52 protein-coding genes, 3 pseudogenes and 1 riboswitch (2 of these 56 cut by a window edge) are annotated in these 56,118 nt (G+C 72.2%); of the genes and pseudogenes, 21 read left to right on the top strand and 34 right to left on the bottom strand.

The features are described from left to right. The 8 genes and pseudogenes from CP980_RS13025 to CP980_RS35555 all read right to left on the bottom strand — a co-directional run. Nucleotides 1–66 carry the 5' portion of an ABC transporter permease gene (locus CP980_RS13025; protein ID WP_132756221.1) on the bottom strand. 1,050 nt of this gene lie to the left of the window's left edge, so the window shows 66 of its 1,116 coding nt (coding positions 1–66); its start codon is at nt 64–66; the stop codon falls past the left edge of the window. Then, a complete protein-coding gene (locus tag CP980_RS13030) occupies nt 63–1,706 on the bottom strand; it encodes an ABC transporter ATP-binding protein (protein ID WP_132757187.1) in 1,644 nt (547 codons plus the stop codon). Before CP980_RS13030 ends, CP980_RS13025 begins: the two co-directional genes overlap by 4 nt. A gap of 202 nt (nt 1,707–1,908) precedes the next feature. Next, nucleotides 1,909–2,973, bottom strand: a complete 1,065-nt coding sequence (locus tag CP980_RS13035) for a BMP family lipoprotein (RefSeq protein WP_132756219.1) — start codon at nt 2,971–2,973, stop codon at nt 1,909–1,911. 229 nt (nt 2,974–3,202) lie between these two features. Continuing rightward, nucleotides 3,203–4,447 carry an amidohydrolase gene (locus tag CP980_RS13040; RefSeq protein ID WP_099889825.1) on the bottom strand — a complete coding sequence of 415 codons (1,245 nt, stop codon included), beginning with the start codon at nt 4,445–4,447 and terminating at the stop codon, nt 3,203–3,205. Nucleotides 4,448–4,584: 137 nt separating this feature from the next. After that, a complete protein-coding gene (locus tag CP980_RS13045; RefSeq protein WP_150528225.1) occupies nt 4,585–5,799 on the bottom strand; it encodes a hypothetical protein in 1,215 nt (404 codons plus the stop codon). 116 nt (nt 5,800–5,915) lie between these two features. After that, the gene (locus CP980_RS13050; RefSeq protein ID WP_132756215.1) at nt 5,916–6,827 is read right to left on the bottom strand and encodes an N-acetylneuraminate synthase family protein; all 912 of its coding nucleotides are present in this window, start codon (nt 6,825–6,827) and stop codon (nt 5,916–5,918) included. Nucleotides 6,828–6,874: 47 nt separating this feature from the next. Continuing rightward, nucleotides 6,875–7,594, bottom strand: a pseudogene (locus CP980_RS35550) (acylneuraminate cytidylyltransferase family protein); the annotation flags it as partial. Then, nucleotides 7,591–8,937, bottom strand: a complete 1,347-nt coding sequence (locus tag CP980_RS35555) for a DUF6716 putative glycosyltransferase (RefSeq protein WP_132756211.1) — start codon at nt 8,935–8,937, stop codon at nt 7,591–7,593. The gene CP980_RS35555 and the pseudogene CP980_RS35550, both read right to left, overlap by 4 nt. A 176-nt stretch (nt 8,938–9,113) precedes the next feature. Here CP980_RS35555 and CP980_RS13065 point away from each other — a divergent pair, with 176 nt between their 5' ends. Genes CP980_RS13065 through CP980_RS13075 form a run of 3 tightly spaced genes read left to right on the top strand, consistent with a single transcriptional unit; the run spans nt 9,114 to nt 12,636 of the window. Beyond that, entirely contained in the window at nt 9,114–10,091 is a 978-nt protein-coding gene (locus tag CP980_RS13065; protein WP_150528227.1) for a glycosyltransferase family 2 protein, read from the top strand. After that, complete coding sequence (locus CP980_RS13070) at nt 10,091–11,455, top strand: polysialyltransferase family glycosyltransferase (protein ID WP_150528228.1); 1,365 nt, start codon at nt 10,091–10,093, stop codon at nt 11,453–11,455. The genes CP980_RS13065 and CP980_RS13070 overlap by 1 nt, the downstream gene beginning before the upstream one ends. Then, nucleotides 11,452–12,636 (top strand): acyltransferase family protein, encoded by a 1,185-nt coding sequence (locus CP980_RS13075; protein ID WP_150528229.1) that lies wholly within the window; start codon nt 11,452–11,454, stop codon nt 12,634–12,636. Before CP980_RS13070 ends, CP980_RS13075 begins: the two co-directional genes overlap by 4 nt. A gap of 19 nt (nt 12,637–12,655) precedes the next feature. Here the strand turns inward: CP980_RS13075 and leuE are convergent, their stop codons facing one another. Both leuE and CP980_RS13085 read right to left on the bottom strand, forming a co-directional pair. After that, the gene (gene leuE / locus CP980_RS13080; protein WP_132756203.1) at nt 12,656–13,318 is read right to left on the bottom strand and encodes a leucine efflux protein LeuE; all 663 of its coding nucleotides are present in this window, start codon (nt 13,316–13,318) and stop codon (nt 12,656–12,658) included. Between the two features lie 44 nt (nt 13,319–13,362). Continuing rightward, nucleotides 13,363–14,943: an acyl-CoA mutase large subunit family protein gene (locus CP980_RS13085; RefSeq protein ID WP_150528230.1), complete on the bottom strand. Its 1,581-nt coding sequence runs from the start codon at nt 14,941–14,943 to the stop codon at nt 13,363–13,365. Between the two features lie 176 nt (nt 14,944–15,119). On the opposite strand from CP980_RS13085, the gene CP980_RS13090 reads away from it, so the two are divergent. Continuing rightward, nucleotides 15,120–15,992, top strand: a complete 873-nt coding sequence (locus CP980_RS13090) for a L,D-transpeptidase family protein (protein WP_150528231.1) — start codon at nt 15,120–15,122, stop codon at nt 15,990–15,992. A 272-nt stretch (nt 15,993–16,264) separates the two neighbouring features. Here CP980_RS13090 and CP980_RS13095 read toward each other — a convergent pair whose 3' ends face one another. Next, nucleotides 16,265–17,305 carry a hypothetical protein gene (locus tag CP980_RS13095; protein ID WP_150528232.1) on the bottom strand — a complete coding sequence of 347 codons (1,041 nt, stop codon included), beginning with the start codon at nt 17,303–17,305 and terminating at the stop codon, nt 16,265–16,267. Next, nucleotides 17,305–18,048 (bottom strand): RNA polymerase sigma factor, encoded by a 744-nt coding sequence (locus CP980_RS13100; RefSeq protein ID WP_132757185.1) that lies wholly within the window; start codon nt 18,046–18,048, stop codon nt 17,305–17,307. Before CP980_RS13100 ends, CP980_RS13095 begins: the two co-directional genes overlap by 1 nt. Nucleotides 18,049–18,418: 370 nt before the next feature. Between CP980_RS13100 and CP980_RS13105 the strand changes: the two genes are divergently transcribed. The 7 genes and pseudogenes from CP980_RS13105 to CP980_RS13135 all read left to right on the top strand — a co-directional run bounded on the left by CP980_RS13105 (nt 18,419) and on the right by CP980_RS13135 (nt 23,623). Continuing rightward, nucleotides 18,419–18,985 (top strand): 2-oxo-4-hydroxy-4-carboxy-5-ureidoimidazoline decarboxylase, encoded by a 567-nt coding sequence (locus CP980_RS13105; protein ID WP_132757183.1) that lies wholly within the window; start codon nt 18,419–18,421, stop codon nt 18,983–18,985. A 152-nt stretch (nt 18,986–19,137) separates the two neighbouring features. After that, nucleotides 19,138–19,518: a succinate dehydrogenase, cytochrome b556 subunit gene (gene sdhC / locus CP980_RS13110; protein ID WP_078864375.1), complete on the top strand. Its 381-nt coding sequence runs from the start codon at nt 19,138–19,140 to the stop codon at nt 19,516–19,518. Between the two features lie 5 nt (nt 19,519–19,523). Continuing rightward, on the top strand, nt 19,524–20,006 hold the full coding sequence (locus CP980_RS13115; RefSeq protein ID WP_030027687.1) for a succinate dehydrogenase hydrophobic membrane anchor subunit: 483 nt from the start codon (nt 19,524–19,526) through the stop codon (nt 20,004–20,006). Nucleotides 20,007–20,029: 23 nt separating this feature from the next. Beyond that, the gene (sdhA, locus tag CP980_RS13120; protein WP_053786359.1) at nt 20,030–21,784 is read left to right on the top strand and encodes a succinate dehydrogenase flavoprotein subunit; all 1,755 of its coding nucleotides are present in this window, start codon (nt 20,030–20,032) and stop codon (nt 21,782–21,784) included. Beyond that, on the top strand, nt 21,784–22,551 hold the full coding sequence (locus CP980_RS13125; RefSeq protein ID WP_048474856.1) for a succinate dehydrogenase iron-sulfur subunit: 768 nt from the start codon (nt 21,784–21,786) through the stop codon (nt 22,549–22,551). The genes sdhA and CP980_RS13125 overlap by 1 nt, the downstream gene beginning before the upstream one ends. Before the next feature lie 140 nt (nt 22,552–22,691). Continuing rightward, nucleotides 22,692–23,006: pseudogene (locus tag CP980_RS13130) on the top strand (Uma2 family endonuclease); the annotation flags it as partial. A gap of 41 nt (nt 23,007–23,047) precedes the next feature. After that, nucleotides 23,048–23,623 carry a hypothetical protein gene (locus CP980_RS13135; protein ID WP_150528234.1) on the top strand — a complete coding sequence of 192 codons (576 nt, stop codon included), beginning with the start codon at nt 23,048–23,050 and terminating at the stop codon, nt 23,621–23,623. Here the strand turns inward: CP980_RS13135 and CP980_RS13140 are convergent. Continuing rightward, on the bottom strand, nt 23,599–26,088 hold the full coding sequence (locus CP980_RS13140; protein ID WP_150528235.1) for a DUF4132 domain-containing protein: 2,490 nt from the start codon (nt 26,086–26,088) through the stop codon (nt 23,599–23,601). The two genes, CP980_RS13135 and CP980_RS13140, sit on opposite strands and share 25 nt — an antisense overlap. A 1-nt stretch (nt 26,089) precedes the next feature. Then, nucleotides 26,090–26,299 carry a hypothetical protein gene (locus CP980_RS13145; protein ID WP_150528236.1) on the bottom strand — a complete coding sequence of 70 codons (210 nt, stop codon included), beginning with the start codon at nt 26,297–26,299 and terminating at the stop codon, nt 26,090–26,092. A gap of 139 nt (nt 26,300–26,438) precedes the next feature. Here CP980_RS13145 and CP980_RS13150 point away from each other — a divergent pair, with 139 nt between their 5' ends. Genes CP980_RS13150 through CP980_RS13160 form a run of 3 tightly spaced genes read left to right on the top strand, consistent with a single transcriptional unit; the run spans nt 26,439 to nt 28,069 of the window. Next, on the top strand, nt 26,439–26,843 hold the full coding sequence (locus CP980_RS13150; RefSeq protein WP_132756185.1) for a hypothetical protein: 405 nt from the start codon (nt 26,439–26,441) through the stop codon (nt 26,841–26,843). A gap of 3 nt (nt 26,844–26,846) precedes the next feature. Continuing rightward, a complete protein-coding gene (locus tag CP980_RS13155; RefSeq protein ID WP_132756183.1) occupies nt 26,847–27,290 on the top strand; it encodes a thiol-disulfide oxidoreductase DCC family protein in 444 nt (147 codons plus the stop codon). 11 nt (nt 27,291–27,301) lie between these two features. Then, nucleotides 27,302–28,069: a TetR family transcriptional regulator gene (locus CP980_RS13160; protein ID WP_150528237.1), complete on the top strand. Its 768-nt coding sequence runs from the start codon at nt 27,302–27,304 to the stop codon at nt 28,067–28,069. On the opposite strand, the gene CP980_RS13165 is transcribed toward CP980_RS13160, so the two are convergent. From CP980_RS13165 to CP980_RS13175, 3 genes are all read right to left on the bottom strand, one after another. Further along, nucleotides 28,056–29,618 (bottom strand): ABC transporter substrate-binding protein, encoded by a 1,563-nt coding sequence (locus CP980_RS13165; RefSeq protein ID WP_150528238.1) that lies wholly within the window; start codon nt 29,616–29,618, stop codon nt 28,056–28,058. The genes CP980_RS13160 and CP980_RS13165 overlap by 14 nt on opposite strands. A 140-nt stretch (nt 29,619–29,758) precedes the next feature. Then, nucleotides 29,759–31,033: a metallophosphoesterase gene (locus CP980_RS13170; protein WP_150528239.1), complete on the bottom strand. Its 1,275-nt coding sequence runs from the start codon at nt 31,031–31,033 to the stop codon at nt 29,759–29,761. Next, nucleotides 31,030–31,290: an SCO4848 family membrane protein gene (locus tag CP980_RS13175; RefSeq protein WP_132756175.1), complete on the bottom strand. Its 261-nt coding sequence runs from the start codon at nt 31,288–31,290 to the stop codon at nt 31,030–31,032. The genes CP980_RS13170 and CP980_RS13175 overlap by 4 nt, the downstream gene beginning before the upstream one ends. 121 nt (nt 31,291–31,411) lie before the next feature. On the opposite strand from CP980_RS13175, the gene CP980_RS13180 reads away from it, so the two are divergent. Further along, nucleotides 31,412–32,665, top strand: a complete 1,254-nt coding sequence (locus tag CP980_RS13180) for a D-alanyl-D-alanine carboxypeptidase family protein (RefSeq protein WP_229906947.1) — start codon at nt 31,412–31,414, stop codon at nt 32,663–32,665. A 28-nt stretch (nt 32,666–32,693) separates the two neighbouring features. Here the strand turns inward: CP980_RS13180 and CP980_RS13185 are convergent, their stop codons facing one another. From CP980_RS13185 to CP980_RS13200, 4 genes are all read right to left on the bottom strand, one after another. Next, nucleotides 32,694–33,626: a YihY/virulence factor BrkB family protein gene (locus CP980_RS13185; protein WP_150528241.1), complete on the bottom strand. Its 933-nt coding sequence runs from the start codon at nt 33,624–33,626 to the stop codon at nt 32,694–32,696. Between the two features lie 166 nt (nt 33,627–33,792). Beyond that, nucleotides 33,793–34,413, bottom strand: a complete 621-nt coding sequence (locus CP980_RS13190) for a 2'-5' RNA ligase family protein (RefSeq protein WP_150528242.1) — start codon at nt 34,411–34,413, stop codon at nt 33,793–33,795. 98 nt (nt 34,414–34,511) lie between these two features. Beyond that, on the bottom strand, nt 34,512–35,525 hold the full coding sequence (trpS, locus tag CP980_RS13195) for a tryptophan--tRNA ligase (RefSeq protein ID WP_132756167.1): 1,014 nt from the start codon (nt 35,523–35,525) through the stop codon (nt 34,512–34,514). An 86-nt stretch (nt 35,526–35,611) separates the two neighbouring features. Next, on the bottom strand, nt 35,612–36,880 hold the full coding sequence (locus tag CP980_RS13200; RefSeq protein WP_150528243.1) for a serine hydroxymethyltransferase: 1,269 nt from the start codon (nt 36,878–36,880) through the stop codon (nt 35,612–35,614). 35 nt (nt 36,881–36,915) lie between these two features. After that, nucleotides 36,916–37,006, bottom strand: a riboswitch (ZMP/ZTP riboswitch). A gap of 150 nt (nt 37,007–37,156) precedes the next feature. On the opposite strand from CP980_RS13200, the gene rocD reads away from it, so the two are divergent. Further along, the gene (rocD, locus tag CP980_RS13205; protein ID WP_132756163.1) at nt 37,157–38,365 is read left to right on the top strand and encodes an ornithine--oxo-acid transaminase; all 1,209 of its coding nucleotides are present in this window, start codon (nt 37,157–37,159) and stop codon (nt 38,363–38,365) included. Between the two features lie 68 nt (nt 38,366–38,433). On the opposite strand, the gene CP980_RS13210 is transcribed toward rocD, so the two are convergent. Then, the gene (locus CP980_RS13210; protein ID WP_132756161.1) at nt 38,434–39,627 is read right to left on the bottom strand and encodes a glutathionylspermidine synthase family protein; all 1,194 of its coding nucleotides are present in this window, start codon (nt 39,625–39,627) and stop codon (nt 38,434–38,436) included. 6 nt (nt 39,628–39,633) lie between these two features. Beyond that, the gene (locus CP980_RS13215) at nt 39,634–39,957 is read right to left on the bottom strand and encodes a hypothetical protein (RefSeq protein ID WP_132756159.1); all 324 of its coding nucleotides are present in this window, start codon (nt 39,955–39,957) and stop codon (nt 39,634–39,636) included. A 97-nt stretch (nt 39,958–40,054) separates the two neighbouring features. Between CP980_RS13215 and CP980_RS13220 the strand changes: the two genes are divergently transcribed. Then, nucleotides 40,055–40,906 (top strand): DMT family transporter, encoded by an 852-nt coding sequence (locus CP980_RS13220; RefSeq protein ID WP_150530212.1) that lies wholly within the window; start codon nt 40,055–40,057, stop codon nt 40,904–40,906. 11 nt (nt 40,907–40,917) lie between these two features. Here the strand turns inward: CP980_RS13220 and pdxR are convergent, their stop codons facing one another. After that, entirely contained in the window at nt 40,918–42,369 is a 1,452-nt protein-coding gene (gene pdxR, locus CP980_RS13225; RefSeq protein ID WP_150528244.1) for a MocR-like pyridoxine biosynthesis transcription factor PdxR, read from the bottom strand. 47 nt (nt 42,370–42,416) lie between these two features. On the opposite strand from pdxR, the gene CP980_RS13230 reads away from it, so the two are divergent. Next, a complete protein-coding gene (locus CP980_RS13230; protein WP_150528245.1) occupies nt 42,417–42,920 on the top strand; it encodes a carboxymuconolactone decarboxylase family protein in 504 nt (167 codons plus the stop codon). 18 nt (nt 42,921–42,938) lie between these two features. Here the strand turns inward: CP980_RS13230 and CP980_RS13235 are convergent, their stop codons facing one another. The 5 genes and pseudogenes from CP980_RS13235 to CP980_RS13255 form a co-directional block, all read right to left on the bottom strand. Beyond that, nucleotides 42,939–43,367, bottom strand: a complete 429-nt coding sequence (locus tag CP980_RS13235; protein ID WP_167535828.1) for a hypothetical protein — start codon at nt 43,365–43,367, stop codon at nt 42,939–42,941. 5 nt (nt 43,368–43,372) lie between these two features. Continuing rightward, nucleotides 43,373–43,576: pseudogene (locus tag CP980_RS36725) on the bottom strand (hypothetical protein); the annotation flags it as partial. 160 nt (nt 43,577–43,736) lie between these two features. After that, complete coding sequence (locus CP980_RS13245) at nt 43,737–44,726, bottom strand: malate dehydrogenase (RefSeq protein WP_030154844.1); 990 nt, start codon at nt 44,724–44,726, stop codon at nt 43,737–43,739. A 284-nt stretch (nt 44,727–45,010) separates the two neighbouring features. After that, nucleotides 45,011–45,520: a DUF3017 domain-containing protein gene (locus CP980_RS13250; protein WP_150528248.1), complete on the bottom strand. Its 510-nt coding sequence runs from the start codon at nt 45,518–45,520 to the stop codon at nt 45,011–45,013. Continuing rightward, nucleotides 45,510–46,373, bottom strand: a complete 864-nt coding sequence (locus CP980_RS13255) for a bifunctional methylenetetrahydrofolate dehydrogenase/methenyltetrahydrofolate cyclohydrolase (RefSeq protein ID WP_099889866.1) — start codon at nt 46,371–46,373, stop codon at nt 45,510–45,512. The genes CP980_RS13250 and CP980_RS13255 overlap by 11 nt, the downstream gene beginning before the upstream one ends. A 280-nt stretch (nt 46,374–46,653) precedes the next feature. Between CP980_RS13255 and CP980_RS13260 the strand changes: the two genes are divergently transcribed. Continuing rightward, nucleotides 46,654–47,340 (top strand): hypothetical protein, encoded by a 687-nt coding sequence (locus CP980_RS13260; protein ID WP_150528249.1) that lies wholly within the window; start codon nt 46,654–46,656, stop codon nt 47,338–47,340. Between the two features lie 321 nt (nt 47,341–47,661). On the opposite strand, the gene purH is transcribed toward CP980_RS13260, so the two are convergent. Both purH and purN read right to left on the bottom strand, forming a co-directional pair. Then, nucleotides 47,662–49,251 (bottom strand): bifunctional phosphoribosylaminoimidazolecarboxamide formyltransferase/IMP cyclohydrolase, encoded by a 1,590-nt coding sequence (gene purH, locus CP980_RS13265; protein ID WP_099889868.1) that lies wholly within the window; start codon nt 49,249–49,251, stop codon nt 47,662–47,664. Beyond that, nucleotides 49,248–49,871, bottom strand: coding sequence for a phosphoribosylglycinamide formyltransferase (gene purN, locus CP980_RS13270; RefSeq protein WP_132759798.1), 624 nt, complete (start codon nt 49,869–49,871; stop codon nt 49,248–49,250). Before purN ends, purH begins: the two co-directional genes overlap by 4 nt. Nucleotides 49,872–50,183: 312 nt before the next feature. Between purN and CP980_RS13275 the strand changes: the two genes are divergently transcribed. Then, entirely contained in the window at nt 50,184–50,810 is a 627-nt protein-coding gene (locus tag CP980_RS13275) for a hypothetical protein (protein WP_189998912.1), read from the top strand. Nucleotides 50,811–50,837: 27 nt separating this feature from the next. Here the strand turns inward: CP980_RS13275 and CP980_RS13280 are convergent, their stop codons facing one another. After that, on the bottom strand, nt 50,838–52,517 hold the full coding sequence (locus CP980_RS13280) for a cell division protein PerM (protein WP_268257437.1): 1,680 nt from the start codon (nt 52,515–52,517) through the stop codon (nt 50,838–50,840). A gap of 123 nt (nt 52,518–52,640) precedes the next feature. Between CP980_RS13280 and CP980_RS35900 the strand changes: the two genes are divergently transcribed. Beyond that, complete coding sequence (locus tag CP980_RS35900) at nt 52,641–54,374, top strand: helix-turn-helix domain-containing protein (protein ID WP_229907161.1); 1,734 nt, start codon at nt 52,641–52,643, stop codon at nt 54,372–54,374. Between the two features lie 89 nt (nt 54,375–54,463). On the opposite strand, the gene sucD is transcribed toward CP980_RS35900, so the two are convergent. Further along, entirely contained in the window at nt 54,464–55,354 is an 891-nt protein-coding gene (gene sucD / locus CP980_RS13300) for a succinate--CoA ligase subunit alpha (protein ID WP_030864229.1), read from the bottom strand. Between the two features lie 21 nt (nt 55,355–55,375). Next, on the bottom strand, nt 55,376–56,118 hold the 3' portion of the coding sequence (gene sucC / locus CP980_RS13305; protein ID WP_132759795.1) for an ADP-forming succinate--CoA ligase subunit beta. It continues 436 nt past the right edge of the window; only the last 743 of its 1,179 coding nucleotides appear in the window; its start codon lies beyond the right edge, outside the window; it ends in the stop codon at nt 55,376–55,378.

The following is a 56,118-nucleotide window of genomic DNA, read 5'->3' on the forward strand; positions in this document are numbered from 1 at the left end:
GCTGAGCAGTGCCAGCGCGGGTCCGGCGACCGCGAGGAGCAGCCGGTCCTTGTCGAATTTCTTCATCGGGCCTCGTCCTCCGTCGTGTCACCGTCGGCAGCGGCGGAAGGGTTGTCGTTGGCTTCCAGGTGTCCGCGAGCGGCGCCCGTCATGGCGGTGCCGAGCTCCTCGGGCGTGATGGTCGCCGGGTCGGCGTCCGCGACCAGGCGGCCGCGGTAGATGACGCGCAGGGTGTCGGACAGGCCGATCAGCTCGTCCAGGTCGGCGGAGATCAGGAGCACGGCCAGGCCCTCGCGACGGGCCTCGCGGATGGCGTCCCAGATCTGCGCCTGCGCGCCGACGTCCACGCCGCGGGTGGGGTGGGCGGCGATGAGGAACTTCGGGTCGTGGCTCATCTCGCGGCCGACGATCAGCTTCTGCTGGTTGCCGCCGGAGAGGGAGGCCGCGGTGACCTCGATGCCGGGGGTGCGCACGTCGTACTCGCGCACGATCCGCTCGGTGTCCTTGCGGGCGGCCTTCGGGTCGAGGATGCCGCGCTTGGAGTTGGGCGCCTCGGTGACGTGGCCGAGGATGCGGTTCTCCCAGAGCGGGGCCTCCAGCAGCAGCGCGTGGCGGTGGCGGTCCTCGGGGATGTAGCCGATGCCGCCCTCGCGGCGCCCGCGCGTCGGCGTGGTGGAGATGTCCTTGCCGTCCAGGGTGATGACGCCGCCGTCCGGCAGGGTCATGCCCATGAGGGCCTCGATGAGCTCCGTCTGGCCGTTGCCCTCGACGCCGGCGATGCCGAGGACCTCACCCTTGTGGATGGTGAAGTCGATGCCGGCGAGCACCTCGCGGACGACGCCGTCCGGGTCGGTGGCGGCCAGCCGCAGGTCCTGGACCTTGAGCATCTCCACGTCCGTGACCGTCGACTCGCGGGTCTCGGGGGTGGGCAGCTCGCTGCCGACCATCAGCTCGGCGAGCTGCTTGGTGGTGGCGGTCTTCGGGTCGGCGGTGCCGACGGTGGTGCCGCGGCGGATGACGGTGATGTCGTCGGCGACCTTCAGCACCTCGCCCAGCTTGTGCGAGATGAAGATGACGGTCAGGCCCTCGGCCTTGAGCTCGCGCAGGTTGTCGAAGAGCGCGTCCACCTCCTGCGGTACGAGCACCGCGGTGGGCTCGTCGAGGATGAGGGTGCGGGCGCCGCGGTAGAGGACCTTGAGGATCTCCACGCGCTGGCGGTCGGCGACACCGAGGTCTTCGACGAGGGCGTCCGGGCGGACGCCCAGTCCGTACGCGTCCGAGATCTCCGCGATCTTCTTGCGGGCCTTGGCCCCGATCCCGTAGAGCTTCTCGCCGCCGAGGACGACGTTCTCCAGGACGGTGAGGTTGTCGGCCAGCATGAAGTGCTGGTGCACCATGCCGATGCCGCGGGCGATGGCGTCTCCGGGGCTGGAGAAGGAGACCTGCTCCCCGTCGACGGCGATGGTGCCCTCGTCCGGCTTCTGCATGCCGTAGAGGATCTTCATCAGGGTCGACTTGCCGGCACCGTTCTCACCGATGAGGGCGTGGACCGTGCCCTTGCGGACGCTGATCGCGATGTCCTTGTTGGCGACGACGCCGGGGAAGCGCTTGGTAATGCCGTTCAGTTCTACGGCGAGAGGGGGGCTGGACGCGTTGATGACGCACTCTCCTTGGCGCGGAAGGAGCTGGAAAAGCCAAGTTGGCAGGGGGCAGGGCGGGTATCGGCCGGGCGGGTGGGCGGGAGGAGGACGGTATCGCGTCCACGATGCCTCTACGCGCGTAGCACTGTCGAAAGTGAAAACTTGCGGCCAAGTGGCCACAAGGATCACAGAACACGGTTCGGGGTCCGGGAGCGGTGGAGACCGCTTCCCGAACCCCGGAGACCACTACTGCAGGTCAGAGACGGCCTTACGGGGCGGTCTTGACGGTGATCTTCTTCGCGATGATGTCGGCCTTGGCCTTCTCGACCGCGGCGGTGACGTCGGCCATCTGCTTGTAGGCCGGGTTGGAGTCGGCCAGGCCGACGCCGTCCTTGTCGAGGCCGTAGCGGATCTCACCGGTCTGCGGCTTGCCGTCCTCGACCGACTTGATCAGGTTGTAGACCGCGTCCGGGACGTCCTTGGTGACCGAGGTCAGGATCTTGTCCTTGTACTTCGACAGACCGGCCTGGTTGTACTGGTCGGAGTCGACGCCGATGGCCCACTTGCCCGCGTTGGCGGTGGCCTCGATCGCACCCGAACCGGCGAGGCCGGCCGCGGAGTAGATCACGTCGGCGCCGCCGTCGAGCTGACCCTTGGCGGTGGCCTTGCCGAGGTCGGGCTTGGCGAAGCCCGAGAAGTCCGGCGGCTGCGTCAGGTAGGCCGACAGCACCTTGGCGTTCGGGTTGGTGTCCTTGACGCCCTGGGTGAAGCCCGCCTCGAACTTCTTGATCAGCGGGACCTCGACACCGCCGATGAAGCCGACCGTGCCGCTCTTGGAGGCCTTGGCGGCGGCGACGCCGGCCAGGTAGGAGCCCTGTTCCTCGTTGAAGACCAGGTTCGCGATGTTCGGACCGGTCACCGAGGTGTCGTCGATGAGGCCGAAGGTGGTCTTCGGGAACTTCTCGGCGACCTTCTTGATGGCCGGGGCGTAGGCGAAGCCGACGCCGATGACCGGGTTGTTGCCCTTGCGCGCGAGCTCGGTGAGGCGCTGGACCTTGTCCGCCTCGCTCTCGCCCTCGGTGGGCTCCGCCTCGGCACCCTTGACCTTCAGGTCCTTCTCGGCCTTCTCCAGGCCGGCGAAGGCGGCGTCGTTGAACGACTGGTCGCCGCGCCCGCCGATGTCATAGGCGATGGCTGCGGACTTCGAACCCGCCGCCGACTCCGAGGAGGACGCGGAGGAGTCGGAAGACTTCTTTCCGCCACAGGCGGTGGCCGAGAGGGCCAGCGCCGCGGACGCGATGCCCACGGTGGCGATCCTGGTGATCCGGCGCAAGGGGAGGCTCCTTCAAAACCTGACCGAAGCGCCACGACCGGCGCTGGTTTCGCGGCGATCGTAACGCGCGTAGATGTCAGTTAAAGGGCCGTTCATGAGTCGTTATCGGATCGTCGCGAATCGGACAGTGACCGATCGGTAACTCTCCAGGCGTCCAACCCTTGTGTACCAAGGGCTGGACACCTGTGACGGTAGGCGCTCAGATGTTGTACAAATTTTTGCCCGCGCGCTACCCGGCAGGCCTGCTGCGGCGGCCGTCGAGCAGGGCGGCGGCCGTGAAGAACTCCACGCCGACCCCGATCGCGGACTCGTCCACGTCGAAGTCGCCCCGGTGCAGGTCCCTCTTGGCGCTCGCGCCCGGGGTGTGCACGCCGAGCCGGGCCATGGCTCCGGGCACGTGCTCCAGGTACCAGGAGAAGTCCTCGCCGCCGAGGCTCTGCTCGGTGTCCTCGATCGACTCCTTGCCGAGCCGGGCCGCCATCGCCTCGCGCAGCAGCTCGGTCACCACCGGGTCGTTGACGACCGGCGGCACCCCGCGCACGTACGTGATCTCCGACTTGGCCCGGTGCATCCCGGCGATCTCGTCGATCGCCGCGTGGATCTGGTCGGGCGCCTCGTGCCAGGCGTTGATGTCCAGGCAGCGGATCGTCCCGGACAGTTCGGCGTGCATCGGGATGACGTTGCAGGCGTGCCCGGCCTCGATCCGGCCCCAGGTGACGGACATGCCCGAGCGGGCGTCCATCCGGCGCGACAGCACGGCCGGGAGGTCGACGGCGACCCGGGCGGCGGCGGTCACCAGATCGGTGGTCAGATGCGGGCGGGCGGTGTGCCCGCCGGGGCCGGCCAGGGTGATCTCCAGCCGGTCGCAGGCGGAGGTGATGGGCCCGGTACGCAGCCCGATCTTCCCGGCGTCGACCCGGGGGTCGCAGTGCACCGCGATGATCCGGCCCACCCCGTCCAGGACCCCGGAGGCGATCGCGTCGGTGGCCCCGCCGGGGAGCACCTCCTCCGCGGGCTGGAACAGCAGCCGCACCGGGCGGGGCAGCAGGCCCTGCCGGTCCAGGTCGGCGAGGACCAGTCCGGCGCCGAGGACGACGGCGGTGTGCACGTCGTGGCCGCAGGCGTGGGCGCGGTCGGGGAAGGTCGAGCGGTACGCGACGTGCGTCTTGGCGTCCGGAATGGGCAGGGCGTCGATGTCCGCACGGAGGGCCAGCATCGGCCGGCCCCCGTCCCAGGTGCCCACGTCACAGATCAGGCCGGTTCCGGACTTCAGGACGCGGGGCCGCAGGCCCGCTTTCTCCAGCCGGGCCTTGATCGCCGCCGTGGTGCGGAACTCCTGGTGTCCTAGCTCGGGGTGCATGTGCAAGTCCCGGCGGAACTCGATCAGTTCGGCACGCAGGTGGTCCGGAATCTTGCCGGGCAGCTCGGGCCGGTCAGGCGTGCCGGGCAGGGCGGTCTGGGACTCGCGGGACATCAACTGGTTCACCCGTTGAAGGGTAGGCGCACGAATGGCCCAACTGGCCGGAGATCACCAAAAGTTCATGCCGTTAGGGGAAAAAAACCAGACCTCTGGACGCATGAGGGGATGCACCCGGGGGTAAACTCGCGCGCTCATCCCGCCGCGGAGGCGGTCTGGGCGGGGAGTCTGTGCACATCACGGGCAGTCTCGGTGACCCCGGCGAGGAAGCTGCGGGCCCGCGGCGAGGCGGAGCCGGTGAGCCAGGCCGCCTCGACATCGCATACGGCGACGGTCACACCGGTTCCGGTCAGTGCGTAGGGCAGCGTGTGGACGACCGTGGACGGAAAGCTGACGATCGTGCGGCCGACCGGGCCGCGCCGCGCGATCAGCTCCAGCGGCAGGTCCGGGCGGACGATCTCCAGTCCGGTCGCCTCGCTGAGCGTGCGCAGCTTCTGCGCGGACTCGCGGCGGTGCGCGAAGTAGCGGGTGGCCCCGTGCTCCAGGGTCAGCGCGCGTACGGCGTCCAGGTAGCGGTCCGGGTCGACCACTCCGGTCTCCACCAGGGAGGTGCCGACGAGGTCGGTGCCCTTGGTCAGGCGCGGCGGCCCGAACCGGGCGCGGGTCCAGGCGAACTCGTTGACCCGCAGGGTCATCCCGCTGTGGACGGTGACGGGCATCGAGCTGAACACCTCGACGCGGCGGCCGCCGCCCGCGGCCGGGGTGAAGCGGCGCCGGGCCGTGGCCGAGACCGGCGCGTACGCGAGCTCGCGGACGCGGCCGGGCAGGCCGCCCCCGCCGACGTGGTGCCAGCGTACGAGGCGCTCGCCCCGGGCGGTCTGGGCGACGAACTCCATGGTGGCGGTGCCGTCGTCGACCACCACGAGCTCCTCGGCCCGTACGAGGGTCAGCAGGAGCTGCACGTACCGGGAGAAGGGGTCGCCGACGACGACGCGGCGGGCCGCGCGCACGTCCTTGGCGAGCGCGGCGAGCGCCTTGAGCGGGGCGAGCCGGCCGCCGCGGGCCTCCTGCCAGACGACCTCGTACCCCTCGTCCCGGGCCAGGCCGGCCATCCGGCGCAGCTGGCCGCGGGACATCGGGTCGGTGGGCGGCAGTACGACGATCCGCAGCCAGGACCCGGCCCCCGCCGAGCGGTCGGGGGCGCGGGCGGCCGCGGCTGCGGTCGCGCCCGCGTCCGCACCGTCCGCGGCCGGGCCGCGGACGGCGGCGCGGCTGGGCTGGGCCGGGACGCCGTGGAGCAGCGGGGCGCCGCCCGGTGCGGACGCGGCTTCGGCGTGCGCCCACTCCAGGACGTTCAGGAGCTGGACCGGACTCTCGACGAAAGCCAGGGTGGAGGCGGAGGGGGTCACCACGTACTCCTCGTCAGGGGCGGGGCGGAGCGTCGTACCGGACGGACACCGGACGCGGGGGCCGGACGGCCGGGCGGGCCCCGGAGCGGGACCCCGGCCCGGACCGGCGGGGGGGCTCAGACCGAGGCGAGCTCGCCCCGGACCCGGCGGAGCTTCTTCATGGGGCCGAGCTCGGAGTCGTAGACGCGCTTGACGCCGTCGCCGAGGGCGGTCTCGATGGTGCGGATGTCGCGGACGAGGCGGGCGAGGCCGCCGGGCTCCACGGATGCGGCCTGGTCGGAGCCCCACATGGCGCGGTCGAGGGTGATGTGGCGCTCGACGAAGGTGGCGCCGAGGGCGACGGCCGCGAGGGTGGTCTGCAGACCCGTCTCGTGGCCGGAGTAGCCGATCGGGACGTTCGGGTACTCCTCCTGCAGGGTGTTGATCACCCGCAGGTTGAGCTCCTCGGCCTTGGCCGGGTACGTGGACGTGGCGTGGCAGAGCAGGATGTTGTCGCTGCCCAGCACCTCCACCGCGTGGCGGATCTGCTTCGGCGTGGACATGCCGGTGGACAGGACGACGGTGCGGCCGGTGGCGCGCAGGGCCCGCAGCAGCTCGTCGTCGGTGAGGGAGGCGGAGGCCACCTTGTGGGCGGGGACGTCGAACTCCTCCAGGAAGGCGACGGCCTCGGTGTCCCACGGGGACGCGAACCAGTCGATGCCGCGCTTGGCGCAGTACTCGTCGATGGAGCGGTACTCGGCCTCGCCGAACTCGACGCGGTGGCGGTAGTCGATGTACGTCATCCGGCCCCAGGGGGTGTCGCGCTCGATGTCCCACTGGTCGCGCGGGGTGCAGATCTCCGGGGTGCGCTTCTGGAACTTCACGGCGTCGCAGCCCGCTTCGGCGGCGGCGTCGATGAGGGCGAAGGCGTTGCCGAGGTCGCCGTTGTGGTTGATGCCGATCTCACCGACGACGTACACGGGGCGGCCGGGGCCGGCGGTGCGCGAGCCGAAGGTGCGCAGGCGGGAGTTGGGGGTGTCGACGGTCATGGCAGCTGGGGCCCTTCGTTCGGTGCGTGGGGGTGCTGAGGGGAGGTGAAGAGGGGAGCGAGGAGGCGGGCGCGCGCCAGGTCGTGCGGTTCGTCGATCTCCAGGACCCGTGCGGGGTCGGTGGCGACGGGGAGGGTGCGCCCGAAGAAGCGGTGTCGTGCGCCGCGGAAGCCGGCGGCGTCCATGGCGTAGGCGGCCCCGGTCTCCAGCAGGTCCTGGGGGCGGTCCTGGCGGCGGGGGCGGACGGCCTTGTCGTGGTTGACGCCGGTCCCGCCGGCGCCGTCGGCCGCCTCCCGCCAGAGGAAGCCGTGGAACGGGGCGACGGTCAGGGCCGAGTCGGCCGCGCCGGTGGCGACGGCGGCGGCGACCGACTCGACGTCGCAGGAGGTCAGGAAGGGGCTGGTGCACTGGACGAGGAGGACGACGTCCACGGTGAGGGAGTGCAGTTCCTCGAAGGCGTCGAGCGCGTGCAGTACGGCGGCCTCGCTGCTGGCGGTGTCCCCGGAGATCGCCGCGGGGCGGCGGATCGCGTCGGCCCCGGCGGACCGGGCGGCTTCGGCGATGGGGTCGGCGTCGGTGGAGACGACGACGTCCGTGACGGTGGCCGCGCCCCGGCAGGCCTGGACGGCCCGTACGACGAGCGGGACCCCGGCCACTTCGGCGAGGTTCTTGCCCGGGACCCCCTTGGAGCCGCCGCGGGCCGGGATCACGGCCAGCACGCGGGGGCGGGCGGCCTGACGCGGGACGGAGTGCGCGGCGGGGCTCACAGCTCCCCCATCCGGCGGATCATCGGGGCCACGCGCTGGACGCCGTGCCGGTACGCGCCGCGGGCGGCGTCGCGCAGGTGCGAGCGGAGCCAGCGGCGCAGCCGGGACTCCCCCTCGCTCTCGCGGACGGCGCCGGGCAGCGGGCTCCCGTCGGGGGCCAGGTGGTGGCGGGCCAGGATCCCGGGCAGGTACCGGGGCGCGGTGAGCCGCGTGTAGTACGGGGCGACGGCGGGGAGCACCGGGAGGTCCAGCAGTGCGCCGAGCCGCTCGCGCGCGGCGGCGAAGGGGTCGCCGGCGCCGGAGGCGCCCGTCACGCCCTGGTCGGCCAGCCAGTCGGGGTCGCCCTGCGGCAGCAGGCCGGCGTCGAGCTGGTCCCAGGAGGCCAGGCACCCCGAGCCGAGGAAGTGGTGGTTGCCGAGCACCTCGCGGACGCCGAGGTCGGTGAGGACCGCGGTCGGGATCCCGCGGTGCAGCGACTCCAGCGCGGCCGTGGAGGAGACGGTGACCAGCAGGTCCGTACGGTCCAGGACCTCGCCCATGTTCCCGTACACCAGGCGGCAGTTGGGGGGCAGTCCGCCCGGGATCCGCTCGGCGAGCCGCTGGTACGGCTGCTCCTCCAGGTGCGTGGTGTGCTCGCCGGGCCGGCTGCGCAGCTTGATCAGCACCTCGCGCCCGGGGTGCAGCCGGGCGTGCCCGGCGGCCCGCTCCAGCAGGTACATGCGGTCGGCGCGGCTCTCGGGGACGGACGGCTGGACGGCGAAGACGACCGTGTGCGCGCGGCTGCCGGCCTTCTCGTACTCCGCTCCGTCCAGGAACGGCAGCGCCGTCTCGGTGACGGCGCCGGCGTCCGCGCCGACGCCCTCGTAGACCGCGCGGAAGCGTCCGGCGTCGTAGCGGGAGTTGGCGAGGACGAGGTCGGCGCCGTGGCGCAGCAGCAGGCCGTCGGCGAGCTTCTCGTATACGACGCCCACGTACCCGGTGACGAGCACGGGGCGCTCGGCCGGCTCGGGCCACAGCGCGCGGATCCCGTGCAGGACGGCCTGGACGGCCCCGCCGACGAGGGCGAGGACGACGACGTCGTACTTCTCGCGCTCGATCTCCGCGAGGAACTGTGCGCAGGTCACCTCGGAGAGCCGGTCGGCCCGGACGCCCACTTCGCCGAGCTGGCGCGCGGTCGGGGTGGCCCGGCCGCGGAGCAGGAATCCGGTGAGCTGCGGCCCCTGCGACAGGCGGCGGGCGGTGAGTGCGCCCCATTTCCATCGCGTATCGGAATCGGCGAGTACGGCGACGCGGAGGGCAGTCGGGGGATGACTACGAGATGCTGCGCGATTACTGGCTGGCACCCGGCAGAAGCTATTCCGCAATTTCGGTGATCGGCCCAACGAGCGCACAACAGCGGGTTAACAACCCGTCTACGTCATGCGAAACCGCACCGGTTAACGTGCCCGCCCCGCTTCGTTCACATGGAATCCGCGTACGGGCCACGGTGAATGCCGGCCAACGCCTTAATGTCTCGCGGGTGCTCAAGCTCTCTGTTGTCGTGCCGTTCTACAACGTGCAGACATACGCACCGGATGCCCTGAAAAGCCTCGAACTGAACGCCCGGGACGATTTCGAGTTCCTGCTCGTCGACGACCGTTCGACGGACGGCACGCCCGAACTCCTGGAGCGGGCGGCGCGCGAGCTGCCGGGGGCGGTGCTCCTCAGACACGAACGGAACGGCGGCCTGGCCACCGCCCGGAACACCGGCCTGGACGCGGCGCGCGGCGAGTACGTCACGTTCCTGGACGGCGACGACTGGCTGGCGCCCGGCCACTTGGCCCGCACGCTGGCCGCCATAGAGTCCCTGAGCTGCGATTTCGTCCGCAACGACCATGTCCAGGTGACCGGTCGCACCCGCAGCGTGCAGCGCGTCCCCTACGGTCCGCAGCTGGTCGTCGGCGATCCGCGCGCCGGGATCCTGCCCTCCTCGCGGGCCACCTCGGTCGACTATCCGTACGCCTGGGCCGGCATGTACCACCGGCGGCTGCTGGACCGCGGGCTGCTGCACTTCACCGACGGGCTGCGCACGGCGGAGGACCGGCCGTGGATCTGGCGGCTGCACCGGGGGGCCGATTCGTTCGCCGCGGTCGGACTGCCGGGAATCTTCTACCGGCGCGGGGTCGCGACCTCGCTCACGCAGATCAAGGACGAGCGCCAGCTCGATTTCATCAAGGCTTTCGACCAGGTTCTGGCCGATACGGCCGAGGACCGGGAAAGCGATCTTCTTCTGCCGAAAGCCGTCCGAACATATTGTGCAATTATCGCGCACCATATCGGGACCATCGAGAGGTACGAACCGGCCGTGGCCAAGAAACTCCGTTCGATGAGCTCGGCCGCGCTCGGACGCATGCCCCAGGACGTACTCGACCGGGCCCTGAACTCGATGGACGCCGATCGCGCCGGAGTGCTGCGCCGCCTGCGCCGCCGGCCCGCACGAGCGGGAGCCGCGCTCTGATGGCGACTCACCACACCCCCTGTACGCAGATCTTCCTCGCCTCCACCCTCTACGGCACGGCCACGCTCGCCGCCGGCATCGACGCGGGGACCTTCCCGCCGGCCGGCCGGCGCATCCTGCTCACCAGCAACCACGCCCTCACCGCCGAGGTCTCCCCCGGCCTCGCCGACATGTCCGGCTTCGCCGCGCTCAGCACCCGCTTCGACGAGGTGCTCGACTGGAACGCCGCCATCGCCCCGCAGCACCCGAGCGCCTGGGCCCCGCGCCCCGAGGACGTCCCGCTGTGGGAGCGTCAGCTCCGGGCGCTCTGGGGACTGGGCGAGGACCGCGTCGAGATCATCGTGGAGTCGATCCAGGTCCCGCCCGCCCGGACCCTGTGCACGCTCTTCCCCGGCGCCGCCGTCGACGTCTACGCCGACGGGCTGATGAGCTACGGTCCCACCCGCTTCCGCCTCGACCCGCAGCTCGGCATGCGGGTGCGCCGCGTCCTGCACCTGGACCTGGTGCCGGGTCTGGAACCGCTGCTGCTCACCGAGTTCGGCGTACGGCCGGAGCTGGTGCCGACCCCGGAGTTCCTGAAGGTGCTCGCCGAGCTGCCCTCGTACGGGCCCGAGCTCGACGGGGTGGGCGAGGCCCCGGCGCTGCTGCTCGGCCAGTACCTCTCCGCGCTCGAACTCCTCTCCCCGCAGGAAGAGGAGGAGCTCCACGTGGAGATGGTCCGGGGCACCTTCGCCCTCGGCCACCGCGAGCTCGTCTTCAAACCGCACCCCAGCGCCCCCGCCGCGTACTCGCACCGCGCCGAGGCCGAGGCCGAGCGGCTCGGCGCCCGGCTCACCGTCATGGCCACCCCGGTCCTGGCCGAGACCCTCTACCAGCGGCTGCGACCCGCCCTGGTCGTCGGCTGCTTCTCCACCGGGCTGCTGACCGCCGCCACCCTGTACGGGCTGCCCGTCGCGCGCACCGGGACCGAGGCCATACTGGCCCGCCTCGCCCCGTACCAGAACAGCAACCGGATCCCGCTGGCGATCGTGGACGCGCTCCTGCCCGCGCTCGCGGACGCCGGGGCCGTCGCGGACTGGAGCGCGCCCGGCCCCGAGGAGAACCGGGACCGGCTGAGCGGGCTGCTCACCGCCGTCGGGTTCACCATGCAGCCCCAGATCCTGGCCTCGCGCCGCACCGACGCCGAACGGTATCTGGCAGCGCACCTGGACGACCGGACCTGGCGCTACTTCAAACGCCGGCGGCTGACCACCCTCGGGCTGCCCGGAGGCATCCCGGCCCAGCTGTCGTTCCTGCCGAACAGCCCGGCCGTCCGCCGCGTGGTGCGCCGGCTGAAGCGGCTGCGCGCGGCCCGCACGCGGTGACGGCGACCGCCGGCGCGTCCGCGGTCCCCAGTGCCGCGGTCCCCAGTGCCGCGGTCCCCGGCGCCGCGGTCCCCGGCGCCCGGGAGCGGACGGCGGGAGCGGAGGCGAGGGCTGAGGCGGGAGCGGGGCCCGGGGCGGCGGGGCGGCTTCGGGCGCTCGACGGATTGCGGCTGCTCGCCGCGCTGATGGTCGCCGGGTACCACTACGGCGGCCGCGGCGGTCAGATCTCCGACGCCTGGGGCGCCTCGCCGCGGCAGCTGTTCCCCGCGGCCGCGCCCTGGCTGGCGTACGGCTGCCTCGGGGTGCAGATCTTCTTCGTGATCAGCGGCTTCGTGATCTGCCTGAGCGCCGAGGGCCGTTCGGTGCGTGCCTTCGCCGCCTCGCGCGCGGCCCGGCTCTACCCCGCGTACTGGGCGGCGCTGGTCCTGGTGGCGGTGGCGGCCCGGGCCGTGTCCCCGTCGGACTTCCTGGTCAACCTGACGATGCTCCAGCAGCCGCTGGGGGCCGAGCGGGTCCTCGGGGTGTGCTGGACGCTCTGGGCGGAGCTGCGCTTCTACGTGCTCTTCGCGCTCTGCGTCGTCCTGCCGGGCGGGGGCCGGCGCCGGACCCTGCTGTTCTGCGCCGGCTGGATGCTGTCGGCGGTCCTCGCGGACGCGGCCGACCCGGGCGGGAAGGGGTTCCTCGTCCAGGCCCTGATGCCGCAGTACGCGCCGTTCTTCATCGGCGGCATCGGCCTGTACCTGGCGCACCGCGCTCCGCGTGACCGGCTCGCCTGGGCGGTGGCCGGGGCCGGGTGGCTGCTCGGACAGCACTACGCGGTGGCGGGTTTGTGGCACGCCCCGGATCCGCGGTTCTTCTCGTACCGCAGCGCGGTGGTGATCATCGCGGTGGTCACGGCCGGGTTCGCTGCGGTGGCCCTGGCCGCGCTCGGCCGGCTCGGCGGCCGGGCCGAGCGGCCCCGGTGGCGGTGGCTGACCCTGGCCGGGGCGCTGACGTACCCCTTCTACCTGGTCCACGAGCACCTGGGCTGGGTGCTCATCACCGCCCTGCACCGCCGGGCGGGGCTTCCGCCCGGGGCGGTGTTCGCGCTGACGGTGGCGGCCATACTGGCGCTGGCCTGGGCGGTCCACCGCGGGATCGAGCGCCCCCTGGGCCCGCGCCTGCGCCGGGCCCTCGGCTGACCGGCCGCCCGGCCGGCCGCTAGCTGACGGCCAGCTTGGCGGCGAAGCCGAGGAAGAGCACGCCCGCCGCCGAGGTGGCCCCGGCCGACAGCCGCCTGCGGCGGCGGAAGGCGGCGGACAGCCGGGTCCCGCTGAAGATCAGCAGCGTCAGGTACAGGAAGCTCCCGAGCTGGAGCAGCGCGCCCAGCAGCAGGAACGAGAGCGCCGGGTAGGCGTACGAGGGGTCCACGAACTGCACGAAGAAGGAGACGAGGAACAGGATCGCCTTGGGATTGAACAGGCTGATCAGCAGTGCCCGCCGGTACGGCCGCTCCCCCTCGGCCGCCTCGCCCGAGGCCGGGGCCCCGGCCACATCGTCCCGCTCGTCCCGCTCGGCCCGCGAGCGCAACAGCGCCCACGCCCCGCGCATCATCCCGACGGCGAGCCAGGTCAGGTACCCGGCGCCGAGCAGCTTGACGATGCCGAAGGCCACGGGACTGGCCTGGAGCAGCGCCCCGGCCCCGGCGGCGGCGAGCACCATGAGCACGGCGTCGCCGGTGAACACCCCGGCGGCGGCCTTGTACCCGGTCCGCACCCCGCGGCGCGCCGCGACGGAGAGCACGTACAGCGAGTTCGGCCCCGGCAGCAAAATGATCAGTATGAGCCCGACGAGATAGGTCGGCAGATCGGTGACACCCAGCATGGGCAGGAGTGTCCCACAAGGACGCACCTGTCGTCGTCGCCATTTCACCAGGTGGAATCGGTCGGCTGGTACGTCCCCCAGACCTCCCGCAGCGCGTTGCAGACCTCGCCGACCGTGGCCCGGGCGCGCAGGGCCTCCTTCATCGGATACAGCACGTTCGCCGTGCCCGCGGCCGCCTCGCGCAGGGAGGCCAGCGCCGCCGCCACCGCCCCGCCGTCGCGTTCCGCGCGCAGCGCCGCCAGTGCCTCCCGCTGCCGGTTCTCGATCTCCGGGTCGACGCGCAGCGGCTCGTACCGCTCCTCCTGCTCCAGCGTGAAGCGGTTGACCCCGACCACCACGCGCTCGCCGCCGTCCGTCTCCCGCGCGATGCGGTACGCGTTCCGTTCGATCTCCCCCTTCTGGAAGCCGGCCTCAATCGCGGCGACCGCCCCGCCGAGGTCCTCGACCCGTCGCATCAGCGCGAGCGCGGCCTCCTCGACCTCGTCCGTCAGCCGCTCCACGGCGTACGAGCCGGCGAAGGGGTCGACCGTGTGCGGCACGTCCGTCTCGTACGCGAGCACCTGCTGGGTGCGCAGGGCCAGGCGCGCCGATTTCTCCGTCGGCAGGGCGATCGCCTCGTCGAAGGAGTTGGTGTGCAGCGACTGGGTGCCGCCCAGCACCGCCGCCAGCGCCTGCACGGCCACCCGTACGAGATTGAGCTCGGGCTGCTGCGCCGTCAGCTGGACCCCGGCCGTCTGGGTGTGGAAGCGCAGCATGAGCGACTTCGGGTTCCGGGCACCGAACTCCTCGCGCATGACGCGGGCCCAGATCCGGCGCGCGGCGCGGAACTTCGCGACCTCCTCCAGCAGGGTGGTGCGGGCCACGAAGAAGAAGGACAGGCGCGGGGCGAACTCGTCGACCTCCATCCCGGCGGCCAGCGCGGTCCGTACGTACGCGATGCCGTCCGCCAGCGTGAAGGCGATCTCCTGCGCGGGCGAGGCCCCGGCCTCGGCCATGTGGTAGCCGGAGATGGAGATGGTGTTCCAGCGGGGGATCTCGGCCTTGCAGTAGCGGAAGGTGTCGGCGGTCAGCCGCAGCGAGGGCTCGGGCGGGAAGATGTAGGTCCCGCGGGCGATGTACTCCTTGAGCACGTCGTTCTGCACGGTCCCGGTCAGCTGCGCGCCTTCGATCCCGTGCTCCTCGGCGACCAGCTGGTACATGAGGAGGAGGAGCGCCGCCGGGGCGTTGATCGTCATGGACGTGGAGACCCGGTCGAGCGGGATCCCGTCGAAGAGCACCCGCATGTCGTCGACGGAGTCGACGGCGACGCCCACCTTGCCGACCTCCCCGTGCGCGAGCGGTGCGTCGGAGTCGTGCCCCATCTGCGTCGGCAGGTCGAAGGCGACCGACAGTCCGGTACCGCCGCCGGCGATGAGCTGGCGGTACCGGGCGTTGGACTCGGCGGCCGTTCCGAACCCGGCGTACTGCCGCATCGTCCACGGCTTGCCGGTGTACATGGTCGGGTAGACACCTCTTGTGTACGGATACGCCCCCGGTTCGCCCAGTTTGACCTCGGGGTCCCACCCCGTCAGATCCCCCGGCCCATACACGGGTTCGATGGGACTCCCGCTCTCGGTACTGGCCATGTGACCAAACCCTCCATGGAGCAAATGGCCCCGGGGCTGATACAACTCCCGGCGGCGGCTCCGGCTGTCGTCTGACGGCCGCTGGTCACAATGGCGCAACATCCCGGGATCGTCTGCAACTGTCCACGCCCGCCAGGCATCACCTACATACACGACGTAGATATCGGGGGAATGCAATGCTTCGCCAGAGAGTCATAATCCGCACGCTCGGGGTGGCCACCGCCGTCGCGCTCGCCGCGACCGCCTGCGGGCCCCAGAAGACGGAGCCGGCCGGCTCCGCTTCCACGGTTCCGTCCGCGTCCGCGGCGGGTTCCACCCCCGAAAGCTCCCCTTCGACGGACAACAAGCCCGCCGAGGCCTCGCCCTCGCCGTCCGCCTCGCAGTCGGCCTCGCCGTCCGCGTCCCCCTCGCCGACCGTCAAGGCCATCATGGCGAACGGCGACGAGAGCGAGCAGGTGCGCGAGCTCCAGGCCCGCCTGAAGCAGCTCAAGTACATGACGGTCGCGCCGACCGGTTTCTACGGTTCGAAGACGACCGCCGCGGTCAAGTCCTTCCAGACGAAGAACGGCCTGACGGCCTCCGGCGCGGTCGACGACGCCACCTGGAAGAAGATCCAGAGCGTCAGCAAGAAGCCCAGCGCCGACGAGCTGCGCCCGCCGACCGTCAACGAGGTCGACGCGCCGGACCCGCGCTGCATGACGGGCCGCGTCATGTGCATCAGCAAGGAGAGCCGCACGCTCGCCTGGATGATCGACGGCAAGGTCGTCTCCACGATGGACGTCCGCTTCGGCTCCGAGAACACCCCGACCCGTGAGGGCGTGTTCAACGTGGGCTGGAAGGCCAAGGAGTGGACGTCGACGATCTACCACACGCCGATGCCGTACGCGATGTTCTTCAGCGGCGGCCAGGCGGTGCACTACTCCGCGGACTTCGCCGCCCGCGGTTACGCCGGCGCCTCGCACGGCTGTGTGAACGTCCGGGACAAGGCCAAGCTGTCGAAGCTGTTCGACGAGGTGCAGGTCGGCGACAAGGTCGTCGTCTACTGGTGATCCCGGTGGTCCGGTCGGTGAAGCAACCGGTCGGTGAAGTAAAGGGCGCGGGCAGGGCCGGGGGAACGAACCCCGCCCGCGCCGGGTGCGCAGAGCCCAGGGGTACGGGGGGAACCCCGGCTCATGCGCGGCCGATGACCAGTCGGCTCGATATGTACTGCGCCGCAGGTTCGAAAAGTGTTACAGCCCGTTCGTGACGTCGCCCGGAACCCGTCCGGTGAGCCCGCGGGGACCACCCGAACGATGGCCGGAAACCGCCCCAGGCGGCAGCCTCAGCGCGAGGGCAGGCGGGCGGGCGCCGACATCCCCGGGCTGGCCGGGGCCAGCGTCGGGGCCTTGAGCACGTCGCCCCCGAGGTCCGAACCGCGCGGAACGGTCGGGGTGGTGCTCCTGGCCGCCCCGTCGAGCAGCTCCTCGCAGAAGTGCGGGATGCGCGCGAGCCCCTTGGCCAGCTTCGAGAGCTTGTCGCGGCGGTCCGAGTTCATCCGCCCCGAGCGGTAGGCCTCGCACAGCTCCACCGCCTTGAGGCGGGTCTGCCGGTCCGCGTCCTTCAGCGAGGTGGTCCCGCCCGCGAGGGCGTCCTTGCCGTCCGTGCCGTCCTTCGCGTCGTTGCCGTTCCCCCCGTCCCCGCCGGAGCCGCCGCCTGAGGCCGTGCCGGGGCCCGCCCCCGTTCCGGGGCCGAATCCCTGCGCCGCGCCGGAGTCCAGTCCGCCGGGGGTCGGGCCGGCGCCCGGGGTGGGCGGCACGCCGTCGGAGCCCCGGAAGGGGGTGGGCCGCAGCGGGGGACCCGGGGTCGGACCCCCGGCGTCGCCGGGCGGCGTCGGGTTCTCGTCGGCGCTGAGGGACACCGCCGGTACGGGACCCGCCGAGTCGTGCGTGCTCCGGTCCAGCAGGCCGGCCCCCGCGGCGACCGCCAGGCCTCCCACGGCGACGCTCGCCAGCGCGGCGACGAGCCCGAACCGCACCGGGCGACCGCGCCGGGCCGGGGACACCGGGGCGGCTAGGGGCAGGACCCTGCCGAGTTCCACGAGGGGGGAGGTGTCACCGCCGGCCGGCCCGGACGCCGCGGACGGGCCGGACGCCGCCGAAGCCTCGGTCCCGCCGCGCGCGGCGCGGAAGGCGGCCACCGCGGCAGCCTCGCCGGGCAGCTCCACCCCGGCGCACGACTGCGTCGCTGCCAACAGTTCGAGGGCGGTCCGAAGCCGGGCTTCCGCTTCGCGGGCGCTCGGGTCGCCGCCAGGTACGGCCGGGCCGCCGCGCAGCACTCGTTCCGCCGCGGCCTTGTCCAGCCACCTGTTGCGCTCGTCGGCCATCACATGTCCTTCTGCGTCCGCCAACGTGAATGCGTCACACCGGTTTGCTGTACGAGACCACCGCCCCTGCCGCGCTGAGCGGGCACGGCGTCGAGATCCCTCCCGCCCCCGCCGTCCCTCGCCTGGCCCCCGGCATTATGGCCGACGGGGCCCGCCGGATCCGAGTCCGTTTCCGACTCCGGCGCGAACCCGCCGTCCGCGCCGATCAGCTCGGCCAGTTTCTTCAGGCCCCGGTGGGCCGCGGTACGTACGGCTCCGGGCCGCTTGCCCAGCGTCTCGGCCGCGCTCTTCGCGTCGAGCCCGACCACGACCCGGAGCACCACGGCCTCCGCCTGGTCCTGCGGGAGCTGGGCGATCAGTGCCATCGCCCGGCCCGTCGAGAGGGCCTCCATCGCCTCGCCGGCGGTGTCGCTGTCGGCGGCGTGGCCCGTCAGCTCGGTCTCGTCGCCGCCGATGGCGGGACGGCGTCCGCGCATGCGGATGTGGTCGAGCGCGCGGTTGCGCCCGATGCGGGCGGCCCAGCCGCGGAAGCGGTCGGCGTCGCCGGTGAAGGAGTCGAGGTCGCGGGCGATCTGCAGCCATGCCTCGGAGGTCACGTCCTCCGCGTCGCCGTCCCCGACGAGCGTGCGTACGTAACCGAGCAGGCGTGGGTGCACGGCGCGGTACACAGTACGGAACGCGCTCTCGTCGCCGCCCTGTGCCGCGAGCACCGCGGCGGTCAGCTCCGCGTCGTCCCCCAGCAAAGTCCCCAACCGTTTCACTGTCCTGTACCTGTGGCGCAAATCAGCACGTTACGGCCTTCAAGTACCTTCGTCCACGAGTTGTACGGGGAGCAACCAATCGTGCGCGAAGCGGGGTGTGACACAAAACGCACTCGCGGCGCTGACAGGGGTACGGGCTTGTCGCACGAGCCCGTACGGACGGCGACCGGGGCCTCTCCTGTGGGGGGTGGCGGCCTCGGTCGTCTTCCTCCCTCCCCCGACGGGCCGTTCCCGCGCCACGCCCGTCATCCTTTCGGCTCACTTCCGGGTGAAAACCCCGGATCGGTACGACACACCCCGCCCGGCGTCGCTAGCGTGGCGGTACACCCGCGCCACGCCCCGAGGAGCCCCGCTGTCCAGCCACCTTCCGGCACAGGCCCGCGGCTGCTCCGACCCCTCCACCGGCTCCGGACTGGCGCGGTTCAACGCCCTCTCCCCCGAAGCCGCCGTGGCCGTGCTGCTGCACTGCTGCGGGAGCCGGCGCTGGGCGCAGCGGGTGGCCGCCCACCGCCCGTACCCGGATCCGGGCGCGCTGCTGGCCGCCGCCGACGAGGCCTCGTACGACCTCTCCCAGGCGGACCTGAGCGAGGCGCTGGCCTCGGAGGTCCCGGTGGAGCTGGACCACCGGGCCTCGTACGCCGCGCTCCTGGCGCTGGACGCCGCGCACGCCGAGTACGAGCGCAACTTCGGCCACGTCTTCGTCATCTGCCTGGACGGCCACCCGCCGGAGGAGCAGGCGGACCAGCTGCTCGCCGCGATCCGGCGGCGGATGGAGCTGGAGGCGGACGAGGAGCGGTCGATCTCGGCGGACGAGCTGCGCCGCCTCGCCCAGGTGCGGCTCGCCGACCTGACACATTGGCTGACCTCCCAGGACGGGGTAAACACCGAGGATTCAGGGCTATTCGCCCCTGTGGGATAGTCCGTCCGTGCCTGTTTGATCACACCGATGGACCCGGCGCGAGGGAACCGACAAAGCGTCGCTACGATGTCCGGGGCCGGAGGACCGTACCCGGCCGGGCCCGACCGACAAAGAAGCCGGCTGGCCCCCGCCCCGCTTCCGGAGGGTTTTCCGTGCCGGCTGGAACGTTGTACCGCGGCCGGGAAGGAATGTGGTCCTGGGTGGCTCATCGAGTCACCGGCGTCCTCATCTTCTTCTTCCTGTTCGTACACGTCCTCGACACCGCTCTCGTCCGCGTCTCCCCCGAGGCGTACGACGATGTCGTGGCTACCTACAAGACTCCGATCGTCGCGCTGCTGGAGTACGGCCTCGTGGCCGCCATCCTGTTCCACGCGCTGAACGGTCTCCGTGTGATCGCCGTGGACTTCTGGTCCAAGGGCCCCCGCCTCCAGAAGCAGATGCTCTGGGGCGTCGTGATCGTCTGGATCATCCTGATGATCGGGGCCCTGTACCCCGTCCTGGGCCACGCAGCTGCCGAACTGTTCGGGAAGTGACACTCATGTCTTCTGACACTTCTTCCGCCAAGGCCATCGGCGACGTGGAGGGCGTAAGCCTCTACGACGTCGACAACCCGGCGCCGTACATCGAGGCCCCGCGCAAGCGCACGGGCAAGACGCCGCGCTCGACCCGCGGCAACTTCGAGATGGCCGCCTGGCTGTTCATGCGCCTCTCGGGCATCGTGCTCGTCGTCCTCGTCATCGGCCACCTGCTGATCCAGCTGGTGCTGGACGGCGGCGTCTCCAAGATCGGCTTCGCCTTCGTGGCCGGCCGCTGGGCGTCCCCGTTCTGGCAGGTCTGGGACCTGCTGATGCTGTGGCTCGCCATGCTGCACGGCGCCAACGGTCTGCGTACCGTCATCAACGACTACGCGGAGCGCGCCAACACGCGGCTGTGGCTGAAGGGCCTGCTCTACACCGCCACGGTGTTCACCATCCTTCTGGGCACGCTGGTGATCTTCACCTTCGACCCGAACATCCGCTAGGCAACGGGGCTGAGGCGAAAAAGATGAAGATCCACAAGTACGACACCGTCATCGTCGGCGCAGGTGGCGCGGGCATGCGCGCCGCCATCGAGTCGACGAAGCGCAGCCGCACCGCGGTGCTGACGAAGCTCTACCCCACCCGCTCCCACACGGGCGCCGCGCAGGGCGGCATGGCCGCCGCGCTGGCGAACGTGGAGGAGGACAACTGGGAGTGGCACACCTTCGACACGGTCAAGGGCGGTGACTACCTGGTCGACCAGGACGCCGCCGAGATCCTGGCGAAGGAGGCCATCGACGCGGTCCTCGACCTGGAGAAGATGGGCCTGCCGTTCAACCGCACCCCGGACGGCACCATCGACCAGCGCCGCTTCGGCGGCCACTCGCGCAACCACGGCGAGGCGCCGGTCCGCCGGTCCTGCTACGCCGCGGACCGCACCGGTCACATGATCCTCCAGACGCTGTACCAGAACTGCGTCAAGGAGGGCGTGGAGTTCTTCAACGAGTTCTACGTCCTGGACCAGCTCCTGGTCGAGGAGGACGGCGTCAAGAAGTCGGCCGGCGTGGTCGCGTACGAGCTCGCCACCGGCGAGATCCACGTGTTCCAGGCGAAGGCCGTCATCTACGCCTCCGGCGGCACCGGCAAGTTCTTCAAGGTGACCTCCAACGCGCACACCCTCACGGGTGACGGCCAGGCGGCCTGCTACCGCCGCGGCCTGCCGCTGGAGGACATGGAGTTCTTCCAGTTCCACCCGACGGGCATCTGGCGCATGGGCATCCTGCTGACGGAGGGCGCCCGCGGTGAGGGCGGCATCCTCCGCAACAAGGACGGCGAGCGCTTCATGGAGAAGTACGCGCCGGTCATGAAGGACCTCGCGTCCCGTGACGTCGTCTCGCGCTCCATCTACACCGAGATCCGCGAGGGCCGCGGCTGCGGTCCGGCCGGTGACCACGTGTACCTGGACCTGACGCACCTTCCGCCGGAGCAGCTCGACGCGAAGCTCCCGGACATCACCGAGTTCGCGCGTACGTACCTGGGCATCGAGCCGTACACGGACCCGATCCCGATCCAGCCCACCGCGCACTACGCCATGGGCGGCATCCCGACGAACGTCGAGGGTGAGGTCCTGGCGGACAACACCACCGTCGTTCCGGGCCTGTACGCGGCCGGCGAGGTCGCCTGCGTCTCCGTGCACGGCGCCAACCGCCTCGGCACCAACTCGCTGCTGGACATCAACGTGTTCGGCAAGCGCTCGGGCATCGCCGCGGCGAAGTACTCGCAGGAGAACGACTACGTCGAGCTCCCCGAGAACCCGGCGCAGCAGGTCATCGACCTCGTCGAGCGCCTGCGCAACTCCACGGGCAAGGAGCGGGTCGCCGACCTGCGCCTGGAGCTCCAGGAGACGATGGACGCCTGCGTGATGGTCTTCCGTACGGAGCAGACCATCAAGACCGCGGTCGAGAAGATCGCTGAGCTGCGCGAGCGCTACAAGAACGTGTCCGTCCAGGACAAGGGCAAGCGCTTCAACACGGACCTGCTGGAGGCCATCGAGCTGGGCAACCTGCTCGACCTGGCCGAGGTCATGGCCGTGTCCGCGCTCGCGCGCAAGGAGTCCCGCGGCGGTCACTACCGCGAGGACTACCCGAACCGCGACGACGTCAACTTCATGCGCCACACCATGGCGTACCGCGAGGTCGGAGCCGATGGCTCGGACTCGGTCCGGCTCGACTACAAGCCGGTCGTGACGACCCGCTACCAGCCGATGGAGCGTAAGTACTGATGGCTACCCCGACCCTGTCCAAGACGGACAAGATGGAAGAGGCGGCAGCTGCCTCCCCGTACATCACGGTCACGTTCCGGATCCGCCGCTTCAACCCCGAGATCTCGGACGAGGCGCAGTGGCAGGACTTCCAGATCGAGATCGACCCGAAGGAGCGCGTGCTCGACGGTCTCCACAAGATCAAGTGGGACCTCGACGGCACGCTGACCTTCCGCCGGTCGTGCGCGCACGGCATCTGCGGCTCCGACGCGATGCGGATCAACGGCAAGAACAGGCTCGCCTGCAAGACGCTGATCAAGGACATCAACCCGGAGAAGCCGATCACGGTCGAGGCCATCAAGGGCCTCACCGTGATGAAGGACCTCGTCGTCGACATGGAGCCCTTCTTCCAGGCGTACCGCGACGTCATGCCGTTCCTCGTCACCAAGGGGAACGAGCCGACGCGTGAGCGCCTGCAGTCGGCCGAGGACCGCGAGCGGTTCGACGACACCACGAAGTGCATCCTGTGCGCGGCGTGCACCTCGTCGTGCCCGGTGTTCTGGAATGACGGGCAGTACTTCGGCCCGGCGGCGATCGTCAACGCGCACCGCTTCATCTTCGACTCGCGCGACGAGGCCGGCGAGCAGCGGCTGGAGATCCTGAACGACAAGGACGGCGTGTGGCGCTGCCGCACGACCTTCAACTGCACCGACGCGTGCCCCCGCGGCATCGAGGTCACGAAGGCGATCCAGGAAGTCAAGCGCGCGCTGATCACGCGCCGCTTCTGACCGCTTCGCGGTCGCCCGTACGAGGGCCCCGCCCCCCGGTTCCACACCGGGGGGCGGGGCCCTCGCCCGTTCGGGTGAGCACGCGGCTTCCGGCCGCGGGGCCCTTCCCCGTCCTACGATGATGCTCTCGACAGCAGCCCAACAACTGCTACGAGCCCGTCGTCTTCCGCCTGGTCCTGGAGGTCACCTCCAGCAACTACCAGGCCGACCTGCGGACGAAGGTCCGGGCCTACGCCAACGCCGAGGTCCCCGTCTACGTGATCGTCGACCGCCGGCACGACCGCCTGCACGTCCTCACCGATCCGGCCCAGGACGAGTACGCCACCCACCGCGTCCACGCCCCCGGTGAGCTCGTCACCCTCCCCGAGTCCATCGGCGCCAAGGTGACCCTGGACGTCGAGGCCGTGCTCACGGCTGCGGGGCGCGGGCCCGGGAGCGAGGGCGGCCTCGCCTGATCGGGTACAAGCCCGGGCGTGGCTGTGGAAAGATCGAGCGCATGAGCGAGCAGCAGCCGAATCCGTACTCAGGTGACAACGGGGCCCCCGGCGGCCCGGGTTATGGATATCCGCAGGGATATCCGGCGACTCCGGGGACTCCCGGGTACGGGTACCCGGCCACACCGCCCGCGTCCGGCTACGGGTACCCGGCCACACCGCCCGCGCCCGGGTACCAGCCGACCGTCGGCGGGGCCGGCATCCCCGCCCCCGTACAGCCCCCGGCGTACGGCAACGGGTCGGGCTTCGCCCTCGGCGACATCACCATCGCCGGGGACCAGATCATGACCCCGTCGGGCCCGATGCCGCTCAGGGGCGCGATGTGGAACGCCTCGGACCTCTCCCGCACCGAGACGAAGATCCCGGCGCACGCCATCGTGCTCGCGGTCATCTTCTTCCTGTTCTGCCTGCTCGGTCTGCTCTTCCTCCTCATGAAGGAGAAGACCACCACCGGCTACATCCAGGTCACCGTCACCAGCGGCGGCCGCCACCACTCCACGATGATCCCGGCGGCCGACGCGAGCACGTACCCCTGGGTGATGCAGCAGATCAACTACGCCCGTTCCCTCAGTATCTGACGGGTGATCGTCGGGTCGGTGATGCCGGTGTCGGCCGCCAGCATCATCGCCTTGCTGAGGATCAGCGCGAGCGTCCAGTCCCCCTCGAAGGGCAGGTAGCCGGTCTCCGGCCCGGAGGCCGAGCGCCCCGCCGGGACGATGCACAGGTACTGGTCGCCCGGATCCATGAGGATGTTCCCCGACCCGAGGTGGATCCGGTACGCGCGCAGCTCGCCCCGTACGTGCAGGAACCGGCCCTCGATCCGGCACCGGTCGGCGATGGCGAGCCGCGGTACCAGCCGCTCCAGCAGGCCCCGGCGGGTCTCGGCGGTCCGGCTCAGCTCGCCGAACCCGTACGAGGTCCAGTAGTCGCGGTAGCGGCCCTCGGGGCCGCCGTCCTGCCACGTCGGGTCGTTGCCGACGCTGGCCACCCCGACGAACAGGTCGACGTCGCGCAGGACTTCGCTGAGCACGAGCGCGGGCACCTCGGCCAGCGGAAGCGGGTCCACCGGGTCCGCACCGTCGCGCAGGTGCATCGTGTACGCGCCGCCGCAGGCGTGCGCCCAGTTGCGCGGGGCGCCGATCGGGTAGAAGCGCAGCTGGTCGGTGCGCAGCCGCAGGAAACTGCCCGAGTCGGTGAGGTGTCGGTAGTCGTCGCCGCCGTCGCCCTCGATCCAGTACTCGGCGCGCAGCCCCCACTGCGGCAGCTCGCGCACGGCGGGCGGGAGGCTGTCGTCCACGGCGAGGCGCAGCTTGTTGTGCCAGCCGCGGACGGCGGCCAGCGAGTGGAACTGGTGCTGGCGCAGGTAGTGCGCGGCGAACCGGTTGGAGTACGTGGCGGTGCGCAGCTCCGCGTCGGTCAGCGGGTACACCTCGCGGTGGGCCTGTTTGAACGGCTGGGTGATGCCGTGCCGTTCGATCCAGTCCCGCCAGGCGGCCGCCTCGGCCGGCTCGCGGTCGATGGGATGCCACAGCGTCACCTCGGCGCCCTCGGTGACCTCGGTGACCGGGGTGTCGTCGAGGGTGCGCAGCTCGCCGCCGGCGAAGCCTACCGGGGTGCCGTCCACCACCCAGAGCAGCCGCCGGGCCAGGGTCCCGACCAGCGGGTGGTCGACGTACCGTTCGCGCCACTTCCCGTACGCCCAGCGGCGGCGGGCGAGGAACTGCCGGTCCAGCCGCTCGGCCTGGGCCCCGAGCATCTTGTCGATGTCCTTGACGGCCGCCTTGAGCTCCTTGAGCTCCTCGGGGTGGTCGCGGCGCACGGCGGCGGGGACGCTCTTGACCGCCTTGCCGGCGGCGCTGCGCCAGCAGAGGACCGCCCTGGGGCCGCGGACCTCCACGACGGCGGTGGTCCCGCCCAGCGCCCGCTCGGCCCGGCCGACGCCGGTGAGCCCGTACGCCGGCACCGCGAGCTCCTCGATCTCCTCCCGGCCGAGGCCCAGGGCGACGGCCCGCGCCTCCAGGGCGGTGTCCAGCACCTTGAGGGTGCCCTTGAAGGTCACCCGGGTGGCCAGCCGGGCCAGCTCGGCCAGGGCGGCCTCGCTGTCGATGAGGGAGAGGGCGGTGACCCCGGCATTGGCCACCTTGGGGGCCCGCGGGCCCAGGCCCGCGACCTTGCGCAGCGAGGTCTCGACGAGCGAGCCGAGGACCCGCGCCGTCTCCGGGTGCGGGGGCAGGAAGGACAGCAGCCAGGCCAGGCCGCGCAGGGCGTTGGCGTTGTAGGGGTCGAACGTGTCGTTCGGGTTCGGCCCGAACCGCTCCTCGCCCAGGGGGAGGGTGCGGGGCGCGCCGACGAGCCGGAGCCAGCCGAGCAGCCGCTCGCGCACCTCGTCCTCCCCCGCCTCCTCGACCAGCGCCCGGCCGGCCTTCTCCCACGTGGCGGTGGGCCTGGCGGCGGTCGCGGTCGCGGCGTGCGCGAGGAGGGCGTGCCAGCGCTCCCCGTCGGCCAGCGCCCGGTCCGCCCAGGCCTCGCCGACGTTGAGCACGGGTTCGGTCAGGCGCGCGGCGATCACGACGACCGGCTGGTAGCCGTACGCGGACAGGGCGCTGCGGCGCAGGGCGGCGACGACGGCCGGCGCCACCGGACGGCCCGCGGCGAGCTCGGCGAGCACCAGCTCCGGCACCCAGCCGTGGTATCCGGTCCCGCTCATGCGGCCGATCTCGTCGAGCTTCTCGCGGCGGGCGGCGTGGAGCGCTTCGCCCCAGGGCAGGTCCCGGCCGACGGCGGCGGCGAGGCCCAGGGCGTTGGCCCGGGCGCCGGACTCCCCCGCCAGGGAGGCGAGGGTGTGGCCGAGCTCGTCCACGAGCCGCTGCCGGAACCCGGCGGGCCGGGCGTTCACGTCGGCGACGAGCTGCGCCGCCTCCTTGTTGTTCTGCCAGTGGCCGCTGTAGGCGATGGCGGCCTTGAGCAGCGCGGTCGCCAGCTCCGGGGCGTCCTCCTGCGCCAGGGCCCGGTAGGCGGCTTCGGCGTAGGCGCGGTCGGCCATGTCAGCCACCCGCCAGGGCGACGAGCTTGAGGAAGGTGACCTCGGTGCCGAGCGGCAGGTCGACGACCTCGTCGAGCTCGGTCACCTGGCGGTCCCCGACGAGCACGAGGATCAACTCGCGCAGCGCGAGCCGCTCTTCGGCCACCTCGAACTCCCACCCGCCGGCCCGGTCGCCGGAGGTCGCCTCGTCGACGAACGTCACCCTTGCCATGCCCGAAGCCTAGGGCCCCCCTCCGACAGCGCCCGCCGCGCTGGGTCGCAACGGCCGCCGAGATCGCTTGAACCTGTTCAAAAAGAGGTCTACAGTCAGTCCTGCCAACGAGTTGAACACGTTCAAGGGGGCAGAGGCAATGGACCTCACCGTCGTCGCATACGTCATCTACCTGCTCATCAGCATCGCGCTGACCGTCTGGGTCGCCCGTACGCTCAGCCGCAACGGCCGCATCTTCATCGCCGACGTCCTGCACGGGAACGAGAAGCTCGCGGACGCCGTGAACCACCTCCTGGTGGTGGGGTTCTACCTCGTCAACATCGGCTTCGTGACGCTCTACCTGCGTTCGGACGCCGGCATCGACTCGGCCCGCCGGCTGTTCGAGGCACTGTCGGTCAAGCTCGGCGTCGTCCTGCTCGTCCTCGGCGTCATGCACCTCGGCAACGTCTGGGTGCTGAACAAGATGCGCCGTCGCGGGATCATGGAGCGCCAGCAGACCCCGCCGGTCGCCCCGCAGGGGTGGACCGCTCCGGCCGGGGCCTGAGCGATGACCGCGGCCACGACGGTGCAGCCGACCCGGCACCTGACCGTGCTGTACGACGCCGACTGCCCGCTCTGCGTCCACATCCGGCACTGGCTCCTCGGCCAGCGCTGGCTGGTGCCGCTGCGGCTGATCCCGGCCGCGTCCTTCGCGGCGCGGGGGAAGTTCCCGCAGCTCGACCACGCCTCCACGCTCCGCGAGATCACCGTCATCGGGGACTCGGGGCAGGTGTGGACCGGGACCGATGCCTTCATCGTGTGCCTGTGGGCGCTGGCGGAGCACCGGCCGAAGGCCAACTGGCTCGCCACCGCCGCGGGCCGGCCCTTCGCCCGGGCCGCCATGTACACGGCCTCCGCCTGGCGGCAGGCGGTACGGACCGGACCCGGGCCCGAGGGCGAAGTGGAGCCGCAGGCCCCGGCCTGTGGCGACCACTGCGCCGTACCCGGCTAGGCTCGTACACCGTGACTGATCAGAAGGCTCCCAAGAGCGAGCAGACCCGCACGCTCATCCTCGAAACCGCGCTCCGTCTCTTCCAGGAGCGCGGCTTCGACAAGACGACCATGCGGGCCATCGCCAAGGAGGCAGGGGTCTCGGTCGGCAACGCCTACTACTACTTCGCCTCGAAGGAACACCTGGTCCAGGGGTTCTACGACCGGATCGGCGCCGCGCACCAGGCGGCGGTCCGGCCCATCCTGGACAGCGAGACCGATCTGCAGAAGCGGCTCGCGGGCGTGCTGACGACCTGGCTCGACATCGCCGCCCCGTACCACGAGTTCGCCTCCCAGTTCTTCAAGAACGCGGCGGACCCCGAGAGTCCGCTCAGCCCCTTCTCCCCCGAATCGGAACCCGCGCGCCAGGCGGCGATCGAGATGCACCGCGAGGTGCTGGCGGGCGCGAAGACGAAGGTGCCGGCCGAACTGGCCGACGTACTGCCGGAGCTGATGTGGCTCTCGCAGATGGGGCTCGTCCTGTACTGGGTCTTCGACCGCTCCCCCGACAGCGAGAAGACGCGGCGGCTCGCGGAGCGCGGCGCGCAGCTGACGACGCGGGGCATCGTCCTGGCCCGGTTCCGGGTGCTGCGGCCGCTGGTGCGCGAGGTCCACGAGCTGTTCGCGGACTTCCTGCCGGGGATGGCGCAGACGGCGGTGTCGAGGAAGAAGCGGGCGTCCGACCCGGATGCCGACTTCGACCCCACGGCCGGCGCCGACGGTGCGGCTACAGCCAGTTGAGCTCCCACAGGCGCCAGACCCCGGTGCCGTCGGAGAGGTACTGGGTGCCGGAGACGGACTCGCGCGACATCACGTAGTCCTTCTTCTGCCAGATCGGCAGCACCGGGATCTGCTGGGAGACCAGCTTCTGGAGCTCGCGGAAGTCGCCGGCGGCCTGGCCCCGGTCCGAGAAGGACTGGGTGCGGGCGATGAGCCCGTCGACGGCCTTGTCCGAGAAGCCGTTGTTCATGCTGGAGTCGGCGCCGACGAGCGGGGCGAGGAAGTTGTCCGCGTCCGGGAAGTCGGCGATCCAGCCGATGGTGTAGGCGTCGAACTCACCGGCCGCGTAGGCCTTCTGGAAGTCGGCCCACTGTTCGACAGTCTTGACCTTGATCTGGAAGAGCCCGGTGGCCGTGAGCTGCTTCGCGATCTCGTCCGCCTCGGCGACGTTCGGGCCGCGCGAGTACACGCCGAGGGTCAGGGAGACCGGGGCGGTGATCCCGGCGTCCTTGAGGAGCTTCTTCGCGGCGGCGCCGTTGGGCGTCGGGTACGTGTCGAAAAACGGGGTGCTGTGCGAGGAGATCCCGGCCGGGACGAGGGAGTAGAGCGGGGTGACCGTGCCGTGGTGGATGTCGCCGGCCACCTTGGAGCGGTCGATGACGGCGGCGACGGCCTGGCGCACGGCGAGCGGCGCGGCCGGGGAGCCGGAGCGCACGTTGAAGACGATGTTGCGGGTCTCCGAGCCTCCGGAGGCCTGGTACTTGGTGTCCTTCAGGCCGGGGTTGAGGCCAGCGAGCACCTCCGGCGGCATGTCGCGGTGGGCGATCTCGATCTGGTGGTCGGTCCAGGCCTGGTTGAGCTGGGCGGAGTCCTTGTAGTACCGGACGGTGACGGCCGTCTTGCCGGGCTGCCTGGGCTGGCCGCGGTAGGCCTGGTTCGGCTTGAGCTCGGCGCTGGTGCCGGCCTGGTACGCGCCGAGGGTGAAGGGGCCGGAGCCGTCGACCTTGCCGTCCTCGCGCAGGGCCTTCGCCGGGTACTTCTCCTTGTCGACGATCGAGGCGGCACCCGTCGCGATCTTGAAGGGGAAGGTGGCGTCGGGCGCGGAGAGCGTGAAGGTGATGGTGCGGCCCTCGGCCTTGACCGACTGGAGGGTGTTGAAGAGCGGCGCCGGACCCTGGTCGGAGTTGATCGCCTTGATCCGGTCGAAGGAGTGCTTGACGTCCTCGGCGGTGATCGCCCGCCCGTTCGAGAACTTCAGGTCGGGGCGGAGCTCGCACGCGTACGTGGTGAGCTGCGTGCCGGTGAACTTGCAGGACGAGGCCGCGTCCGGGACCGGGGTGTCGGAGCCGGACTTGATCGTCAGCAGCGACTGGTAGACGTTGCTGAAGAGGGCCCAGGAGCCCGCGTCGTACGCCCCGGCGGGGTCGAGGGACGAGACCACGTCGCTCGTCCCGACCCGCAGGGCGGTCCCGCTGCCGCGGCCCTCCTCCGGAAGCAGCTGCCAGGCGCCGGCACCGGCGACGCCGATCACCAGCCCCGCCGCGATGACCTTCGAGCGGACAGACTTCACCCTTGACCCCACCCCACCCATGAAAATGCCATGGTTTGACTCGCTGACCGGATCCCCATGTCCGATTAACGGTCATCCCATCATGGAAATTCAGCCCCGGGAAGGCCGATTCACGGCGGGTCGCTACCGGTTGCGCCCGGTCACGCCTGGTATGAGGCGAGTTCGACGACCGTGATGTCGGAGGGGGCGCCGACCCTGACCGGCGGCCCCCAGGCGCCGGCGCCGCGCGATACGTAGAGCTGGGTGTCGCCGTAGCGCTCCAGGCCGGCGACCGTGGGGTTGGCGAGTTCGGCGAGGTAGTTGCCCGGCCAGAGCTGGCCGCCGTGGGTGTGGCCGGAGAGCTGGAGGTCGACGCCGTGGCGGACGGCGTCGTGGATGACGACCGGCTGGTGCGCCATGAGCACGGCGGTGCGGGCCGGGTCGCGGTCGCCGAGGGCGGCCGTGAAGTCCGGCCCGTGGCCCTCCGTCTCCCCCGCCACGTCGTTGACCCCGGCGAGGTCGAAGTACGGGAGGGCCCGGCGGGCGTTCTCCAGGGGGGTGAGGCCGAGCTCGCGGACGTGGTCGACCCACTGCTGCGCGCCGGAGAAGTACTCGTGGTTGCCGGTGACGAAGTACGTGCCGTGCCGGGCGGAGAGCCGGCGCAGGGGCTCGGCGGCGGGGCCGAGGTCGTGGACGCTGCCGTCGACGAGGTCGCCGACGACGGCGATGAGGTCGGGCTGCGTGCGGTTGACCGTCTCGACGATACGGGTGGTGTGGGCGCGGCCGAGGACGGGGCCGAGGTGGATGTCGCTGACGACGGCTATGCGGAAGCCGTGGGCGGCGCGGGGCAGTTTGGCCAGGGGGACCTGGACGCGCTTGACGCGGGGGCCGCGCAGGACCCCGTACGTGCCGTGGGCGACGGTGGCGGTGGCCGTGAGGGCGGCCGCGCCGCCCACCGCCCGTGCGACGAACTGGCGGCGGGTGGCCCCGCCGGGGGCCGGCGCCGGCTCGGGCGCCGCGGCGGGCGCCCCGGCCGGCGGGGCCGGGGTGACCGGGGTGACCGGGGTGACCGGGGTGACCGGGGTGACCGGGGTGACCGGGGTGACCGGGTCGGTACCGGGCTTCCGGCGGAGCAGGAACGCGCGGACGGGCTCCGCCACTGCCATCGCGAGGCTCAGGTACAGCAGGACCGCCAGCCACATGTAACCCGGCCAGGCCACCGACTGTTGGAGCCAGAAGGGGGCGCCGGCGCGGCCCGCGGTGAGGGCGGCCAGGGAGAGGAGCGGGAGTGCGAAGGCCAGGGCGGTGCCGATGCGGCGCACCGCGGCGCGCGGGCGCGTCGTATCGCGGACCAGGCGGACCCACAGCCACCGGTGGACCAGCACCAGCAGGGCCAGGACCGTCAGCCCGATCCCCGCGAAGAGCACGGTCCTCACGCGCCGGGACCCCGGCGTGATGTGCGCCGCAGCGCGAGGAGGCCGCGCAACCCGATCACACCAACGGCCGTCCCCAGGAGAAAGGAGGCGATGGCCAGGAGAAGGTGGACCCAGAAGTAGGCCGTCGGCTCGCCCGCCGCGTCGAATGCCAGACCACTGGCGTCCTTCCACAGGTTCCGGACGAAAGTTGCCCAGATGAACCAGCTCCACACTCCGAAGGCGAGCAGGAACCAGGAGACGGCGCGGCTGAGTTTCATGCCCCCAGTATCGGTTTGGTCCCCAGGACGGACGCGCCGGGGTGGGCTGTCCCGGCGGTGGTTCGGCCGCGTTGGCCGGTCCCTGACGGCAGAGAGCCGATATGGATGTACTTTCACCTGCGTGTCTGCAAAGAAGACTGCACTGACGGTCCTTTCCGCCGGCCTGCTGGTCCCCGCGATGCTCGTGGTGCCCGCGCACGCCGCGCCCACCCCGCCCTCGGACGGGAAGGCGCAGCCGCCCAAGGCGCCCGCGGCGGCCGCGCCGCCGGCGTCGATGTCCACCGTCGGCGGCGCCCTGCTCGGCAAGCCGGGGGTGCAGGTGAACCCGCTGGCGGGGGCCCCCGCCCTGCCGACGAGCCTGACGGGGCGTTCGTGGATCGTGGCCGACGCCGACACCGGCGAGGTGCTGGCCGCCAACAACGCGCACTGGCGGCTGCCCCCGGCGTCCACCCTGAAGATGCTCTTCGCGGACACGGTGCTGCCCGGCCTCCCCAAGGACCAGGTCCACAAGGTCACCGAGCAGGAGATGGAGGGCGTCGGCGCCGGCTCCAGCCTGGTCGGGGTCAAGGAGGACCACGAGTACTCGGTGCACGACCTGTGGCTCGGGGTGTTCCTGCGGTCCGGGAACGACGCCGTGCACGTGCTGGCCGCCATGAACGGCGGCATCGACAAGACCGTCAAGGACATGCAGGCGCACGCCGAGGAGCTCCAGGCCCTGGACACGCACGTGGTCTCCCCGGACGGGTACGACGCCCCCGAGCAGGTGTCCAGCGCGTACGACCTCAGCCTCATCGCCCGCTCCGGCCTGCAGAAGCAGGACTTCCGGGAGTACTGCGGGACGGCCGAGGCGAAGTTCCCGGGGCGCCAGGAGCCCGGGAAGCCCCGGGAGTACTTCGAGATCCAGAACACCAACCGGCTGATGACGGGCTCCGGCGGGCTCTCCCCGTACAAGGGCATCGCGGGGGTGAAGAACGGGAACACCACGATGGCCGGATCGACCTTCACCGGCGCGGCCCAGCAGGGCAACAAGAAGCTGCTCGTGACGGTGATGAACCCGGCCGCGGGCGGGCTGAACTCGGTCTACGAGGAGACCGCCGACCTCTTCGACTGGGGCTTCGCGGCGATCGGCAAGGTCAAGCCGGTGGGCGAGCTGGTCCCGCCGAAGAGCGCGGACACCTCCTCGCTGGGCTCCCCCGCCCAGTCGCACGAGAAGAACCCCTCGGCGGCCGGTGCGGGTGCGGGGGGCGGTGTCGGCACCGCGCTCGGGGTCGCGGGCGGGGCGCTGGCCGTGATCGCGGGCGGGGCGTACGCGGTCAACCGGCGCTGGCCGCGGGGCCCGCGCGGCCGCCGCACCGGCGGCGGCCACACGTCCTAGGCGCCCGACGTCCGGGGCGCCCGACGTCCTAGGCGCCCTTGGCCTCCGTGGGCGCGGGGGCCGCAGGCTCCTGCGGGTCCTGTGCGCCGTCGCCGTTCGCGTCGCCGTCCGCGCCGGCGCGGGTGGCCGTCCAGGCGGAGCAGAACAGCAGCAGCTTCGCCATCAGGTTGATCCAGATCAGCAGGGCGACCGGCACGCCGAAGGCCCCGTACATGCTCTTCGCGGCGACCCCGCGCATATAGCCGCTGAGCAGCAGTTTCAGCAGTTCGAAGCCGGCCGCGCCGATGAGGGCGGCCTGGATGAGCCGGCGGCGCGGCGGTTCGACGCCGGGCAGCAGCGTCAGTACGTACAGCAGGATCAGGAAGGCGGCGACGACGCCGACGAGGAAGGCCCCGGCGCGCAGGAGCACGCCGCCCGCGCCGTGCTGGGGCACCCCCAGCCAGCCGCCGAACTTGCCGACCGCGCTGGAGCCGAGGATCGAGGCGGCGGCCGAGGCCAGGCCCACGCCGCCGAGGCCGACGAGGACGAGCGCGTCCTTGCCCTTGCGGAGGATGGGGTTGCCCAGGTCTTCGTCGTCCTTGTCCCACACCGCGCGCAGGCAGTCCCGCATCGAGCCGACCCACCCGATGCCGGTGACGAGCAGCAGGGCCGCGGCGACGAGCCCGATCGTGCCGGCGTTGGCGACGAGGCCCTCGATGTCGAGCTGCTCGGAGATGCCGGGGACCTGCTCGGAGAGGTTCTTCTGGAGCCGGTCCAGCTGGTCCTGGCTGAGCAGCCCCGCGCCGATCGCGGCGGCCACGGTGATCAGGGGGAAGAGGGCGAGGAAACTGATGAAGGTGATCGCGGCGGCGAGCCGGCTCCAGTGGACGCGGTCGAGGCGTTCGTAGGCGCGCCAGGCGTGGGTCCGCATCAGGCGGAGCACCAGCGGGCCGATCACCGGGAGTTTCGTCAGCCAGTCCATGGGGTCACGGTAAATGAGGGAGCGGAAATAGCCGGGATTGCCGGGTTCGGCCGCTACGGTCGTCGATTGTGACTTTTCGCGAAGTGCTTCCGACGGGCTGTTCATTCCCCACTCTGGTCCTACGTACGCTCCGCTTCCACGTCCGCAAGACCCTCGGGCCGCTGCGTCAGGAGCGCCGTGCCGCGCCGTCGCCCGCGGGCCCGGCGGCCGGCGCCGCCTCATCGACCGGTGAGCCCGACTGCGCCGGGACCCCGGCGATCGGGCCCGTGCCGAAAGGGTATTCGCGCAGCTTGCGCCAGACCCCGTCCGAGCCCTGCTCGTAGAGGGCGAAACCGGTGCAGGTCCACTGCGCCTCGTAGTCGGCGAGGGCCGCGAACGCCCGGTCCATCGCCTCCTCGGAGATCCCGTGGGCGACCGTGACGTGCGGGTGGTACGGGAACGCCAGCTCGCGGTTGAGCGGCCCGTCCGGGTCGCGGACCAGGCCCTGGAGCCGGGTGCAGCCCGTACCGCCCTCGACGACCTTGACGAAGACGACCGGCGAGAGCGGGCGGAAGGTTCCCGTCCCCTCCAGCCGCATCCGGAAGGGGCCGAAGGCGGCCGCGACCTCGGCCAGGTGGGCCCGGATCTCCGGCAGCCGGTCCGCCTCCACCTCGGTGGGCGGGACGAGGGTGACATGCGTGGGGATGCCGTGCGCGGCAGCGTCCCCGAAGCCGGCGCGCAGCTGCTGCAGCCGGCTGCCGTACGGCTCCGGGACCGCGATCGAAACGCCGAGCGTTACGGTCCCCACGTATGTCTCCTCCGTCGTCTGGTGTGTACGGGTTGCGTACGGGTCCTGCCGACCCAGTGTGGGGCCAGCACCCCCCGGATTGCCAGGGCCTCCTGGACTCAGTGCTTGGCGGGCACCAGGCCGAGGCGGTCGTACGCCTGCGCCAGGGTCTCGGCGGCGACCGCGCGGGCCTTCTCCGCTCCCTTGGCCAGGATGGAGTCCAGGGTCTCCGGGTCGTCCAGGTACTCCTGGGTGCGCTGCTTGAACGGTGTGACGAAATCGACCATCACGCCGGCCAGGTCCGTCTTGAGCGCGCCGTAGCCCTTGCCCTCGTAGCGGGCTTCGAGGGCGGGGACGGACTCCCCCGTGAGGGTGGAGTAGATCGTGAGCAGGTTGCTGACGCCGGGCTTGTTCTCGGTGTCGAAGCGGATCACCGCCTCGGTGTCGGTGACCGCGCTCTTGATCTTCTTCTCGGTGACCTTGGGCTCGTCGAGGAGGTTGATCAGGCCCTTGGGGGAGGACGCGGACTTCGACATCTTGATCGAGGGGTCCTGGAGGTCGTAGATCTTCGCGACCTCCTTGACGATGTGCGCGGCGGGGACCGTGAAGGTCCGGCCGTAGCGCTGGTTGAAGCGCTCCGCGAGGTCGCGGGTCAGCTCGATGTGCTGGCGCTGGTCCTCGCCCACGGGTACGGCGTTCGCCTGGTAGAGCAGGATGTCGGCGACCTGGAGGATCGGGTACGTGAAGAGCCCGACGCTGGCGCTGTTGACGCCGCCCTTGGCGGACTTGTCCTTGAACTGGGTCATCCGGCTGGCCTCGCCGAAGCCGGTGATGCAGTTCATGACCCAGCCGAGCTGTGCGTGCTCGGGGACGTGGCTCTGGATGAAGAGCGTGCAGCGGTCCGGGTCGAGGCCGGCGGCGAGCAGCTGGGCCGCGGAGAGGCGGGTATTGGCGCGCAGGTCCTTCGGATCCTGCGGCATGGTGATCGCGTGCAGGTCGACGACCATGTAGAACGCGTCGTGCGTCTCCTGGAGGGCGACGTACTGGCGGATGGCTCCGAGGTAGTTCCCGAGGTGGAACGAGCCGGAGGTGGGCTGGATGCCGGAGAGCGCGCGAGGACGATCAGAAGCCATGGCCCCATTCTCTCAGGTACGAGGGCACTGCCGGTCCGCACCCGTCCGCAATCCCCCCGGGGCCGGAGCCCCGGGGAGGGGGCCGGTCAGGAGAGCGGGAGGCCCGGGGCGGGGTGGGCCGCCATGAGGTCCGCGACCTCCGCGCGGATCGCGGCGAGGGCCGCCTCGTCCTGCTTCGCGGCGGCGTCCACGGCCCGGGAGATCCACTCGGCCACCACCGGCATGTGGCCGGTGCCCAGGCCCCGCGAGGTCAGCGACGGCGTGCCGATGCGGATGCCCGACGGGTCGAACGGCTTGCGCGGGTCGAACGGGACCGTGTTGTAGTTCACGACGATCCCCGCGCGGTCCAGCGCCTTGGCCGCCACCTTGCCCGGCACCCCCCGCGAGGTGAGGTCCATCAGGATCAGGTGGTTGTCCGTACCGCCCGACACCAGGTCGAAGCCCCGCTCCAGCAGCGCCGCCGCCAGGGCCTTGGCATTGGCGACGACCGCGTGCGCGTACGTGACGAACGACGGCTGCGCCGCCTCGTGCAGGGCCACCGCGATGCCCGCGGTCGTCTGGTTGTGCGGACCTCCCTGGAGGCCCGGGAAGACCGCCTTGTCGATGGCCTTCGCGTGCTCCTCCTTGCACATCAGCATCGCGCCCCGGGGGCCGCGCAGCGTCTTGTGCGTGGTCGTGGAGACGACGTCCACGTGCCCGACCGGCGAGGGGTGCGCCCCGCCCGCGATCAGGCCGGCGATGTGCGCCACGTCCGCGACGAGGACCGAGCCCGCCTCGCGGGCGATCGAGGAGAACGCCTCGAAGTCGATCGTGCGCGGCAGCGCCGTACCGCCACAGAAGATGATCTTCGGGCGCTCCGCCAGCGCGAGCTCCCGTACGGCGTCGTAGTCGATCAGGCCGTCCTCGGCGCGGACCCCGTACTGCACGCCCCGGAACCAGGACCCCGTCGCCGAGACCCCCCAGCCGTGCGTCAGGTGGCCGCCCATCGGCAGGGCCATGCCCATCACCGTGTCGCCCGGCTCGGCGAAGGCCAGGTACACGGCGAGGTTCGCCGGGGAGCCGGAGTACGGCTGGACGTTGGCGTGGTCCACCCCGAACAGGCCCTTCGCCCGCTCGACGGCCAGCGCCTCGACGCGGTCGATGTTCTGCTGGCCCTCGTAGTAGCGGCGGCCGGGGTAGCCCTCGCTGTACTTGTTCTGCAGCACGGTGCCGGAGGCTTCGAGCACGGCGGCGGACACGTAGTTCTCGCTGGGGATCAGGCGCAGGGTCTGCGCCTGCAAGGTCTCCTCGGCGGCGACGAAGGACGCCAGCTCGGGGTCGACCGTGGTCAGGGCGGGGTGGCGGCTCGCGCTCATGGCGGCTCCTCCGGGGTCGATGTCAGGTCTCGTCCCCGCGAGGCCCAGGCGAGCGGCCCTGTATGCGGTCGTACGCGCACGACTCCCCCGGAGTTGGTTCTCCGTACGCCAGTCGCCGTGCGTACCGCCCACCTTAGCGGGCGGTCCACAAGAAAGGTTTCCCCGTCCGGTATACGAGCGACGTATAGCCGTATACAAGGTGACGTGACGCAGGTGACGCCACCCCCGTCACCCTCGCCCCTCCATCCCGCCCGCACACCGACGATCGGAGACCCCGTGTCGACCACTGCCGAAGCCCTGCACTCCGCCGAGGCGCACAGTGCGCACAACTACCACCCGCTGCCCGTCGTCGTGGCGTCCGCGGAAGGCGCGTGGATGACCGATGTGGAGGGCCGCCGGTTCCTGGACATGCTCGCCGGCTACTCGGCGCTCAACTTCGGCCACGGCAACCGCCGTTTGCTGGACGCGGCCAAGGCGCAGCTGGAGCGGGTCACCCTCACCTCGCGGGCCTTCCACCACGACCGGTTCGCCGACTTCTGCCGCGAACTGGCCGCGCTGTGCGGCAAGGAGATGGTGCTGCCGATGAACACGGGCGCGGAGGCCGTGGAAACGGCGGTCAAGACCGCCCGCAAGTGGGGCTACGAGGTCAAGGGCGTGCCGGACGGGCAGGCCAAGATCGTGGTCGCGGCCAACAACTTCCACGGCCGTACGACGACCATCGTGAGCTTCTCCACGGACCACGAGGCGCGCGACCACTACGGGCCCTACACCCCCGGGTTCGAGATCGTTCCGTACGGGGACCTGACCGCGCTGGCGGAGGCCGTCACCGCGAACACCGTGGCCGTGCTGCTGGAGCCGATCCAGGGCGAGGCCGGGGTGCTGGTGCCGCCGGCCGGTTACCTGCGGGGCGTGCGGGAGCTCACGCGCGAGCGGAACGTGCTGTTCATGGCGGACGAGATCCAGTCGGGGCTGGGCCGGACCGGCAGGACCTTCGCGTGCGAGCACGAGGACGTCGTGCCGGACGTGTACATCCTCGGCAAGGCGCTGGGCGGCGGCGTGGTCCCGGTCTCGGCCGTGATCGCCGACCGGGACGTGCTCGGGGTGTTCCGCCCCGGCGAGCACGGCTCCACCTTCGGCGGCAACCCGCTGGCCTGCGCGGTCGCCCTGGAGGTGATCGCGATGCTGCGCACCGGCGAGTACCAGCAGCGCGCCACCGAGCTCGGCGACCACCTGCACCGGGAGCTGAACCTGCTGGTCGGCGGCGGCGCGGTGACCGCCGTACGCGGGCGGGGGCTGTGGGCGGGCGTCGACATCGACCCGGCGCACGGTACGGGCCGGCAGATCTCGGAGGCGCTGATGGAGCGGGGGGTGCTGGTCAAGGACACGCACGGGTCGACGATCCGCATCGCGCCCCCGCTGGTGATCAGCAAGGAGGACCTGGACTGGGGCCTGGACCAGCTGCGCGAGGTCCTGGCCGCGGGCTGACCCGTCCCGCCGCCGGGCGCGGCCGGGCCGGCCGCGCCCGGCGGCGTCCGGCCGCGCCCGCGGCGGCGCTACAGGATGACGTGGGGCAGGAAGCGGGCGTACTCGTCCGTGACCGGGCCCGACGACTCGCGGATGCCCAGGCCCGCCGCCTCCTCCTCGACGACCCAGGCGCCGAGCACCACGCGGTTGCCGTCGAAGTCGGGGAGCGGGGCCAGGCCCTGGAAGACGTACGTCTCCCCCTCGGCCGGGGTGAAGGGCTCGGCGCCGCCCGCCGGGTGCAGGGTGACCCCGGCCCCCTCGCGGCCCAGCAGCGGCTTCGCCGCGTACCCGGTGGTGCCGGCGAGCTCGCGCGGGCCGTCCAGGTAGGCGGGCAGCAGGTTCGGGTGCTCGGGGAAGAGCTCCCACAGGACGGCCAGCAGCGCCTTGTTGGACAGCAGCATCTTCCACAGCGGCTCGATCCAGACGGTGGTGCCGGAGCCGCCGCCGTGGTCGTACGTGCCGAGGACCTGGGGGGCGAAGGGGTCGGTGGCCAGCCATTCCCACGGGTAGAGCTTGAAGCAGCTGCGGATGAACCCGAGCTTCTGGTCCACGAACCGGCCCGACAGGCCGTCCCAGCCGATCTGTTCGACGGACAGCGCCTCCGTCTCCAGGCCCGCCTGCTCGGCGGTCTCCTGGAGGTAGGCGACCGTCATCAGGTCCTCGCCGAGCTCGTCGGTCTCGGAGTGCGCGAAGTGCAGCGGGCCGGGCGGCAGCAGTTCCGCCTGCCGGCGCCAGGCGTCGACGAGCCGCTCGTGGAGGGAGTTCCACTGGTCGGCGCCGGGGAAGCGCTCCTCCATCCAGAACCACTGCGGACTGGCCGCCTCCACGAGGGAGGTGGGGGTGTCCGCGTTGTACTCCAGCATCTTGGCCGGGCTGCCGGAGCCGTCGTAGCGCAGGTCGAACCGGCCGTAGAGGGAGGGCTGTTCGGCGCGCCGGCGCCAGGACTCGGCGATCAGCGCGGCCAGCTTCGGGTCGCTGATGCCGAGGTCCGCGAAGCGGTCGTGCTCGACGATGTGCGCGGCCGCGGCCAGGCACATGGCGTGCAGCTCCTCGACGACGTTCTCCAGCGCCTCCACCTCGGGGAGCGAGAAGGAGTAGTACGCGCTCTCGTCCCAGTAGGGGCGCAGGGAGTCGTCGGGGTAGCGGGTGAGGGGATAGATCAGCCCCTGCTCCTCGACGGTCTTCTGCCAGTCGGGGCGCGGCTCGATGGTGTGGCGCTGCACGCTGGATCAGCCGCCCGAGGAGCTCTTGTGGCTGCCGCCGATGCCGCCGCGGGTGACGGCGGACTTGTCGAAGCTGCCGCCGCTGACGCGGTTGTTGCTCGCGACGGAGCCGCCGTAGTAGTAGGAGCCGCGGCCGCCGCTCTTGCACTCCTTGGTGTTCAGCTTCTCCATGGTGGCGCGGTCCGCGCAGCGCTTGTCGGGCTCGCTGCTGCTGCCGCAGGCCACGAGCGCGGCGGCGAGCAGGCCCATGCCGCCGAGGGCGACGCCGCCGGAGCGCATGCGGCGGCGCGTGGTGTCGGTCGTTCTGCTGCCCGTACTGCTGTCGTCCATGGCGGACAGACTAGAACGGGGCGGCGAACCGATGGAATCCGGCCGTCGAAACCCCCTCATGACCTCCATGACCTAGAGTCGTTTCGTGCTCCTTGGGATGGTTTGCGCGCTCGGTGCGGCGGTCTGTTTCGGTACGGCTTCGGTACTGCAGGCGATGGCCGCGCGGGCGGCGGAGCCGGGGACGGGGTCCGGGGTGGATCCGGCGCTGCTGCTGCGGGCGGCCCGGCAGTGGCGGTACGTGGCGGGCCTGGGGCTGGACGCGGCCGGGTTCGTCCTGCAGATCGTGGCGCTGCTGCACGTCCCGATCTACACGGTGTCCGCGGCGCTGGCGGCGAGCCTCGCGGTGACGGCGGTGGTCTCGGCGCGGCTGCTGCACGTACGGCTGAGCCGGGCCGAGTGGGGCGCGGTGGGGGTGGTGTGCGCGGGGCTGGCGATGCTGGGGCTGGCGTCGGGCGAGGAGGGCTCGGGGACCGGGTCGTTCGCGCTGGAGCTGGGGCTGCTGGTGGTGGCGGGGCTGGTGCTGCTGGTGGGGATGGTGGCCGGCGGGCTCCCGGACCGTTCGCGGGCGCTGGTGCTGGGTCTGGCCTCGGGTACGGGGTTCGGGGTGGTGGAGGTGGCGGTCCGCCTCATCGGAGACGTCTCGCTCGCGGCGTTCGCGAACCCGGCGCTGTACGCCCTGCTGCTGGGCGGGGGCGCGGCGTTCCTGCTGCTGACCTCGGCGCTCCAGCGCGGCTCGGTGACGGCGGCCACGGCGGGCATGGTGATCGGCGAGACGATCGGTCCGGCGGTGGTGGGGGTGGTCTGGCTCGGCGACCGCACCCGCGAGGGCCTGACCTGGCTGGCCGTCCTCGGCTTCGCGGTCGCGGTGGCCGGAGCCCTGGCACTTGCCCGCTTCGGCGAACCGCCGCGGACCGCCCCGGCCGGCGCCCCCGGCCCCACCGGGGCCTGACCGGCGCGGACTTACGGCAGAGCGGCCAGCAGGGCGGTCAGCGTCGCCGACCAGGCGCTCGACGGCGGGGTGCCGTAGCCCACCACCAGGGCCTCCCGGCGCGCGAGGCGGGCGTCCGGGTGGGCGAAGAAGGACAGCGGCACCACCGCCAGGTCCTGCCAGGCGGCGGAGCGCAGGGCCGCGGCCTCGGTCCCCGCCGGCAGGTCCAGCACCGCGTGCAGGCCCGCCGCGATGCCCGACACCGCCACGCGGCCGGAGACGGCCGCGACCAGCTCGTCCCGGCGCCGCCGGTAGCGCAGCCGCATCCCGCGCACGTGCCGGTCGTACGCCCCCGACCTGATGAACTCGGCGAGCGTCAGCTGGTCCACCGCGCTCGACGTCCAGTCGGTCCGCCCCTTCGCCGCGACGACCTCGTCCAGCAGCCCCGGCGGCACCACCATCCACCCCATCCGCAGCCCCGGGGCGAGCGACTTGCTCGCCGTACCGAGGTAGACCACCCGGTCCGGGTCCAGGCCCTGCAACGCGCCCACCGACTGGCCGTCGTAGCGGAACTCCCCGTCGTAGTCGTCCTCCACGATGATCCCGCCCGTGCTCCGGGCCCAGTCGACCGCCGCCGCCCGGCGGGCCGGGGTCAGCGCCGCCCCGGTGGGGAACTGGTGCGCGGGCGTCAGCAGCACCGCCCCGGCGCCCGCGCCCACCGGCCCCGGCAGGTCCTCCGTGCGCGCCCCCGCGTCGTCCACCGCCAGCGGCCGGGTCCGCAGCCCTGCCTGCGCCAGCGCATCCCGGTGGTGGTGGAGGCCGTACCCCTCCACCACCACGTCCTTCACCCGGCGCGCCCGCAGCACTCCCGCCAGCAGCATCAGCGCGTGCGCGAACCCCGCGCACAGCACGATCCGCTCGGGGTCCGCGTACACCCCGCGCGCCCGCGCCAGGTATCCGGCGAGTGCCTCGCGCAGCTCCACCCGGCCGCGCGCGTCGACCGCGTACCCGAAGGCCTCGTTCGGCGCCTGCGCCAGCGCTCGCCGGGCCGCCGTCAGCCAGGCGGCGCGCGGGAAGGCGCCCAGGTCCGGGGTGCCGGGCACCAGGCTGTACGAATGCCGCCGCGGCGCGGGGTGGCGGACCCGGGCGGAGCCCGCCGGCCGCAGCGGGCGGGCCCGCTCCGCGACCCGGGTGCCCGAGCCCTGGCGGGCCGTCAGCCAGCCCTCGGCGACGAGCTCGGCGTACGCCTCCGCGACCGTGTTCCGCGCGATCCCGAGGTCCGCGGCGAACGTGCGCGAGGACGGCAGCCGGGTCCCGGGCGCCAGCCGTCCGCTGCGCGCGGCCTCGCGCAGCGCGTCGACCAGCCCGGCGCGCAGGCCGCGCCCGGCGGAAAGGTCCAGGTGCAGGTCAGCACCGAAACCGGAACCGGGCCCGCCGACCGCTTCCGCTGCCACGTCTTCGGAAATGGCCCAAGGATCCGTCATGGATATGGACCATACGGGCGGGCCGCCTGCTTCCTAAAGTTGGACCCATGACCACCACGTACGAAGACACCACCGCACACGCACCCGAGCACACCCCCCGCATGGGCTGGGCCAAGCACGCACCCGAGGTCTACAAGGCGATCGTCGCTCTGGAGATGGCCGCGAGGAAGGGCCTGGACCCGGCCCTGGTCGAACTGGTCAAGATCCGCGCCTCGCAGCTCAACCACTGCGCGTTCTGCCTGGACATGCACACGAAGGACGCCATCGCCGCCGGCGAGAGCGTCGAGCGGATCGTCCAGCTCAGCGCCCTGGAGGAATCGCGCCACTTCTACACCGAGAAGGAAGTGGCCGCCCTCGAACTGACCGAGGCCGTGACCGTCCTGACCGAGGGATTCGTTCCCGACGAGGTGTACGAGAAGGCCGCGAAGCACTTCGAGGAGAAGGAGCTGTCCCACCTGATCGCCATCATCGCGACGATCAACGTCTGGAACCGCTTCGCGGTCACCACGCGCATGGTCCCGGGCCACTACACCCCGGGCATGTTCAAGTAGGCACCGCGCCGGTCCGCGTCACTCCGGCCGGAACGAGCCCAGGGCCGCCGCCATGCGCGTGCGGACGGCCTTGGCCTCGGCGGCCGGGCCGACGCCCAGGAGCACCCAGCGGCTGCCGTCGGAAGCGACGGTCAGCCGCCCGACGGCGTGCGCGGTCCCGTTCGTCTCCCCGTCGGGGATCTCGTACACGATCTCGCAGCCGGTGGTGTCCTTCGCGCCGAGCGAGATCCGCAGGTAGCCGTCCCGGGAGCTCAGCCCCTTGGAGTCCTCGACCAAGACCTCGCACGGGTCGCCGGAGCCGCCGGTGACCCGGTAGACCTGGAGCAGGCTGCCCCGGCCCCGGGCCGGTCGGAACACCGTGCCTACCGCGGTCCCGCTCTCGGACGTACTGAGCTGCCAGTCGTCCGGCACCGCGACCCGGAAGCCCGGTCCGGCGCTGTGCAGCACCTTGTGCGCAGGGCGCGCAGGGCGTGGGCGAGGACGCGGGAGGCGTCGAACCCGTAGGAGGGCGGGGGAAACCGCTCCTCGTGGACGTACAGCTCCTCGATCACCCGGTCGCGGTAGGCCGGATCGAGGTAGGTACCGGCGCACAGCAGGCGTCCCGCCTCTGTTGCCACCGGGTCCACGGGGGCCCTGCCGTCGGATGTGCCGCTCACGGGTGCTCCTCGCTCGGGAGGAGGGCAACCGTACGGCGCGGGGGGTACCCGGAACAGGGCGCTTCACGCCAAAAGGCCCCGGCGCGTACGCCGGGGCCTTTCAGGTGGTGCGGGACCGGATCGGCCGGTCCCGGTACCGGGACCGGGCGACCGGAACGGATCAGATCAGGCCGAGCTCGCGGACCGCGTCGCGCTCCTCGACGAGCTCCGCCACGGACGCGTCGATGCGCGCGCGGGAGAACTCGTTGATGTCCAGGCCCTGGACGATCTCGTACTTGCCGTCCTTGGTGGTGACGGGGAAGGAGGAGATGATGCCCTCCGGGACGCCGTAGGAGCCGTCCGACGGGATGCCCATGGAGGTCCAGTCGCCCGCGGCCGTGCCGTTGACCCAGGTGTGGACGTGGTCGATGGCGGCGTTCGCGGCGGAGGCGGCCGAGGACGCGCCACGGGCCTCGATGATCGCGGCGCCGCGCTTGGCGACGGTCGGGATGAAGGTGTCGGCGAGCCACAGCTCGTCGCTGACGACCTCGGCGGCGTTCTTGCCGGCGATCTCCGCGTGGAAGATGTCCGGGTACTGGGTCGCCGAGTGGTTGCCCCAGATGGTGAGGCGCTTGATGTCGGAGACGGCGGCACCGGTCTTGGCGGCCAGCTGCGAGATCGCGCGGTTGTGGTCGAGGCGGGTCATCGCGGTGAAGCGCTCGGCCGGTACGTCCGGGGCGGCGGCCTGCGCGATGAGCGCGTTGGTGTTGGCCGGGTTGCCGACGACGAGGACCTTGATGTCGTCCGCGGCGTGGTCGTTGATGGCCTTGCCCTGCGGCTTGAAGATGCCGCCGTTCGCGGAGAGCAGGTCGCCGCGCTCCATGCCCTTGGTGCGCGGGCGGGCGCCCACGAGCAGGGCGACGTTCGCACCCTCGAAGCCCGCGTTCGGGTCGTCGAAGATGTCGATGCCCTTCAGCAGCGGGAAGGCGCAGTCGTCGAGCTCCATGGCGGTGCCCTCGGCGGCCTTCATGCCCTGGGGGATCTCCAGGAGGCGGAGCTTGACCGGCACGTCCGCGCCGAGCAGGTGGCCGGACGCGATGCGGAAGAGCAGCGCGTAGCCGATCTGGCCGGCGGCGCCGGTGACGGTGACATTCACGGGAGTGCGGGTCATGGCCTTCTCCGTTAGACAGCTGGCGGTGGGGCGTCGCTGCCCCATGTGCTGGCGGACGCCGCTCCCCTGCGAATCTTGACGTGAAGAGACATCCGGCGTCAGGCTATCCGACCTTCCGGCGGGCCAATCCCCCGGTCCGTGTGGTGCAGGGCACACGGACCGGGGGTTCGAAGGCGTGGAGCGGGATTTCCCCGCTCTTTTCGACCCCCGGACACCGCCGGACGGGTGTACGAGCGCGTCGCGAGTACGTCAGGTACGTCAGGCACGCCGGGGCGTCGGGGACCTCAGCGGACGGTGAAGCGGACCGCGCTCTCCAGGAACGGGATGTGCAACAACGGGTGCGGCTCCATCACCAGCGCGAGCAGCGTGATCGCCACGCCCAGCAGCCCGTACGTGACCATGTCGGTGAAGCGGGAGCGCACCGCGAGCATGCCCACCTGGGGCAGGACCCGCCGCAGCACGGAGGCGGCGATCAGGGCCACGCCGATGACCAGGCAGCCGCCCCGGGGGTGGTTCAGCGCGGTCAGGAGCAGCCCGACCGCGGTCGCGCCGAGCACGCTGAGCATCGGCCACTGCCGGGCCGCGAGGGCGTCGCCGGGCGCGGCGCGGCCGTGGCCCTCGGGGCGAGCGGTGTCCTTGGTGATGGAGGGGAAGCGACGCGATTTCGCGGCCTCACGGGCGGCGGCCCCGGCCTCAGCGGCGGGCTCGGCCCCGGCCGCGCTCCCGGTGCCGGGCTCGGGCTCGGTGCCGGGCTCGGCGCCGGTCCCCGCCTCCGCTTCGTGCTCAGCCCGCACTGTTCGACGTCCGTTCCGCCGCCTCGACGACGTTCACGAGCAGCTGCGCCCGCGTCATGGGGCCGACACCGCCCGGGTTCGGGGAGATCCAGCCGGCCACCTCGGCGACGCCCGGGTGCACGTCTCCGACGATCTTGCCGTTCTCGTCGCGGCTGACGCCGACGTCCAGCACGGCCGCGCCGGGCTTCACGTCCTCCGGCTTGACCAGGTGCGGGACGCCGGCGGCCGCGACGACGATGTCCGCCTGGCGCAACTGGGCCGCCAGGTCACGGGTGCCGGTGTGGCACAGGGTGACCGTCGCGTTCTCCGACTTGCGGGTCAGCAGCAGACCCATGGAGCGCCCGACGGTGATGCCGCGGCCCAGGAGCACCACGTGCGCGCCGTCGATCTCGATGCCGTGGTGCCGCAGCAGCTGGACGATCCCGTACGGGGTGCAGGGCAGCGGGCCCGGCTCGTTCAGCACCAGCCGCCCCAGGGACATCGGGTGCAGGCCGTCGGCGTCCTTGGCCGGGTCCATCAGCTCCAGGACCCGATTGGTGTCGATGCCCTTGGGGAGCGGGAGTTGGACGATGTAGCCGGTGCACTCCGGGTTCGCGTTGAGTTCCCGTACGACCGCCTCGATGTCCTCCTGGGAGGCCGTCGCGGGCAGTTCGCGCTGGATGGACGCGATGCCGACCTCGGCGCAGTCCTTGTGCTTGCCGTTGACGTACCAGCGGCTGCCCGGGTCGTCGCCGACCAGCAGGGTGCCGAGGCCAGGGGTGATCCCCCGGGCCTTGAGCGCCGCCACGCGGGCGGTCAGTTCGGACTTGATCGCGGCGGCGGTGGCCTTGCCATCGAGAATCTGGGCGGTCATGGACCCATCCTCCCGGATGGAGCGGCTTCGCATCCAGTCGCGGGGCCCGGTCGGCGCCCGTCCGGCGTCCGGCCGAGCGCATTGTCACAGGCTTGACCCGTTCATTGCACTTGCACAACAAGTGACCGCCCGAATGCGCCACCGCTGGACAACTCCGGCCCGGGCGGACCACGATGACGGCAATGAGTGCCGCGGGCAGTGCCGGGGGGCGGACCGCAAACGCAGTGATTCCTCCGTGCGTGCCGTGCGTCCCCGCACTTCCACGGAGGAACACCCCAAGATGAGTTTCGGCGACCCGAACAACCCGTACGGGCAGCAGCCGCCGGCCCCGCAGGGCCAGCCCGGCTACGGCTACCCGCAGCAGGCCCCGCAGGGCGTCCCCCAGCAGGGCTACGGATACCCGCAGCAGCAGGGCCAGCCCGGCTACGGCTACCCGAACCAGGCGTACCCGGCGGGCCCCGGCGGCTACTCGGGCGCCCAGATGCCCATGCCCGGCGGGGTGAAGGCCGCCCGCGTCATCCTGTTCATCGTCGGCGGCCTCCAGGTCCTGGGCGGCATCGTCGTCCTGCTCGGCGGGGCGCTGTTCGCCTCCGTGTTCGCGGGCTCCTCCAGTTCCTCGGAGTACGGCTCCTCGGCGAGCGACGCGGGCGCGCTCGCGGGCGGGGTGATCGTCGCCGCCGGCGTCTTCGCCCTGGCCCTGGCGCTGTGGCCGATCCTGACCGCCGCCAAGCTGGGCAAGGGGCGCGGCGGGGTCCGGGTCTCCGGCATCATCTACGGATCGCTGATGACCCTCTTCTCCGGGGTCAGCCTGATCATCAACCTCGCTGCGCTCGGCAGCGACACGACGGCGGGCGCCGTCGTGTTCTCGCTGATCCTGGCCCTGATCCAGTTCGGCCTGGCCCTGTGGGTCCTCGTCGGCCTGGCGAACTCGGCCGCCGGCGCGTACTTCCGCCGCCCCCAGTACTAGGGAGTGTCGTCAAAGTGGCGTCGGCCGCCCGTCAGGGCGGTGGTCGGCGGGGTCTGGTGCGTGCGATCGCAAGGCGGAGGAGGGAATCGACGCGGTGGGGGCACCTCCCAGCGGTAGCTGGGGGACGTCGGTGACCGACGACAACGCGGCGAGCGTGCGTGCCAGACCCCGCCGACCAGACGGGACTTTGACGACACGACCCAGGCCGCGCCTTTCGGATCGTGGCGGCCCGGGGCGCCGGGCCGCCACGGCGACGGCCTGCGCACGGCGAAGGCCGCCACCCGTCGCGGGTGGCGGCCTTCGCCGTGCTCGGGGTCCGGCTCAGTGGAAGAAGTGCCGGGTCCCGGTGAAGTACATGGTCACGCCGGCCGCCTTCGCGGCCTCGACGACCTGCTCGTCACGGACCGAACCGCCCGGCTGGACCACGGCCTTGATGCCGGCGGCGGTCAGGATCTCCAGCCCGTCCGGGAACGGGAAGAAGGCGTCGGAGGCGGCGTACGAGCCCTGCGCGCGCTCGGCGCCCGCCCGCTCGACGGCCAGCTTCGCCGAGTCGACGCGGTTGACCTGGCCCATGCCGACGCCGACCGAGGCGCCGTCCTTGGCGAGCAGGATCGCGTTGGACTTGACGGCGCGGCAGGCCTTCCACGCGAAGGCGAGCTCGGCGAGTTCCTCGGCGGAGAGGGCGTCGCCGGTGGCGAGGGTCCAGTTGGCCGGGTCGTCGCCTTCGGCCTGGAAGAGGTCGGACTGCTGGAGCAGCGCGCCGCCGGAGATCGGCTTCAGGTCGCCCGGCTGGTGCGGGGTGCCGTCGACCTTGAGGACGCGGATGTTCTTCTTCTTGGCCAGGATCTCGACCGCGCCGTCCTCGTACGAGGGGGCGGCGATGACCTCGGTGAAGATCTCCGCGACCTGCTCGGCGAGCTCGACGGTCACCGGGCGGTTGACGGCGATGACGCCGCCGAAGGCCGACAGCGGGTCACAGGCGTGCGCCTTGCGGTGCGCGGCGGCGACGTCCGCGCCGACGGCGATGCCGCACGGGTTGGCGTGCTTGATGATCGCGACGCAGGGCTCGTCGTGGTCGTACGCGGCGCGGCGGGCGGCCTCGGTGTCCACGTAGTTGTTGAAGGACATCTCCTTGCCGTGCAGCTGCTCGGCGTTGGCGAGCCCGCCCGGCTGACCGTCCGTGTAGAGCGCGGCGGCCTGGTGCGGGTTCTCGCCGTAGCGGAGGGTGGACTTGCGGTCCCAGGCGCCGGCCAGGAACTCGGGGAGCACGGCCTCCGGCTCCGGGGCGTACGCGTTCGTGAACCAGGAGGCCACGGCGACGTCGTAGGCGGCGGTGTGCTGGAAGGCCTCGGCTGCCAGACGCTTGCGCGCGGTGAGGTCGAAGCCGCCGCCCTGGGCCGCGGCGAGGACGTCGGCGTAGCGGGCGGGGCTGGTGACGACGGCGACCGACGGGTGGTTCTTGGCGGCGGCGCGGACCATGGACGGGCCGCCGATGTCGATCTGCTCGACGCACTCGTCGGGGGTGGCGCCGGAGGCGACGGTCTCCCGGAACGGGTAGAGGTTGACGATCACCAGGTCGAACGGCTCGATGCCGAGCTCGGTGAGCTGGTCGCGGTGGTCCTCCAGGCGCAGGTCGGCGAGGATGCCGGCGTGCACGCGCGGGTGCAGGGTCTTGACCCGGCCGTCCAGGCACTCGGGGAAGCCGGTGAGCTCCTCGACCTTGGTGACGGGCACGCCGGCCGCGGCGATCTTGGAGGCGGTGGAGCCCGTCGAGACGAGCGCGACGCCCGCCTCGTGCAGGCCGCGGGCCAGCTCCTCCAGTCCCGTCTTGTCGTAGACACTGACGAGCGCGCGCCGGATCGGTCGCTTCGACGAGCTCGACGAGGTGGTGCTGCTCTCTACGGCGGTCACTGGATTGTTACCTTTCGTCCCTCAATGCGGTAGCCGTGCCGGGCCAGGCGCCCCACGACGTCGACGAGCAGCTGGCGCTCGACTTCCTTGATGCGCTCGTGCAGAGCGGATTCGTCGTCCCCGTCCCGGACCTCGACCACACCCTGGGCGATGATCGGACCGGTGTCCACGCCCGCGTCCACGAAGTGGACCGTGCAGCCGGTGACCTTCGCGCCGTAGGCGAGGGCGTCCCGTACTCCGTGGGCGCCCGGGAAGGCCGGGAGGAGGGCGGGGTGCGTGTTGACGAAGCGGCCGCCGAAACGGCCGATGAACGAGGCCCCGACGATCTTCATGAACCCGGCGGACACGACGAGGTCCGGCGCGTGGGCCGCGGTCGCCTCGGTGAGGGCGGCGTCCCACTCCTCACGGGTCGCGTACGCCTTGACCGGGCACACGAAGGTGGGGATCCCCGCCTTCTCGGCCCGCTCCAGGCCGGCGATGTTCTCGCGGTCGGCCCCCACGGCGACGACTTCGGCGCCGAAGCCCTCGGCTCCGCCGGGGTGGGCGTCGATGGCGTCGAGCAGGGCCTGGAGGTTGGTGCCGGAACCGGAGACCAGCACGACCAGGCGGGAGGCGGCCATGGGAGGCCCTTTCTGCGGGAATGCGTCCATACGTACGTCACGTACTGCCGAACATCTTGTGTGATCAGACGAAAGCAGGGTGCACGTGAATACGGGTGACCCTACGAAGCCGCCGACCGCCTGCAACGATACCGGCACACCGCACGGCCCCCGAGGGACGGGGGGACGGGCGAGGGGTAGCGTCTGGCATACAAGCCGCATACGGCGCGGTACGCACTGCCGTGCCGCACGTCAACAGCCCTTCGACGCACGCCGCTCGCGAGGCCCGCGACGTCCTCGGACGTCCACGACACAGGGGAAGTAACGCACTCGATGCCGGATCGCCGCCAGCCCGACTCCTCCACCGACGACAACCCCTTCGCGGCTCCCCCGGAAGGCCGGCCCGACCAGCCGTGGCAGCCGCGCGGCAACGGCGACGGCGGCGGCCCGGACGAGGACCCCGGATCCGGCCCCGGCGGGCCGGTGCGCTGGGACCCGACGGACCCGATCCAGCGGCGCGCCCGCTACGCGCTGCTGGCCGGCATGTGGGGCTTCTTCTTCGGGATCTTCGGGATCCCCTCGGTGGGGCTGCTGCTCGGCGCCCTCGCCCTGTACTGGGGGATCAGCGGGCTGCGCGGGAAGCCCGCGCAGGAGGCCTCCTCGTCCGCGTCCGTCGACGCCCTGACGGGCCGCGCCCCGGCCCCCTCTTCCGCCCCCGCTCCCCAGGGGGGCCTGGCGGCGCTCGGGCCGGCGGCGCGTCCGCAGCGGACGGCGGCGATCGGCGGGCTGGTCACGGCCTCGCTGGCGATCCTGCTGGCGCTGAGCTCGTACGGCCTGCAGTTGGCGTACAAGGACTTCTACGTCTGCCGCGAGGACGCCCTGACCAAGTCGGCGGAGCTGCAGTGCAACGACCTGCTGCCGGACAACGTGCTGGGCAAGATCCTGAAGGTGCAGCAGTAGGGACCCCGGGCTGCCGGATCCGGAGCCTCAGGCCCGGGGCCTGCGGGGCAGTACGCGGGCGCCGGCCACCGGGGGGACGAGGGGGCGGGGCGGGGCCTCGGCCGGCTTCGCCGGGACCGGAGCCGGCGTCAGGTCCAGGTGAAGGCCCGTCACGACGGTGAGACGGCGCGGTGGTTTGGGCGCGTCGGCGGGCTCCTGGGCGGCTGCCGGTTCCGCCGGGGGCGGGGTGGCCGGGGGCGGAGTGGCCGGGGGCGGGCCTTGGGGCGGGTCCTGGGGGGTCGGGTCCTGGGCGGTCGGGTCTTGGGGGGGCAGGTCCGGGACCAGGGTGCCCGCCGCCCGGCGCAGGGCCTCCCAGCGCAGTTCCCGTACGCCGCTGTCGTGCCATTCGTCGTCGGAGTCCGCGGCCGGGCCGTCCGACAGCCGGGCCGGCCGGGTCCTCCACGAGTGCACCGCCACGGCGACGGGCACCGCCGGGAGCAGGGTCCAGGCGAAGGCCGCCGCGCCGGCCGCCCACCACACCGGGCCGAAGCTCGCCAGCCCCCGCGAGCCGAGCGGCCCCGAGGCGGCGGCCGCGAGCCCGGCCATCAGCAGCCCGCACACCAGGGCTCCCAGGGCCGCCGTCAGGGCGGTTTCCCTGTACCGGACTTCACGCGCCCGGCGTACGGCGAACCACCCGACTGCCAGCCCGGCCAGCACCGGCACCCCCGCGGTCGCACAGGTCAGCAGGGTCCCGGGCCCCTCCGGCGGCAGCGCCGCGAGCAGCGGGAACCTCGGCAGTGCGGGCGCCCCGGCGAAGCCGAGCGGGGTGGCGGTGGCTCCGGCGCCGAGGGCGAAGCCGGGGCCGAGGGCGTAGGCGGCGCCCCAGACCGCGGCGTTCGGGAGCAGCGCGACGGCGAGGAGCAGCACCGCGAAGCGGCCCGACCAGACCCCGGTCAGCGCCAGGAAGGACGCCTGGACCTCGGCGGCGTGCCAGGCGAGCGAGGCCCCGACGATCAGGGCGCCGCCGCCCAGCAGGACCAGCGCTCCGGCGGCTCCGGCGCGCAGGGCGAGGGGGTAGCGGGGACGGGCGGCGGCCCGGCGCACGGCCCCCGGAACCCAGTGCGGGAGCGGACCGACGGGACGCCCCTTGGCCGACCAGACCCCGCCGGCGGCGGCGAGCACGGCGACGAGCGGGACGTGCCAGGCGGCGCTGAGGGGGTCGGCGGGCATCGGGCCGGCGGCCGCGTAGACGGTGGCCAGGGAGCCGACGGAGAGGTACCCGCAGGTCACGGCGGAGAAGACGGCGGAAGCCGGCAGCACCTCGTCCCTGCCGCCTTCCGCGTCCCCGCCGTCCTCGCCGCCGTCGCCGGAGGCGCTGCCGAGCCGCGCCGCGCGGCGCATGAGCAGGGCGGGCAGCGCGACGAGCAGCAGCGGGGTCACGCCGACGGGGGCCGGCACCCCGGAGAGGGTCTCGTACCGGACGAGCTCGGTCCCGTGGGCCAGCAGCCAGAGCCCGGCGGCCAGGTGCAGGGCGCCGCCCGGGCCGCTGTCGGGGTAGGGGGAACTGATCCAGAGCACGATGACGAGCACGGCGAGGAAGCCGAGCCCCAGCCCGGCGGCAACGGCCCCGCCCAGCACGCAGGCGGCGGCAGCCGGCGAACGGCGCCGCCCGGCGGCGGCCCGGGGGGCCGCTTGCAACGGGGTCTCGCGTTCGGTCACTTGGGTCACCCCGCCATGGTGCCAACGACACGCGCTATGGGCGGGTAACAGGCGAATGTCCGTGGTGTCGCTCAATATACGTTTTATGTACTTTTCCGCCCAGGGCTGCCGGCAGGTCACGGGGAGTGTGGCATGACAGAGAGCGTCGAGGAGCCGAGGCTCCCCTCGCCCAAGGAACGCCGCAGACTGCGCGAGGCGGCCGGCCTGTCGTACGAGGCCGTCGCGACGGCGGTGGGCGTCAGGGCCAACACGGTCCGCTCCTGGGAATCGGCCCGCACCAGCCCCCGGGGCCGAAAGCGCGCGGCGTACGCCGCGTTCCTCAGGTCCCTGGCTTCGGCACCGGCTGAGGCTGAGGCTGCGACTGCGGCTGCGGCTGAGCCGCCGCAGGCGACCGGCGCGGGCACACAGTCCGCGGCGGCGCAGTCCGCGGGCACACAGTCCGCGGCGGCCCAGACCGCGGGCGCGGAGTCCGCGGCGGCGCGGTCCGCGGGGCCGCCCAGTGCCCCCGACGTGCGGCGCGCCGTGGCGGCAGAGGGCTTCGCGGTGCGCGTGCCCGGGGTGATGCGGCCGTTCGGGATGAGCGGGCACGGGCCACGGACCCGGCCGCCGGTCCCGGCCGAGCGGGCGGTGAAGCCCCCCATCGCCACGCCCCGCCACGAGGCGCGGTTCACCGTCAGGGCCACCGCCAAGGCCATCGGCACCCCCGGACGCGGGACTGCGGTACCGGACGCCGCCCCCGCGGATGCGCAGGCCCCGGCGCAGGCCCCGGCCTCTGCCCCGGCACAGCCCTCGGCGGAAGCCGGGGCCGCCGCCCCGGAGGCGTGCGAGCCGCCGCCGGCCGGGCCGCAGGGCGGCCACGGCCCCGCGCCCGGCGGGGGCGGAGCCCCCGGACCGGCCCCCACCGGAGCCACCACCTCCGGGACCGCGACCGCGATCGCCGAAGCCACCGCCCCCGCCAACGCCCCGGACCCGGACCCGGACCCGGCCGCCGTCCCCGAGGGGCCCGTCCCGGACCCGGCCGCGCCCTCCGCTGCGCAGGCTCCCCGGGGGGCGGGCGGACCCGGGGCCGTCTTCGACGCGCTGTACGAGTACGCCGCCCCGGCGCTGGCGCGACAGGTGTACCTGCTCACCGGGCGCCGCGGGCTCTCGCACGAGGCCGTCGAGCGGGCCTTCCAGCTCGCCTGGGCGCGGTGGCCCGAGGTGGCCTGCGACCCCGACCCCGTCGGCTGGGTGCGCGCGGCCGCGTACGAGTACGCCCTCTCCCCCTGGCACGGGTTCCGCCGCGCCCACAAGCACCCCGACAAGGCCCCCGCCGCCCCCGCCGACCGCGTCCTGATGGACGCCATGCTGGCGCTGCCGCCGGCGCACCGCCGTACCGTCCTGCTCTACGACGGCGTCGGCCTCGACCTCCCCGACACCGCCGCCGAGACCGAGGCGACCACCCCCACCACCGGCAACCGCCTCCTGCACGCGCACGCCGCCCTCGCCGACCGCATCCCGGAGCTGGCCGCCGCGCCCCCCGAGAGGCAGTCGGCGGTGCTGCGCGAGCGGCTCGGCGCGGTCGTTCCGGCCGTTCCGCTGGAGCCCCGCCCCGCGGCCACCGTACGGATGGCCGCGGAGTACCGCGCGACGCGCTGGACCCGCGCGTTCCTCGGCCTGACGGCCGTGATCGCCGTCGCGACCGCCTACACCACCGTCACCGCGCCCCGCCAGTACGAACCGCCCCTCGCGCCCGGCGCGAGCGTCTCCGGGGTCCCCCCGCTCGCCGGCCCCCAGCGGCTCACCGACGAGACCCGGCAGCTGCGCGAAAAGCTCCGCGCGCATCCCGCCCACCGGCCCGAGCGGATCGCGCCCAGCCTCGAATAGCCGAGCGGCCGAGCGGACCGCGGAAAAACGGGCGTGGCCCGCACCCCACTGGGGGGTGCGGGCCACGCCCGTGCAAACAGCGGCAAGCGTTACTTCGCGGCGTTCAGGATCTCGCGCGCGAGCTTGGCCGTCTCGGTCGGCGTCTTGCCGACCTTGACGCCGGCGGCCTCAAGGGCCTCCTTCTTGGCCTGCGCGGTGCCGGAGGAGCCGGAGACGATGGCGCCGGCGTGGCCCATGGTCTTGCCCTCGGGGGCGGTGAAGCCCGCGACGTAGCCGACGACCGGCTTGGTGACGTTCTTCGCGATGAAGTCCGCCGCACGCTCCTCGGCGTCGCCGCCGATCTCGCCGATCATGACGATCAGCTCGGTCTCCGGGTCGGCCTCGAAGGCCTCCAGGGCGTCGATGTGCGTGGTGCCGATGACCGGGTCGCCACCGATGCCGACGGCGGAGGTGAAGCCGATGTCGCGCAGCTCGTACATCATCTGGTAGGTCAGCGTGCCGGACTTCGACACGAGACCGATCTTGCCGGGCTTGGTGATGTCGCCCGGGATGATGCCGGCGTTGGACTGGCCGGGGGTGATCAGACCCGGGCAGTTCGGGCCGATGATGCGGGTCTTGTTGCCCTTGGCGGTCGCGTACGCCCAGAAGGCGGCGGAGTCGTGCACCGCGATGCCCTCGGTGATGACGACGGCCAGCGGGATCTCGGCGTCGATCGCCTCGACCACGGCGGCCTTGGCGAAGGCCGGCGGGACGAAGAGGACGGAGACGTTGGCGCCCGTCTCCTTCATCGCCTCGGCGACGGAGCCGAAGACCGGGACCTCGGTGCCGTCGAAGTCGACGGTGGTGCCGGCCTTGCGCGGGTTCACGCCGCCGACGATGTTGGTGCCGTCAGCCAGCATCAGCTTGGTGTGCTTCATGCCCGTGGCACCGGTCATGCCCTGGACGATGACCTTGCTGTCCTTGTTGAGGAAGATAGCCATGTGAGTCTGTGACCTCTGCCCTTACTTCGCAGCCGCGAGCTCGGCGGCCTTGTCGGCCGCGCCGTCCATGGTGTCCACGCGCTGGACCAGCGGGTGGTTGGCGTCCGAGAGGATCTTGCGACCCAGCTCGGCGTTGTTGCCGTCGAGGCGGACGACGAGCGGCTTGGTGACCGCCTCGCCCTTCTCCTCCAGCAGGGCCAGCGCCTGGACGATGCCGTTGGCGACCTCGTCGCAGGCGGTGATGCCACCGAAGACGTTGACGAAGACGGACTTGACGTCCGGGTCGCCGAGGATGATCTCAAGACCGTTGGCCATGACGGCGGCGGAGGCGCCACCGCCGATGTCCAGGAAGTTGGCGGGCTTGACGCCGCCGTGGTTCTCACCGGCGTACGCGACGACGTCGAGGGTGCTCATGACGAGACCCGCGCCGTTGCCGATGATGCCGACCTCACCGTCGAGCTTGACGTAGTTGAGGTTCTTCGCCTTGGCGGCGGCCTCAAGCGGGTTCGCGGCCGCGTGGTCCACGAACTCCTCGTGGCCCGGCTGGCGGAACTCGGCGTTCTCGTCGAGCGAGACCTTGCCGTCGAGGGCGATGACGTCGCCGGAGGCGACCTTCGCGAGCGGGTTGACCTCGACGAGGAGCGCGTCCTCGGCGATGAAGGTGTCCCACAGGGTCACGAGGACCTCGGCGACCTTCTCGGCGACCTCGGCCGGGAACTGCGCGAGCTCCACGATCTCGCGGGCCTTCTCGATGGTCACGCCCT

This window comes from Streptomyces vinaceus (assembly GCF_008704935.1).
Taxonomy (GTDB): Bacteria; Actinomycetota; Actinomycetes; order Streptomycetales; family Streptomycetaceae; genus Streptomyces; species Streptomyces vinaceus.

What these genes read in the sequence shown, in the direction of transcription:
- CP980_RS13150 (WP_132756185.1), top strand. Translation starts at nt 26,439, where the DNA reads ATGGACCTCACCGTCGTCGCATACGTCATCTACCTGCTCATCAGCATC.
- CP980_RS13135 (WP_150528234.1), top strand. Translation starts at nt 23,048, where the DNA reads ATGAGCGAGCAGCAGCCGAATCCGTACTCAGGTGACAACGGGGCCCCC.
- CP980_RS13070 (WP_150528228.1), top strand. Translation starts at nt 10,091, where the DNA reads ATGGCGACTCACCACACCCCCTGTACGCAGATCTTCCTCGCCTCCACC.
- sdhA (WP_053786359.1), top strand. Translation starts at nt 20,030, where the DNA reads ATGAAGATCCACAAGTACGACACCGTCATCGTCGGCGCAGGTGGCGCG.
- CP980_RS13175 (WP_132756175.1), bottom strand. Translation starts at nt 31,290, where the DNA reads ATGAAACTCAGCCGCGCCGTCTCCTGGTTCCTGCTCGCCTTCGGAGTG.
- CP980_RS13245 (WP_030154844.1), bottom strand. Translation starts at nt 44,726, where the DNA reads ATGACCCGCACTCCCGTGAATGTCACCGTCACCGGCGCCGCCGGCCAG.
- CP980_RS13220 (WP_150530212.1), top strand. Translation starts at nt 40,055, where the DNA reads ATGGTTTGCGCGCTCGGTGCGGCGGTCTGTTTCGGTACGGCTTCGGTA.
- CP980_RS13230 (WP_150528245.1), top strand. Translation starts at nt 42,417, where the DNA reads ATGACCACCACGTACGAAGACACCACCGCACACGCACCCGAGCACACC.
- pdxR (WP_150528244.1), bottom strand. Translation starts at nt 42,369, where the DNA reads ATGACGGATCCTTGGGCCATTTCCGAAGACGTGGCAGCGGAAGCGGTC.
- CP980_RS13140 (WP_150528235.1), bottom strand. Translation starts at nt 26,088, where the DNA reads ATGGCCGACCGCGCCTACGCCGAAGCCGCCTACCGGGCCCTGGCGCAG.
- purN (WP_132759798.1), bottom strand. Translation starts at nt 49,871, where the DNA reads ATGGCCGCCTCCCGCCTGGTCGTGCTGGTCTCCGGTTCCGGCACCAAC.
- CP980_RS13050 (WP_132756215.1), bottom strand. Translation starts at nt 6,827, where the DNA reads ATGACCGTCGACACCCCCAACTCCCGCCTGCGCACCTTCGGCTCGCGC.
- CP980_RS13040 (WP_099889825.1), bottom strand. Translation starts at nt 4,447, where the DNA reads ATGTCCCGCGAGTCCCAGACCGCCCTGCCCGGCACGCCTGACCGGCCC.
- CP980_RS13255 (WP_099889866.1), bottom strand. Translation starts at nt 46,373, where the DNA reads ATGACCGCCCAGATTCTCGATGGCAAGGCCACCGCCGCCGCGATCAAG.
- CP980_RS13215 (WP_132756159.1), bottom strand. Translation starts at nt 39,957, where the DNA reads ATGGACGACAGCAGTACGGGCAGCAGAACGACCGACACCACGCGCCGC.
- CP980_RS13095 (WP_150528232.1), bottom strand. Translation starts at nt 17,305, where the DNA reads ATGGCCGACGAGCGCAACAGGTGGCTGGACAAGGCCGCGGCGGAACGA.
- CP980_RS13085 (WP_150528230.1), bottom strand. Translation starts at nt 14,943, where the DNA reads ATGGCCAGTACCGAGAGCGGGAGTCCCATCGAACCCGTGTATGGGCCG.
- CP980_RS13145 (WP_150528236.1), bottom strand. Translation starts at nt 26,299, where the DNA reads ATGGCAAGGGTGACGTTCGTCGACGAGGCGACCTCCGGCGACCGGGCC.
- leuE (WP_132756203.1), bottom strand. Translation starts at nt 13,318, where the DNA reads ATGCTGGGTGTCACCGATCTGCCGACCTATCTCGTCGGGCTCATACTG.
- CP980_RS35900 (WP_229907161.1), top strand. Translation starts at nt 52,641, where the DNA reads ATGACAGAGAGCGTCGAGGAGCCGAGGCTCCCCTCGCCCAAGGAACGC.
- CP980_RS13260 (WP_150528249.1), top strand. Translation starts at nt 46,654, where the DNA reads ATGAGTTTCGGCGACCCGAACAACCCGTACGGGCAGCAGCCGCCGGCC.
- CP980_RS13155 (WP_132756183.1), top strand. Translation starts at nt 26,847, where the DNA reads ATGACCGCGGCCACGACGGTGCAGCCGACCCGGCACCTGACCGTGCTG.
- CP980_RS13200 (WP_150528243.1), bottom strand. Translation starts at nt 36,880, where the DNA reads ATGAGCGCGAGCCGCCACCCCGCCCTGACCACGGTCGACCCCGAGCTG.
- trpS (WP_132756167.1), bottom strand. Translation starts at nt 35,525, where the DNA reads ATGGCTTCTGATCGTCCTCGCGCGCTCTCCGGCATCCAGCCCACCTCC.
- CP980_RS13125 (WP_048474856.1), top strand. Translation starts at nt 21,784, where the DNA reads ATGGCTACCCCGACCCTGTCCAAGACGGACAAGATGGAAGAGGCGGCA.
- sucD (WP_030864229.1), bottom strand. Translation starts at nt 55,354, where the DNA reads ATGGCTATCTTCCTCAACAAGGACAGCAAGGTCATCGTCCAGGGCATG.
- CP980_RS13090 (WP_150528231.1), top strand. Translation starts at nt 15,120, where the DNA reads ATGCTTCGCCAGAGAGTCATAATCCGCACGCTCGGGGTGGCCACCGCC.
- CP980_RS13115 (WP_030027687.1), top strand. Translation starts at nt 19,524, where the DNA reads ATGTCTTCTGACACTTCTTCCGCCAAGGCCATCGGCGACGTGGAGGGC.
- CP980_RS13275 (WP_189998912.1), top strand. Translation starts at nt 50,184, where the DNA reads ATGCCGGATCGCCGCCAGCCCGACTCCTCCACCGACGACAACCCCTTC.
- CP980_RS13185 (WP_150528241.1), bottom strand. Translation starts at nt 33,626, where the DNA reads ATGGACTGGCTGACGAAACTCCCGGTGATCGGCCCGCTGGTGCTCCGC.